The 54118-nt window shown below is 63.9% G+C and carries 64 protein-coding genes (1 of these 64 only partly in view); 31 read left to right on the top strand and 33 right to left on the bottom strand.

The window, feature by feature from the left end; genetic code table 11:
* Positions 1 to 672: 672 nt before the first annotated feature.
* Positions 673 to 963 carry a hypothetical protein gene (locus tag BM374_RS19155; RefSeq protein ID WP_092295062.1) on the bottom strand — a complete coding sequence of 97 codons (291 nt, stop codon included), beginning with the start codon at positions 961 to 963 and terminating at the stop codon, positions 673 to 675.
* A 242-nt stretch (positions 964 to 1205) separates the two neighbouring features.
* On the opposite strand from BM374_RS19155, the gene BM374_RS19150 reads away from it, so the two are divergent.
* The 3 genes from BM374_RS19150 to BM374_RS19140 all read left to right on the top strand — a co-directional run bounded on the left by BM374_RS19150 (position 1206) and on the right by BM374_RS19140 (position 3756).
* A complete protein-coding gene (locus BM374_RS19150) occupies positions 1206 to 1721 on the top strand; it encodes a ParB N-terminal domain-containing protein (protein ID WP_092294804.1) in 516 nt (171 codons plus the stop codon).
* A 167-nt stretch (positions 1722 to 1888) separates the two neighbouring features.
* On the top strand, positions 1889 to 2455 hold the full coding sequence (locus BM374_RS19145; protein WP_244552630.1) for a phasin family protein: 567 nt from the start codon (positions 1889 to 1891) through the stop codon (positions 2453 to 2455).
* 251 nt (positions 2456 to 2706) lie between these two features.
* Positions 2707 to 3756 (top strand): hypothetical protein, encoded by a 1050-nt coding sequence (locus tag BM374_RS19140; RefSeq protein ID WP_349509991.1) that lies wholly within the window; start codon positions 2707 to 2709, stop codon positions 3754 to 3756.
* A 90-nt stretch (positions 3757 to 3846) separates the two neighbouring features.
* Here the strand turns inward: BM374_RS19140 and BM374_RS19135 are convergent, their stop codons facing one another.
* The 4 genes from BM374_RS19135 to BM374_RS19115 all read right to left on the bottom strand — a co-directional run bounded on the left by BM374_RS19135 (position 3847) and on the right by BM374_RS19115 (position 6637).
* Positions 3847 to 4353, bottom strand: coding sequence for a hypothetical protein (locus BM374_RS19135; RefSeq protein ID WP_092295058.1), 507 nt, complete (start codon positions 4351 to 4353; stop codon positions 3847 to 3849).
* 448 nt (positions 4354 to 4801) lie between these two features.
* Positions 4802 to 5449 carry a cell envelope biogenesis protein TolA gene (locus BM374_RS19130; RefSeq protein WP_092294800.1) on the bottom strand — a complete coding sequence of 216 codons (648 nt, stop codon included), beginning with the start codon at positions 5447 to 5449 and terminating at the stop codon, positions 4802 to 4804.
* A 39-nt stretch (positions 5450 to 5488) separates the two neighbouring features.
* Positions 5489 to 6148, bottom strand: a complete 660-nt coding sequence (locus tag BM374_RS39435; protein WP_244552629.1) for a hypothetical protein — start codon at positions 6146 to 6148, stop codon at positions 5489 to 5491.
* A gap of 129 nt (positions 6149 to 6277) precedes the next feature.
* Complete coding sequence (locus BM374_RS19115; protein WP_092294798.1) at positions 6278 to 6637, bottom strand: c-type cytochrome; 360 nt, start codon at positions 6635 to 6637, stop codon at positions 6278 to 6280.
* Positions 6638 to 6770: 133 nt separating this feature from the next.
* Here BM374_RS19115 and BM374_RS38660 point away from each other — a divergent pair, with 133 nt between their 5' ends.
* The gene (locus BM374_RS38660; protein ID WP_018644642.1) at positions 6771 to 6944 is read left to right on the top strand and encodes a hypothetical protein; all 174 of its coding nucleotides are present in this window, start codon (positions 6771 to 6773) and stop codon (positions 6942 to 6944) included.
* A gap of 45 nt (positions 6945 to 6989) precedes the next feature.
* The gene (locus BM374_RS19110) at positions 6990 to 7340 is read left to right on the top strand and encodes a zinc ribbon domain-containing protein YjdM (protein ID WP_092294796.1); all 351 of its coding nucleotides are present in this window, start codon (positions 6990 to 6992) and stop codon (positions 7338 to 7340) included.
* 70 nt (positions 7341 to 7410) lie between these two features.
* Here the strand turns inward: BM374_RS19110 and BM374_RS38655 are convergent, their stop codons facing one another.
* The 4 genes from BM374_RS38655 to BM374_RS19095 form a co-directional block, all read right to left on the bottom strand.
* Positions 7411 to 7557, bottom strand: a complete 147-nt coding sequence (locus BM374_RS38655; RefSeq protein WP_177248398.1) for a hypothetical protein — start codon at positions 7555 to 7557, stop codon at positions 7411 to 7413.
* 272 nt (positions 7558 to 7829) lie between these two features.
* On the bottom strand, positions 7830 to 8084 hold the full coding sequence (locus BM374_RS19105) for a hypothetical protein (RefSeq protein WP_092294794.1): 255 nt from the start codon (positions 8082 to 8084) through the stop codon (positions 7830 to 7832).
* 144 nt (positions 8085 to 8228) lie between these two features.
* Positions 8229 to 8432, bottom strand: coding sequence for a hypothetical protein (locus tag BM374_RS19100; protein WP_092294792.1), 204 nt, complete (start codon positions 8430 to 8432; stop codon positions 8229 to 8231).
* Positions 8433 to 8519: 87 nt separating this feature from the next.
* Positions 8520 to 8690: a Flp family type IVb pilin gene (locus BM374_RS19095; protein WP_092295054.1), complete on the bottom strand. Its 171-nt coding sequence runs from the start codon at positions 8688 to 8690 to the stop codon at positions 8520 to 8522.
* 257 nt (positions 8691 to 8947) lie between these two features.
* Here BM374_RS19095 and BM374_RS19090 point away from each other — a divergent pair, with 257 nt between their 5' ends.
* A complete protein-coding gene (locus BM374_RS19090; RefSeq protein ID WP_092294790.1) occupies positions 8948 to 10270 on the top strand; it encodes a M15 family metallopeptidase domain-containing protein in 1323 nt (440 codons plus the stop codon).
* 7 nt (positions 10271 to 10277) lie between these two features.
* Here the strand turns inward: BM374_RS19090 and pdxY are convergent, their stop codons facing one another.
* From pdxY to BM374_RS19075, 3 genes are all read right to left on the bottom strand, one after another.
* On the bottom strand, positions 10278 to 11090 hold the full coding sequence (gene pdxY / locus BM374_RS19085; RefSeq protein ID WP_092294788.1) for a pyridoxal kinase: 813 nt from the start codon (positions 11088 to 11090) through the stop codon (positions 10278 to 10280).
* A gap of 48 nt (positions 11091 to 11138) precedes the next feature.
* Positions 11139 to 11780, bottom strand: coding sequence for an FMN-binding negative transcriptional regulator (locus tag BM374_RS19080; protein WP_092295052.1), 642 nt, complete (start codon positions 11778 to 11780; stop codon positions 11139 to 11141).
* An 88-nt stretch (positions 11781 to 11868) separates the two neighbouring features.
* On the bottom strand, positions 11869 to 12513 hold the full coding sequence (locus BM374_RS19075; protein ID WP_092294786.1) for a TetR/AcrR family transcriptional regulator: 645 nt from the start codon (positions 12511 to 12513) through the stop codon (positions 11869 to 11871).
* 93 nt (positions 12514 to 12606) lie between these two features.
* Here BM374_RS19075 and BM374_RS19070 point away from each other — a divergent pair, with 93 nt between their 5' ends.
* Positions 12607 to 13272, top strand: coding sequence for an O-methyltransferase (locus tag BM374_RS19070; RefSeq protein ID WP_092294784.1), 666 nt, complete (start codon positions 12607 to 12609; stop codon positions 13270 to 13272).
* 176 nt (positions 13273 to 13448) lie between these two features.
* Positions 13449 to 13793, top strand: coding sequence for a DMT family transporter (locus BM374_RS19065; protein WP_092294782.1), 345 nt, complete (start codon positions 13449 to 13451; stop codon positions 13791 to 13793).
* Between the two features lie 38 nt (positions 13794 to 13831).
* Here the strand turns inward: BM374_RS19065 and BM374_RS19060 are convergent, their stop codons facing one another.
* The 5 genes from BM374_RS19060 to BM374_RS19045 all read right to left on the bottom strand — a co-directional run bounded on the left by BM374_RS19060 (position 13832) and on the right by BM374_RS19045 (position 18104).
* Entirely contained in the window at positions 13832 to 14164 is a 333-nt protein-coding gene (locus tag BM374_RS19060; protein WP_092294780.1) for a hypothetical protein, read from the bottom strand.
* A gap of 70 nt (positions 14165 to 14234) precedes the next feature.
* Positions 14235 to 14414: a hypothetical protein gene (locus BM374_RS37955; protein WP_143270216.1), complete on the bottom strand. Its 180-nt coding sequence runs from the start codon at positions 14412 to 14414 to the stop codon at positions 14235 to 14237.
* 210 nt (positions 14415 to 14624) lie between these two features.
* Positions 14625 to 14903 (bottom strand): hypothetical protein, encoded by a 279-nt coding sequence (locus BM374_RS19055; RefSeq protein ID WP_177248397.1) that lies wholly within the window; start codon positions 14901 to 14903, stop codon positions 14625 to 14627.
* A 167-nt stretch (positions 14904 to 15070) separates the two neighbouring features.
* Positions 15071 to 16051 carry an SH3 domain-containing protein gene (locus BM374_RS19050; RefSeq protein WP_092295050.1) on the bottom strand — a complete coding sequence of 327 codons (981 nt, stop codon included), beginning with the start codon at positions 16049 to 16051 and terminating at the stop codon, positions 15071 to 15073.
* Positions 16052 to 16190: 139 nt separating this feature from the next.
* Positions 16191 to 18104, bottom strand: a complete 1914-nt coding sequence (locus tag BM374_RS19045) for an FAD-binding monooxygenase (protein WP_177248396.1) — start codon at positions 18102 to 18104, stop codon at positions 16191 to 16193.
* 104 nt (positions 18105 to 18208) lie between these two features.
* On the opposite strand from BM374_RS19045, the gene BM374_RS19040 reads away from it, so the two are divergent.
* Together BM374_RS19040 and BM374_RS19035 are read left to right on the top strand one after the other, a co-directional pair.
* Positions 18209 to 18673 (top strand): MarR family winged helix-turn-helix transcriptional regulator, encoded by a 465-nt coding sequence (locus BM374_RS19040; protein ID WP_092295047.1) that lies wholly within the window; start codon positions 18209 to 18211, stop codon positions 18671 to 18673.
* Positions 18674 to 18815: 142 nt separating this feature from the next.
* Positions 18816 to 19247, top strand: coding sequence for a COG4315 family predicted lipoprotein (locus BM374_RS19035; RefSeq protein WP_092294774.1), 432 nt, complete (start codon positions 18816 to 18818; stop codon positions 19245 to 19247).
* Positions 19248 to 19350: 103 nt separating this feature from the next.
* Here the strand turns inward: BM374_RS19035 and BM374_RS19030 are convergent, their stop codons facing one another.
* Positions 19351 to 20007: a L,D-transpeptidase gene (locus BM374_RS19030; protein ID WP_092295045.1), complete on the bottom strand. Its 657-nt coding sequence runs from the start codon at positions 20005 to 20007 to the stop codon at positions 19351 to 19353.
* 281 nt (positions 20008 to 20288) lie between these two features.
* Between BM374_RS19030 and BM374_RS19025 the strand changes: the two genes are divergently transcribed.
* Both BM374_RS19025 and BM374_RS19020 read left to right on the top strand, forming a co-directional pair.
* Positions 20289 to 21341 carry a hypothetical protein gene (locus BM374_RS19025; protein WP_092294772.1) on the top strand — a complete coding sequence of 351 codons (1053 nt, stop codon included), beginning with the start codon at positions 20289 to 20291 and terminating at the stop codon, positions 21339 to 21341.
* 367 nt (positions 21342 to 21708) lie between these two features.
* A complete protein-coding gene (locus BM374_RS19020) occupies positions 21709 to 21939 on the top strand; it encodes a DUF6894 family protein (protein WP_092294770.1) in 231 nt (76 codons plus the stop codon).
* Here the strand turns inward: BM374_RS19020 and BM374_RS19015 are convergent.
* Entirely contained in the window at positions 21936 to 22730 is a 795-nt protein-coding gene (locus BM374_RS19015; protein WP_092294768.1) for an SDR family NAD(P)-dependent oxidoreductase, read from the bottom strand. The genes BM374_RS19020 and BM374_RS19015 overlap by 4 nt on opposite strands.
* A 128-nt stretch (positions 22731 to 22858) precedes the next feature.
* Between BM374_RS19015 and BM374_RS19010 the strand changes: the two genes are divergently transcribed.
* A complete protein-coding gene (locus BM374_RS19010) occupies positions 22859 to 23251 on the top strand; it encodes a hypothetical protein (protein ID WP_092294766.1) in 393 nt (130 codons plus the stop codon).
* 100 nt (positions 23252 to 23351) lie between these two features.
* Entirely contained in the window at positions 23352 to 23603 is a 252-nt protein-coding gene (locus tag BM374_RS19005; protein WP_092294764.1) for a hypothetical protein, read from the top strand.
* 18 nt (positions 23604 to 23621) lie between these two features.
* Here BM374_RS19005 and BM374_RS19000 read toward each other — a convergent pair whose 3' ends face one another.
* The 5 genes from BM374_RS19000 to BM374_RS18980 all read right to left on the bottom strand — a co-directional run bounded on the left by BM374_RS19000 (position 23622) and on the right by BM374_RS18980 (position 27073).
* Positions 23622 to 23807, bottom strand: a complete 186-nt coding sequence (locus tag BM374_RS19000; RefSeq protein ID WP_092294762.1) for a hypothetical protein — start codon at positions 23805 to 23807, stop codon at positions 23622 to 23624.
* A 171-nt stretch (positions 23808 to 23978) separates the two neighbouring features.
* Positions 23979 to 24260 (bottom strand): cell division topological specificity factor MinE, encoded by a 282-nt coding sequence (gene minE, locus BM374_RS18995; protein ID WP_063683855.1) that lies wholly within the window; start codon positions 24258 to 24260, stop codon positions 23979 to 23981.
* On the bottom strand, positions 24257 to 25072 hold the full coding sequence (gene minD, locus BM374_RS18990; RefSeq protein ID WP_092294760.1) for a septum site-determining protein MinD: 816 nt from the start codon (positions 25070 to 25072) through the stop codon (positions 24257 to 24259). The genes minE and minD overlap by 4 nt, the downstream gene beginning before the upstream one ends.
* 20 nt (positions 25073 to 25092) lie before the next feature.
* Positions 25093 to 25791 carry a septum site-determining protein MinC gene (minC, locus tag BM374_RS18985; protein ID WP_092294758.1) on the bottom strand — a complete coding sequence of 233 codons (699 nt, stop codon included), beginning with the start codon at positions 25789 to 25791 and terminating at the stop codon, positions 25093 to 25095.
* A 277-nt stretch (positions 25792 to 26068) separates the two neighbouring features.
* The gene (locus BM374_RS18980) at positions 26069 to 27073 is read right to left on the bottom strand and encodes an ABC transporter substrate-binding protein (protein ID WP_177248395.1); all 1005 of its coding nucleotides are present in this window, start codon (positions 27071 to 27073) and stop codon (positions 26069 to 26071) included.
* A gap of 100 nt (positions 27074 to 27173) precedes the next feature.
* Between BM374_RS18980 and BM374_RS18975 the strand changes: the two genes are divergently transcribed.
* The 6 genes from BM374_RS18975 to BM374_RS18950 all read left to right on the top strand — a co-directional run bounded on the left by BM374_RS18975 (position 27174) and on the right by BM374_RS18950 (position 32365).
* On the top strand, positions 27174 to 27821 hold the full coding sequence (locus BM374_RS18975) for a TetR/AcrR family transcriptional regulator (RefSeq protein WP_092295043.1): 648 nt from the start codon (positions 27174 to 27176) through the stop codon (positions 27819 to 27821).
* Positions 27822 to 27902: 81 nt separating this feature from the next.
* Entirely contained in the window at positions 27903 to 28673 is a 771-nt protein-coding gene (locus BM374_RS18970) for an ABC transporter permease (RefSeq protein ID WP_092294754.1), read from the top strand.
* A 14-nt stretch (positions 28674 to 28687) separates the two neighbouring features.
* Complete coding sequence (locus BM374_RS18965; protein ID WP_092294751.1) at positions 28688 to 29725, top strand: NAD-dependent epimerase/dehydratase family protein; 1038 nt, start codon at positions 28688 to 28690, stop codon at positions 29723 to 29725.
* On the top strand, positions 29712 to 30533 hold the full coding sequence (locus BM374_RS18960; RefSeq protein ID WP_092294748.1) for a GNAT family N-acetyltransferase: 822 nt from the start codon (positions 29712 to 29714) through the stop codon (positions 30531 to 30533). Before BM374_RS18965 ends, BM374_RS18960 begins: the two co-directional genes overlap by 14 nt.
* Positions 30534 to 30539: 6 nt before the next feature.
* A complete protein-coding gene (locus tag BM374_RS18955) occupies positions 30540 to 31595 on the top strand; it encodes a dihydrodipicolinate synthase family protein (RefSeq protein ID WP_092294746.1) in 1056 nt (351 codons plus the stop codon).
* The gene (locus BM374_RS18950; protein WP_092294744.1) at positions 31583 to 32365 is read left to right on the top strand and encodes an ABC transporter ATP-binding protein; all 783 of its coding nucleotides are present in this window, start codon (positions 31583 to 31585) and stop codon (positions 32363 to 32365) included. The genes BM374_RS18955 and BM374_RS18950 overlap by 13 nt, the downstream gene beginning before the upstream one ends.
* A gap of 131 nt (positions 32366 to 32496) precedes the next feature.
* Here BM374_RS18950 and BM374_RS18945 read toward each other — a convergent pair whose 3' ends face one another.
* The 3 genes from BM374_RS18945 to BM374_RS18935 all read right to left on the bottom strand — a co-directional run bounded on the left by BM374_RS18945 (position 32497) and on the right by BM374_RS18935 (position 35104).
* On the bottom strand, positions 32497 to 33588 hold the full coding sequence (locus BM374_RS18945; protein WP_092294742.1) for a TRAP transporter substrate-binding protein: 1092 nt from the start codon (positions 33586 to 33588) through the stop codon (positions 32497 to 32499).
* Between the two features lie 215 nt (positions 33589 to 33803).
* On the bottom strand, positions 33804 to 34061 hold the full coding sequence (locus BM374_RS18940) for a hypothetical protein (protein WP_092294739.1): 258 nt from the start codon (positions 34059 to 34061) through the stop codon (positions 33804 to 33806).
* 80 nt (positions 34062 to 34141) lie between these two features.
* Positions 34142 to 35104, bottom strand: a complete 963-nt coding sequence (locus BM374_RS18935) for a DUF2778 domain-containing protein (RefSeq protein WP_244552636.1) — start codon at positions 35102 to 35104, stop codon at positions 34142 to 34144.
* Between the two features lie 189 nt (positions 35105 to 35293).
* On the opposite strand from BM374_RS18935, the gene BM374_RS18930 reads away from it, so the two are divergent.
* Complete coding sequence (locus BM374_RS18930) at positions 35294 to 35734, top strand: DUF1810 domain-containing protein (protein WP_092294735.1); 441 nt, start codon at positions 35294 to 35296, stop codon at positions 35732 to 35734.
* A gap of 96 nt (positions 35735 to 35830) precedes the next feature.
* Positions 35831 to 37912 carry a methyl-accepting chemotaxis protein gene (locus tag BM374_RS18925; protein WP_092294733.1) on the top strand — a complete coding sequence of 694 codons (2082 nt, stop codon included), beginning with the start codon at positions 35831 to 35833 and terminating at the stop codon, positions 37910 to 37912.
* Between the two features lie 7 nt (positions 37913 to 37919).
* Here the strand turns inward: BM374_RS18925 and BM374_RS18920 are convergent, their stop codons facing one another.
* From BM374_RS18920 to BM374_RS18910, 3 genes are all read right to left on the bottom strand, one after another.
* Positions 37920 to 38510, bottom strand: a complete 591-nt coding sequence (locus BM374_RS18920; protein ID WP_092294731.1) for an NADPH-dependent FMN reductase — start codon at positions 38508 to 38510, stop codon at positions 37920 to 37922.
* Positions 38511 to 38787: 277 nt separating this feature from the next.
* Positions 38788 to 38991, bottom strand: a complete 204-nt coding sequence (locus tag BM374_RS18915) for a hypothetical protein (RefSeq protein ID WP_092294729.1) — start codon at positions 38989 to 38991, stop codon at positions 38788 to 38790.
* A gap of 134 nt (positions 38992 to 39125) precedes the next feature.
* A complete protein-coding gene (locus BM374_RS18910) occupies positions 39126 to 39803 on the bottom strand; it encodes a nitroreductase (RefSeq protein WP_092295041.1) in 678 nt (225 codons plus the stop codon).
* A 124-nt stretch (positions 39804 to 39927) separates the two neighbouring features.
* Between BM374_RS18910 and BM374_RS18905 the strand changes: the two genes are divergently transcribed.
* Positions 39928 to 40890 (top strand): alpha/beta hydrolase, encoded by a 963-nt coding sequence (locus BM374_RS18905; RefSeq protein ID WP_092294727.1) that lies wholly within the window; start codon positions 39928 to 39930, stop codon positions 40888 to 40890.
* A gap of 30 nt (positions 40891 to 40920) precedes the next feature.
* Here the strand turns inward: BM374_RS18905 and BM374_RS18900 are convergent, their stop codons facing one another.
* Complete coding sequence (locus tag BM374_RS18900; protein ID WP_092294725.1) at positions 40921 to 41292, bottom strand: nuclear transport factor 2 family protein; 372 nt, start codon at positions 41290 to 41292, stop codon at positions 40921 to 40923.
* A gap of 93 nt (positions 41293 to 41385) precedes the next feature.
* Between BM374_RS18900 and BM374_RS18895 the strand changes: the two genes are divergently transcribed.
* From BM374_RS18895 to BM374_RS18885, 3 genes are all read left to right on the top strand, one after another.
* Positions 41386 to 41949, top strand: coding sequence for a TetR/AcrR family transcriptional regulator (locus BM374_RS18895; protein WP_092294723.1), 564 nt, complete (start codon positions 41386 to 41388; stop codon positions 41947 to 41949).
* A gap of 122 nt (positions 41950 to 42071) precedes the next feature.
* Positions 42072 to 42320 (top strand): hypothetical protein, encoded by a 249-nt coding sequence (locus tag BM374_RS18890; RefSeq protein ID WP_092294721.1) that lies wholly within the window; start codon positions 42072 to 42074, stop codon positions 42318 to 42320.
* A 277-nt stretch (positions 42321 to 42597) separates the two neighbouring features.
* Complete coding sequence (locus BM374_RS18885) at positions 42598 to 43650, top strand: type II asparaginase (RefSeq protein WP_092295039.1); 1053 nt, start codon at positions 42598 to 42600, stop codon at positions 43648 to 43650.
* 154 nt (positions 43651 to 43804) lie between these two features.
* Here BM374_RS18885 and BM374_RS18880 read toward each other — a convergent pair whose 3' ends face one another.
* On the bottom strand, positions 43805 to 44680 hold the full coding sequence (locus tag BM374_RS18880) for an MBL fold metallo-hydrolase (protein ID WP_092294719.1): 876 nt from the start codon (positions 44678 to 44680) through the stop codon (positions 43805 to 43807).
* A 595-nt stretch (positions 44681 to 45275) separates the two neighbouring features.
* On the opposite strand from BM374_RS18880, the gene BM374_RS18870 reads away from it, so the two are divergent.
* Genes BM374_RS18870 through BM374_RS18860 form a run of 3 tightly spaced genes read left to right on the top strand, consistent with a single transcriptional unit; the run spans position 45276 to position 49466 of the window.
* Entirely contained in the window at positions 45276 to 47135 is a 1860-nt protein-coding gene (locus BM374_RS18870; RefSeq protein ID WP_244552627.1) for an adenylate/guanylate cyclase domain-containing protein, read from the top strand.
* A 41-nt stretch (positions 47136 to 47176) separates the two neighbouring features.
* Positions 47177 to 48019 (top strand): phosphatase PAP2 family protein, encoded by an 843-nt coding sequence (locus BM374_RS18865; protein ID WP_092294715.1) that lies wholly within the window; start codon positions 47177 to 47179, stop codon positions 48017 to 48019.
* 37 nt (positions 48020 to 48056) lie between these two features.
* A complete protein-coding gene (locus BM374_RS18860) occupies positions 48057 to 49466 on the top strand; it encodes a S8 family serine peptidase (RefSeq protein WP_092294713.1) in 1410 nt (469 codons plus the stop codon).
* A 6-nt stretch (positions 49467 to 49472) separates the two neighbouring features.
* Here BM374_RS18860 and BM374_RS18855 read toward each other — a convergent pair whose 3' ends face one another.
* On the bottom strand, positions 49473 to 51095 hold the full coding sequence (locus BM374_RS18855) for an ABC-F family ATP-binding cassette domain-containing protein (protein WP_092294711.1): 1623 nt from the start codon (positions 51093 to 51095) through the stop codon (positions 49473 to 49475).
* 191 nt (positions 51096 to 51286) lie between these two features.
* On the opposite strand from BM374_RS18855, the gene BM374_RS18850 reads away from it, so the two are divergent.
* Positions 51287 to 52375, top strand: coding sequence for a hypothetical protein (locus tag BM374_RS18850; protein ID WP_092294709.1), 1089 nt, complete (start codon positions 51287 to 51289; stop codon positions 52373 to 52375).
* Between the two features lie 183 nt (positions 52376 to 52558).
* A protein-coding gene (locus BM374_RS18845; protein WP_092294707.1) for a xanthine dehydrogenase family protein molybdopterin-binding subunit crosses the window boundary here: on the top strand, positions 52559 to 54118 show its 5' portion. The gene runs 1212 nt beyond the window's last position; only the first 1560 of its 2772 coding nucleotides appear in the window; the start codon lies at positions 52559 to 52561; the stop codon falls past the right edge of the window.

Raw genomic sequence — 54118 nt, 5'->3', positions numbered from 1 at the left:
TCCGGGCCACCAGTTCCTCATCCCTCATCATTCGCCACCACCTTTCGACGCGCCTGCCGCGCTGCCCTCCGCGCAACCCAGCGCGCGCGCAACTGCTTTGCGGCACGAAAGGTCCGTGGCGCCACGAGCTGAACTGCCATCGACGCTATTCCGGCGACCACGCCCTTCATCAGGTCGAAAGCGAAATCGGGTCCAAAATACTCCCACACGACCCTGCCTCCCTTCTCGCGAAGGCTCCGCCGGGCGGCAGTGGGCAGATTGCAAACATGAAAAAGCCCCGTCCATCACCGGCGGGGCCTCGGGAAAACTCCTGTGCGCGCCTTTTTCAGCGCACACGAAATCTCTCGGTACACCCGCTCATGGTGGATTCAATGAACCAGCTGCAAAGCATGGCCGTGCGACGAAAAACGCCCATAACGATCACCCCAAAATTTCGAATTGCGACGGCGCCAATGCCAAGCGCGCATACGGGAGGCCTGTTGACGGCAGCTAAGCAGATCGGGCGGCCACCGTCTGTGGCGTAATTCACAGCTGCGGTATGACTTTTTTGGGGGCGCGTTGGAGCGAGGCGATACCCATCATCGGTCCTTCGACGAGTGATGGGTTTCGCCAGGCTCAACCCGCCCTACACGCTGCTGTATCCGTCAATACTTGAACACAAGTACCTGGACTTCAGTACCCTGACTTTGTGCTCGAGCCGGCGGCTGGCTTCGTGCTCATGCCGGTGGTTTGACCTGGAGCGTAGTTCGACGCGCCGTGGGTCTTCTTCGTGGCTTTCGTATGGTGCATCGCGTGATGCATCTTATGTCCGGGAGCGTAGCTGGAAGCGCCCGGCTCGCCCTTCTTGGAACCCGTTTGCTGCATCTCCTGACCTGGCGCCGTGCTCGATGCGCCCTGAGCAAGCACGGCAGGTGCCGTGGCCATGACAACGGCAGCAGAGAGCGCGATGATCGTTGCTTTCATGATGTCCTCCTCCCGACAGCCCCTCAATGCAACGAAATGAGCCAATGCCCGTTCCGCGACGATTGTTCATGAGTGCGAGATTCCCAACAGTGACCGCCGCACCCTGCGGCGCTGGTATGCGCCCCTGATCAAGTGCACACCCCATTCCTCCGAAATTGCCTTTGCGGTCGAGCCCTTCCCTCCTAAACTCCCAAACCCACCGGCATGGGTTCCGACGGACCCGGTAGAAGCGGAGTCAAGCTATGCCCAAACCGGAAAGCTTCCCGATCGAGAAGATCTTCGTTCCCACGAAGCAGAAGAAAGCGCTCAAGCCCGAGATCGTCGGGGAGATCGCGGAAAGTATTATGGAGATCGGACAACAGGAGCCCATTTCCATCAGGCTCGACGGAGACCGCCTGGTTCTGGTCGAGGGACTGCATCGGCTCGAGGCCTGCAAGGCGCTCGGCGAGACAACCGTTATCGGTGTCCTGGTCCCCGCCGAGCTTGCTCAACGCAAGCCGCTGCTAGCTGAACGACCCGAAGTCGAGGCAGAGCGCATCAAGATGGCGCGATTGAAACAGTTGCGCCTAGAGAAGGAAGCCGCAGAGGCTTCGATGGCTGCCTTGAAGGGCGTCACGCAGACGGAAGCGCCGCGCACCCGGCCAACGAAAGGCGTCCGCGACAATCCGAAGGCATCACCGGGCCGGGCTGAGAAATCGCCACCGAAAACATTGTCGGACTGGATCACGCAGCAAAAGAGCAGCGGAGGCCGCTATTGATTGCCGGGATGACTGTGGCAGTTCGCCGGATGGTTGACCGGCCGGCCCACCCGTATCAGGCAAAATGTCACCACATGGCAGCCACCCGAGCGACGTCTGATAATCGCGATTTCAGCGCAAACGCGACGGAGGCTTGCGGTTTCAGCGAAATTGAGGAGCCATTTGCAATGTTGAGTTCGATCGAAAATAAGCCAGCGGGAAAATCTGGCCGGCGCGGCGGGAAGAAGAAGGCCGCGCAACGCACCGGGGCGGACAAGCAACACGCAACTGCAGCCCATCAATCGGCGGATGCCGCAGCGGAGATCAGCCAAGGGAACAAGCAAGAGCAAGACAACAGGCAAGAGGTAGAGACGACCCCGCGGATCAGTGCGGCGGTCGCCTCGGCGGCAGCCTTGCCGCCCGGGACGGAGGTCGCTGCCAGCGCACCCGTCGCACCGGTGGAATCCCTCCAGGCCAGCCCGCAGGCGATTGCCGATGCCTACAGCCGCTACATCAGCAACTCCCTCGAGGACGCCTGGGCCTTCCTGGGAAAGCTCGCGACGGCGCGCTCGCCCATCGAGGCCTTCGAGCTTCAGATCGAGTACGCGAAACAGGCGTGTGAATCCTTCGTCGCCGAATCCCGGGAGATCGTCGGGTTGCATGAACAAATGACCAGACAAAGGTTCATGCACTTTGAGGGATTCGTGGCCAAGCTCACCCAGACTACGCTAGAAATCCGCGCGACACATCACTAGCGACTGGTGGCGTATTCAGACGGCGCGGGGCCGGATACGGGGGTACGTTGATCGGCTTCGCTCCGTTCGATCAATACTGCGATCTGCGCTTTGCGCAGGCGCGATACTATCCTCACACGCTCACTCCGCCCGGCTTCGAGCCCGCCATAATTTTTCCTTTGCACGCGCGTTGTGTCTGATAGCGGCGAGACCTATCCTTCCCACGATCGGACTGCCTCCCATTGACGCGCGACCGGATGGAGAGCGCATCGGTGCCTGACACGAACGACCCCAACCCTAATGTTGCCAAGCCTGACGCGGCCAAGCCTGATGCCGGGAAGCCTGATGCCGGCAATCCCGACACCGCCAATCCGGATGCTGCCAAGCCCGACGAGGCGCTCGCGGACGGCGGGCTGACGCGGGCCTACGACCGGATCAAGAGCGCTGAGCAAGACCTTGCGCGGCTGGACCGGCTGGTTTCCGGAATGGAACGCAACAGCGAAGGCCCGCGGGCTTCGCACGCCGGCGCCAGCGCGACTGCAGTCGCCACTCCCGGACACAAGGCGCCGACTCCGGATGCCGGGGTTCCGAATGCCAAGGTCTTGAATCGCAAGCCTCGCGATCAAGGATTGACGGGAGATCGAACCATGATGCGCGCCCTGGTCGGCCTTGTGCTGGCGATCGGCCTTCTCGGTGCCGCCTTCGCTTCGCAATATCGCGACGAGGCCAAATCGATCAGCAGGTCGATCATCGCACGATGGGCTCCGGCTGCGAGCCACCCCCCGCAAGCGTCAGCAGTGCAGACTCCGGCGCAGCCGCCGGCCGTGCTGCTGGCCGCTGCGGACGAGCCGAGCCAAGTGCCCGCGGCGCCGGTCGCGAAGGACACGGAAAGCGCCCCAAAGTCCGGCACTCCCGCGCCCGAGGCATCATCGGCCGATCTCGCGCAATCGCTCAAGTCCATCACGAGCGAGCTTGCGAGCATCAGCGGCAAGCTCGAGCAATTGAAAAGTAGCAACGAGCAGACCCTGCATGAGCAGGCCGACACCATTCGACAGCTCAAGGCCGCGCAGGAGAAGGATGCGGCGGAAAATGCGCGCCTCGCCGCGCAGGTCCAGGCGTTGCAGACGCAACTGAGCGCTTCATCAACGTCACCCGCGCCTGCAGCCGCAAAGCCCGTGGTGCGCAGTGTGACCAATGATGCGGCTGCGCGCGCGCGGCCGCATCTGCCAGAGCCCCCACCACCCCGGCGGCCCAGACCGTCGCGAGGACCCTGGATGCCGCCGCCCTATATGGGCGACCCCTACGGCGATCCGGATTGGTGAACCCGCAAGGCGCGCGGGCGTTGGACTCGTGCCGTAGCGCGGCAGGGTGGGCAAAGGCGCACGTGCCGCCGTGCCCACCCTATGCCCATCTCACCGTATTTCGCTCATCGTCACCTTGGCCGCGATCCCGCTCAACTCGGGCTCTTGCGGTGCAAGCTCCTCATCGGAAGACGGACCGACCGAGACTTCCGCCATTCTGCGCTTGACCTCTACGCATGTCTTGCGGACGTCCTCGGTGAACAGCGCGCATTCTTCGATGCGCTTGAAGATCTTCCGTCCCTCTTCACGATACCCCGCCGCTGTATCCCGCATGAAGGCGATGGCATCATGGACCTGAGCTGTCAGAGCCTCGCACTTTTGCGCGGCGTCGATCAACTCGGTGCCCATGGCCTCGATCTCCTTTGCAGCGGACTCGTAGTCGCGAATGACCGCCTCTGCACTGAGGGCGCCGACGCGCGTGACGCCTTCGGTGTGTTCGACATAATCAGGTAAAGCAATGGAGTTCAGAGAACTTCCCGAGCGTATCGACGTAATGTCCGCTTCGAGCTGGACGAGGTTTACGCCTTGCCGTCTGTGCAATTGTTCGACACTTGCCATGATGGTCCTCCCAATACGCACCCAGATCCCCAAAACAGTATTGGTTTATTACGGGGGTAAGTGGCATTCTAGCGCGATGTGCTCTTGACAGCCGTAGCTTTGCCATCTTTTCCCGACCGCTGACACCGCACGCAGCGATGAGGACTTCATCGTCGCGCAACCTGTTCTGGTCGTGGTTGGCGGGAAGGCTTCGCAGGACTTCGACCTGTCGAACGGGCACGCGCCACCATTTGGCGGGGACCACTGAGCGGCCGGGATCCTCCTGGGGCGTTCGCGGTACATTGGAGCCGCCACGGCGAGGCCTCGCATTCCTTGGAGTCAACTGGCCAGGAATTCTTCTGATGGCGGTCGGTACAACCCTGATGGCATCAGGCGCGAACTTCTAGCTCCGTTCTTTGCCAAATCAGATAGCTGCATGACCGTGCACTACCCGCTTCCGCTCACGCCCCTACTCCCGCGCCCGGCGCACCGCATCCTCCAGCTTGCTCCGCTGCTTGTCCCAACGCGCCTCCTCCGCCGCGGCACGTTCGTCCAGTGCCGCCTGCTCGGCTTCGATCTCGTCCACCCTTGCTTGGTGGTCCTGCCTCGCCCGGTCCAGCGTCGCCTCGGCGGCCGCGACCGCCTTGTCCCGGCGCGCGCGCGCCTTGGCGCGGGCGGCCTCCTCCTTGCGCCGCGCGCTTTCGCGGCGCTGCTCTTCCCTGGCGAAAGCGGCGGCGGCCGCATGCGCTTGGCGATCGTCGACCTCAGGCTTCGCCGAACGCTTGGTCGCAGTTTTGGCCGGACGCTTCTTCGGCTTCGACTTGGATCTGGATTTCGGCTTGCCCTCGTCATCAGCGAGGTCGGTCGGCAGTTCGGCGTGCTCGGTGAACGGGCCGTCCGATCCGACCGGGCGCCTCAGCACGACGCCCGGTGCGGCCATCGTCGCGGCGACGATGTCGGGGTCGTCGGTCTCCTTCGCGATGCCCTGATGAAAGAGGTTGGACTTCGCGCCCCAGGCGTCCAGCGCCGCCTTCATCGAGGGTGCGGCGACCGCCTGGTCGTAGAAGCCGAGCGAGGTCTGATAGGTCTTCAGCTTTCTTGATGGCTTTCTCGGCATGTCGCTTCAGGAGCCGCAGCGTCGCGTCCCTCGCTACTTTCACCACCAATATGGCCAGCGCCATCCCTCATAGCGAATATATGACGGCACCAGCGGCGGAGCATAGGGATCGACGCGGTCGTCCTCGGGGCGATAGCGATAGCGCGGAACGATGTTGTAGTCCCAGGGCGTCGGCCTAAGCACGGGCGCCGTGACGATGAGCCGCTCTTGTGGCGCGCGAACGACGACGGCCTTTCGCGTCCGAGCTTCGGCACCTGATGATCCCAGCAGCACAAGCGCCGTTCCGAGCGCGCAGGCGACAGTCATGATCTTCATGCGTTGGCCTCCTTCCCGCCAAGAGTGCGGGAGGACGCCGGCCAAGGCAAGGGATTTCGCCTTCAACTTCTCGAATGAGCAGGCGCGACGTTTACCTCCGCTTAGGCTGCGTGAGGCTGCCGGCCCGCGGCTTGCGGCGGGTTGATATCTTTCAGGCACGCATCGCTCTGGCGGATGGCCAGGATGTTGATGCCGAGCGCCGGACAGCAATTCGAGCGCGATCTTGACCTCGCCGGGGTCGAACGCGGCGGCCTCCAGGATCTGATAGCCGACGCCGTAGCCGCGGTCGGGAGCAACCATGCGATAGTCGAACCGGTTGACGATCATCGTGCCATGGCTGGACGAGGTCATGACAAAGGCCAGCTTCTGCCCCGCGATCGGCATTGCAGAATCTCCCCACACTTTGCGTTGGCTGCCGTTGTCGCAAGACGCGCTTATGCGAGGCTTGTCTCCGATCCCTAGCCCGGATGGAGCGAAGCGCAATCCGGGTTACCACCCGGCAATTCGACGCCCTCAATCGCTCCTCAGGCTCAGGATGTACTCCGACAGCGCGTCGGCCTGATCGGGCGCGATCACGAGGTTCGGCATGTCGTGGTGGCTGGTTCGCCAGAACACCTTGAGCGAGAGGGCCGTGGTGCCGTTGCGATCCGCGACGGCCTGGAAGCTCGGGGCCAGGTCGAAAAAGCCGGACATGCCCGGCTCGATGGCGTGGCACGGTTGACACCAGGCCTGCGCGAGGCGATGTCCTTCCGAGACCTTGCGCAGCGAAAGCCTGGTTGCGCCGGCGGCGGTGTGGACGACAGTGAAGAGAAACAGGATCGACAGCGCGATCAGGATGGCGAGGCCGACGTAAATTCGAATGCTGCGCGACATCGCTGTGGCCTCGCCTTCGCTTCGGTGGCTTGATAAGCGTAAGTCCGCGCCCGCGGCGGCCAGTTGATCTGCATCAAGTGGCCGGCGCGATGCGCGTAGGAAGAGATGCAGCGCAATCGTTCGGAAGGATCACATGAACGGCAATCGCTATTACGGCGTCCGCGTCGAGGGCGCGAAATACGGGGTGGGCTTCGGCTCAGCCCTCGCCATCGCGATCTCCTACACCAACAACCACTCGATCCTGTGGGCGATCATCCATGGGATCCTGGGCTGGCTCTACGTGATCTTCGTCGCGCTGTTTCGCTGACGCCCCGCCACTTTCCACTCCAAAGCTTCGAGATCGAGACCCATCATGACCGACGCCACCAAATGCCCGAACTGCCAATCGGAGCACGCCTACCAGGATCGCGATCTCTGGGTCTGCCCGGAATGCGCCCATGAATGGAGCGCGGCCGGAGATGCGGCCGCTCCGGTGTCACAAGAGGCCGGCGTGCGCGACGCCCATGGCAATCTGCTCAGCGATGGCGACAGCGTCATCGTCATGAAAGACCTCAAGGTCAAGGGCTCCTCATCGGTGGTCAAGGGCGGCACCAAGGTCCGCAACATCCGTCTCCAGGACGCAACCGACGGCCACAACATCGCCTGCAAGATCGACGGCATCGGCGCCATGAACCTGAAGTCGGAGTTCGTGAAGAAGGCGTGAGGCGCGTCCCGCTCGCCCTGCGGCGGCCGTTCCCCGTCAAGCCTGCGCAGTATGCGGAGCCTTCGACCGCTCAGAAAAACCCGGGACTGAGATCGAGCCCATAGGTCAGGCTCAGCACGAACACGAACAGCGCGGCGGCGGCAAACAATGCGAGATGCCGCAGGATGAATGCGCGAGGCGACGTGGCGACAGCGAGAGCTTTTTGCCCAACGGGCATGACAATCTCCATTATGAAAACGATTCTTGGCCGCCAATATGCGGCGCCCGCATCAAAGCACCTTGTTGCGCAAAACAACTGTTAAGGAGATCACACTCGTTTTGAACCGCGGTCCACAAGTCGCGCGTAACGAGAAACTTTTCTGCTTACGGATTCTCAGCCCGCGCATCAACTCGCGCCCGGTGCCGATCGGGTAAGAAAAAATGGCCGGGACACCCGGTCATGATGTCGTGAAGAGCTTGGCACCGAGCTCGGCCCGGCGCAGCGGCAGCTTAGCGGGCGGACCCCGCGGTCACAGTCGCGGTCTTCAGCTTGCGCGGCGTCAGGACACTGGCCTGAAGCGGCGTCAGGCTGGTGGCCGGCGCCGCCACCTGCTGCTCGACATGGGCGGCGCCGAGCACGCGGACCTGCACGGGAGAGGCCGGAATTCCGTTGGCCTCGTAGGCCGGCAGCTCGGCGGCGAAGGTGGCAGTCGAGCTCGCGATGGCGAGGACAGCGGCTGCGATCGATAAAGTCTTCTTGTTCATGGTGATGCTCCAAAGAGAAGTTCGGAGCCAATGTATGCCTGACTTGCTGCATTGCGACATGCATTGCTGCATCGCAATAGAGCACGCCGCGCATGGCAATATGTTTAACGCTTCCAAAGGTTTGGACGAATCTGACGCTGGGAGTCAGCCACCCATGACGTTGCCCCAGCCGTCAAAGACGTAGGCCCTCCAGGCCACGCTTCCATCTCCGCGTGACCGGCTGGCCCGGCGATAGTCGTCGGCCTGATCGGCGGTCCAGGTGATGATCGTGCCGGAGACGCGATCATGCAGGATGGCGGGCTCGGAGGGATCGAAGGCGTCCATCGGACGAAGCGAGGAATGCGTCATGGTCGACCAACGCACTGGCAGCGGCAAGGTTGCCGCAAGGCAGGGAGGCCCCCGTTCCCTTCGCTCCGACGATTTCGAGGCAACACCCTATTTCAACGCAGTCGCCAGCGATTGCAGCTTTGCGACGAGATTGGTGCCAAGCGCGTAGATCACCTCGATGATCGCGAGCGCGATGCCCGCGGCGATCAGGCCATACTCGATCGCGGTAGCGCCGGATTCGTCGGCGCAAAATTCAATCAACAGGCATTTCAATTTCACAAGCATGTCCTTCCCAAATCGACCGGACGTTGCCGGCACCGAGCAATGCACCGTCACAATCCAAGATTGAGTAAATTCGGATCGTGCAATTTGACACTCATCTGGGGAACCGGCGTTGTATTGCGGCAACACTGGCTCGAAAAGCCCATTTTGGGGAATTTGCGCCATTGCACCGCCACACCATCCTCCGAACAATTGACGCGCCGCGTGCTTGGTTGTGCAATCTGGTTCGCTGGCGAACCTTGGAGGCAGGGATCATGAATGATCGGCGGTCTCTTCTTGTGGCGGTCTCGTGCCCCTCGGCCGTAATGGTCGGCTGGCTGGCGCTCTCCCTCTCTGCTTACGCCCCGGCCTTGATCGAGAACAGCGGCGCCAATGCAGCCGCCGTTGCCCGCGCGAAAGATCTCACGCGTCTCGACCTTGCCGACATCCCGCGCGCGGCGACGATAGACGATGGCATCGCGCTGACCGCCGACATCGCTGCGGCTGCGACGCCGAGCGTGGCGATGGTCGAAGCGCCACCGCCCGAAATAGAAGCCCCCGCCATCAAGCTCGCCTCGGCCGATCCAGCCGACATGCTGCTGGCGCCCGCACCGGCCCCTCCAACCGCGCCTGAATCCGCGCCTGCGGCCAGCGAAGCCGCTGAACCTGCTCCCGTCGCCAGCGAGGCCCAGATCGCTCCGGAGCCCACCATCAAACTTGCCTCCGCCGATCCCGGCGACGTGGTGCCGTCGCAAACGCTGTCTCCTGCCGCGATCGCGAGCGGGCCCGCGGCCGAGAGCAAGGCGTCCCCGCCCGCCGACACCGTGGCCGTGCTCGACGAATGTTACGCCATGGATGCCTGCATCGACCGCTACCTCTGGACGCTCTATCAGCGCACGCCGAAGGAAGACTCGATCAAGGTCGAAGACCGCCGCGCCGTCACGATCAAGCGCAAGGGCAAGATGGTCACGGTAATGCGCAGCTTCACAAAGCTCGTCGACGAGGATTTTGCCTGGAAGGACCCGAAGGCGGCTGACCACGCCAACATGCCGCTGATGGACTACGTCATCGGCGGCATGGACAAGAGCTTCAAGCAGAAGCTGTTTCGCATGCTGCTCGCCGCGGAAGCCGCCGGCCTGTCGCCGGGCATCACCAGTGCGTTCAGAGACGACTATCGCCAGGAGATTGCGAGCGGACTGAAGGCCGCGTCCAACCGTTCCTATCACGGCGGCAGTCTTCGCGGTGGCTACGGTCACGGCATGGCGGCCGACATCGTCAGCACTCAGGGCAATAACCGCGCCCAGCGCTGGGCCTCGACGGAAGTGCTGTGGAAATGGGTCGACGCCAACGGCAAGGCTCTCGGCATCGGCCGGCCCTATCTCGACCGGGATCCGCCGCATGTCGGTCCGATCGATGGCCAGGAATACATTTCGAAGCGCGGCGTCGCGACCGACCGCAAGGAAGCAGCCAACGGCAAACCCAAGAAGGCGCGCGCAGTCGCCAGCGCCAAGCCCTCGAAGGCGCAGGCCGCGCGGCTGCAGAAGAGCTCGGCAAAGCCGCAGAAGTCGGCGCAGTCGAGCGCGAAGCGGACGACCTGATTGAGGCTTACCTGCCCGATGCCGGCAACGGCACGAGGCGCATCTCGGTCGATCCTGCCTGCTGCGTGCGAACAAGCACCGCAAAGATCGTCTCGACCGCAATCCGCACCGCCGCCTCGACCGCCGCACCCTTGGCAAGATGCGCCGCGATCAGAGCGGTGAGCAGATCACCGGTGCCGTAGGGGCGGATCGGCAGCCGTGGCGTCGCAAAGCGCGACAACTGCCCGTCCGCACACAGGATCGTCTCCACCTGCCCTGCCGGCGTATCTGCCAGCGCACAGCCGGTGGCGACGACATCGATCCGGCGTTGTCCCGCAAGCGCGGCCGCCGCGGCGCGCAAGCTGTCCGTGTCCGCGATCTTGACGCCGGAGAGCATCTCGAGCTCGAACTGGTTCGGCGTGATCAGGTGTGCCGCCGGCAACAGCCGCTGCCGAACCACATCGAGAATGCCATCGGCGACATAGATGCGGCCGTCATCTCCGATGACGGGATCGCAGAGATAGATGAGTTTCGAATTGCGCGACAGCGCGCACTCGACGAAATCAGCGATGACGACCGCGTTGTCGGGCGAGCCGAGATAGCCCGTGACGAGCACGGCGGCTTCATCGACCACGCCCCGTTCCTCCACGCCGGCAAGCAGATCGCCGACGAGCTCGGCGTCGAGCACCCGCCCGCGCAGGGTCGGATAGCGCGGATGGTTCGACAGCAGTGTGGTGGGCACGGCGGCGACGTTCACGCCCTCCGCCTGAATGGCGTGGACCGCCGCGCTGTTGCCGACGTGACCGTGGACCACCTGGCTTTGAATGGAGATGACGAGCATGCAGAGGTCCGTAAAAGCAATCGTGGCGCAGCGCAAGCGCAGCCTGGATCACGAGACGTCGTAGCCAAGCCCTGGCCGCAGCGCCTGCATCTTCCGCGCCAACCGCCGGTGCCCCGTCTCCTCGGATCGTGCAAGCTGGTTTGCTATCGCAACATGGTCGGCATCGCTCTTGTGCTGATTGAGCTTGGCCTGCCCCTCCACCTGATCGACCACGAGATCGACGACACGGATCGCGGCCAGCATGCTCTCACGCTTGCCCGGCTCCATCTGCGCAAGAACCCACGGCTCTTTCGGCAGCCGCGACTCGGCGACAGCAAGCAGCGCATCGCCATGGCCGCGATTCTCCTCGTGACCGCGCAGATGCGCCACACCCGACAGGTGCACGGCCTCGTAAAGCCAGGTCGAGACGTTGTCTGGCGAGGCGTACCAGTCGTTGGAGATGTAGGCATCGTCGCCGGCCACGATCAGCAGGAAGCGCCTGATGCCATCGGCAAGCTCGACGAGCGGATTTCTTGCCGTGAAATGGATCTGCACGATCGCATGCGCGTCGCACTCGGACAGCACGAACGGCACGTGCGAGGCGTGGGGACCGTTCGCGTCCGCCGCGACGATCACGCCGAAGCCGCGCCGGCGCGCAAATTCCAGCGCGCGCTGCTCCTCGATGCGAAACTGGGGTCGAAGGATATGCATGGTGCCGTGCTCGATCCGGACGAAGGGCGACGCGATGCTACCCCATGACGCCAAGGAATCCGAATGTATTCGGCCGCAAATGCAGATGTCAGCAACGACGTCCGCGGCGAGCCAGCTCATCGAGATAGGCACAGAACATGTCGGCCAGTCCGTCGGCCTGACGCATGATCTCCGCCTCGGTGCGCGGCGTCTCGGAGAACCGTTTTGCCACCGCGGCCAACGTCGTCTTGATCAGCTCGCCGGCAAGCTCGCGTGTCGCTTTCGGGGCCTCCGGCAGTGCCTCGCCCATGAAAACCGCGATGACGCCCTCGCCGGCGGCCCGCGCCGCCTGCGCCTCGGGCGCGTCGCGATAGAGCGGCGCGGCGTCGTTGAGCGCGCCACGGATCGCAGCTTCCTCACATTCGGAGCGAACGAAAGCGTGGACCAGCGCGCGCAGCCGCGCCCGTGGTGGCTTCGTGCGATCCGCGAGAATGCCACGCAGAAGCTCGCTCGTGCTGCGCCACTCGTCGCTCTGCAGGCGGAACAGGATCGCCGCCTTGTTCGGAAAATATTGGTAGAGCGACCCGACGCTCACCCCGGCTCGCTCCGCCACGCGCCCGGTGGTGAAGCGCTGCGCGCCCTCCTTCGCCAGGACCTGAACAGCAGCATCCAGAATGGCGGCCACCAGCTCGTTGGAGCGGGCCTGCTGTGGCTGTTTTCGTGAGGAAACCGAACGACTTCGACGATCGGCCATGCAGCGCCCGCGGGAATGCGAATAGGAAATGCGACGAATTAGTCGTATTTCAGCTCGCGCGCAAGCACGCGCCCTGAACTCTGGAGACGCCCTATGACCACCCCAACAATCACAACGCTTGCGCCGCTGCTGGATCGCCTGTTCGACCAGGCCGAAGCAGCAGATGGCGCGATGCAGGCTGCCGTCGTCGATTTGAGCGAGACTGACCGCACGCGGATGATGCGAAGCAAAACCGATTACCGAGAACTTTACGCACGCCTGAAGGACGTGCCGCTCGCGGTCTCGCGCGAGACCGGTCAGTTGCTTTACATGCTGACGCGCTGCTCGCGCGCGAAGGCGATCGTAGAGTTCGGCACCTCGTTCGGCATATCGACGCTGCACCTGGCCGCAGGCCTGCGCGACAATGGCGGCGGTCGCCTGATCACCAGCGAGTTCGAGCCGGCCAAGGCGGCGCGAGCGCGCGCAAACCTCTCGACTGGCGGGCTGATCGATCTCGTCGAGATCCGCGAAGGCGATGCGCTGAGGACGCTGAGCACCGATCTGCCCGATCAGATTGACCTCGTGCTGCTCGACGGCGCCAAGGCGCTCTACCCTGATATCCTAGATCTGGTCGAGGACCGCTTGAGGCCCGGCGCGATCATCGTCGCCGACAATGCGGATTTCAGCCCCGATTACCTCGCGCGCGTCCGCAATCCCGGCAGCGGCTACATGTCTACGCCCTTCGCCGAGGACATCGAGCTTTCCGTCCGGATCAATTAGGGCCGCAACGAACGGCTCGCGACCCTTCGCAGCCGCCGCGCGATTTCTCGCGTGGCGGCTTCATCGTTCTCCCCTGTCGCAGCGTCGTCACTCGGACGTGATAGCCGGCAAGGCCATGTCGCGTGCTGAGTCCACGAACCGCGCGGATTCTTTCGCGCGCCACGCTCGAGAGCTCCATGCAGTCTGCTTTCACCTCCTATGCCGCGCTTGCCCTTGCCATCGTGTTCGAGGTGACGGCGTCCGCCTTCCTGCAGCAATCCGCGCAGTTCACCCGGCCATGGCCGACGCTGATGATGGTGCTGCTCTACGGCGCCTCGTTCTATGCGCTGTCGGTCGCGATCCGGGTCATCCCGCTGAGCGTCGCCTATGCGATCTGGGGCGGGGTGGGCATCATCCTGACCGCCACCGTCTCCTTCGTGCTGTTCCGCCAGATGCTGGACGCCGCCGCCTTCGTCGGCATCGCCCTGATCGTGTCAGGCGTCGTGATCATCAACCTGTTCTCGCAGACGACGGCGCATTGATATCGGCGAGCATCGGATCGCAACGCCGGCGCGGCCGGCTACTGACCTTGCACTGGCTTCGGCGGATGCGGCTTCGATCTGGATGATTTTGCGCCAGACTTCGCCGGAGCACTTGGCGGCGGCGTATCGACCGACACCAGATAGTCGGCGAGCGCCTTGGCCGTGTCCGGGCCGGCCGAATAATGGTCCTGGAGAAACCAGGACAGCGTCAGGCTGTAGCGCCCCTTCGCCAGTCCTCGCGGGCTGCGATGGCAGGTGGCGCAGCCATCCGCGAAGAGCCTTTCGGGCGACTTGCCGGCGTCAAGATTTTGCGCGAACGCGAGCGGCGATGTCAGCACGACGTCCGCTGCGGCAATGGTCCCAAGAATCATGAGAGGCGCGACAACTTCGCGCCCCCGTCGAATTAACGATCTCACTATTGTCCCCAAGCCCGTCTTGCGATCACGCCGCCAACAACTGATCGAACTCCGGCGGCGCATAGGCCTTGCCGTCGTGATCGGTGATGACGACCCGCCAGCCTTCGCTGGCCCAAACCCTTGCCTTCGCCACGATGAGCAACCGGCTCTCGCGGGCAAAACTGTACTTCTCATTGTCGCGTTCTGCGACCATTTTATAGGCCAATTCGCATCCCCGGCGTTGCCCCGCCCCCCTCTCCTCGTGGCAGCGGGCTTTGGCGGCAATTCGCCGGGAGCGTGGCAATTTGGTGCAGACCGCGGCAGCATTGTGCTGCGGACCAATTCCAGCCTTGCCAATGCGTTTACAGTCCCTGTGCAACGGCCGGGCTCCGGCCCATCGCCGCCGCGACGGAACCGATAGCGCTTGGGGATCTGCTCAGTGGACGCGGATCACATGTGGCCGGCCGAGATCGATCAGACCCTGCACGGCCGACAGGCGGTCGTCGAGAGCGGCAATGGTGAGCAACAAATTGTTGCGACGCTCATCGAGCATACCCATCTCGGCGCCGGAGAGTTTTTTGCTCGTCCGCTCCTTGTGGATGCCCTCGAGAGACTTGCGCAATCCAGCAATCAGGCTGGACAGCTGCTTGGCCTCTTTGGTCATCGACCGCTTCGCAACATTTTGGCGGCGCGTCTCCGCCTGGCTCTGTCTCATCTTCATCCTCCCGTGCCCCGCTGCCCCGAGTGGATACTTACATCTTTGGGTAGACATCTTACGATGGATGAAATCTGCCAGCGAAGAACCTTCTTAAATTGTACGCGCACGGAACCCGGGCGACGCCAAAAAGAAAGCCCGGCACGAAGGCCGGGCTTTCCAGATGGCTAGTGCTTCTCGTGACCGCCGCCGGGCGCCCCGCCACCATGCGGGCCGGCGTTGATGTGCGGAGCGCCGCCACCGCCGCCAGCCGGATGCGGCATCGCAGGTGCAGCCGCGCGCGGTGCGGGCATCTGCGCATGCGCATTCATCGGCGCACCATGGCTGACGTTCGGCTGAGCCATATGCGGCATCGCGGGCCGGGCCGCCGGCGCGGCGGACATGCGTGGCGCTTCATGCGCCCGTGCCATCGGCTGCGCGTGTACCGCGGCCCGGGCCGCGGTCGGCTCGTGCATCATGCGCGCCTGTGCGTCACGGGGATTGCGCCCCTGCACAGTGGCGCGCTCATGCGCGATGCGCTCACCTGGCCGGGCTCCCGCCCGGTCGGTTGTCACTGCGGCGTCACGCTTTGTGATGGCCGCGTCGCGCCGCGAAGTCGCAGCATCTCGCCCGGAGATCGCGGCGGCACCGGTGACATTGGCCTTGCCATGGATGCCTTCGCGGTCGAGCGCAAGCGCAGCGTCACGCGTGGCCGCACGACCGATCCGGGCGGCGCGCGGATCGATCGTCAACCGCGTTGCGAAGCGTTCGTGGGACGTCCAGTAGCTATTCCAGTAAGCATGGCGACGATACCAGGGACGTCCCTCATAATAGCTCGACCAGTACGAGCTCAGTACGAAGGGAACGACCGGCACGTCGATCTCATCGACATAGTCGGGCAGATAGACGTAGTGGTTGCGATAGAGATATTCGAGATATTGCGACGACACCCAGCCGCGATCATCGGAGAAGCTCACATCGCACCAGGCATCGCCGCGAAGGCAGCCATGGATGTTGACGCGAGCGCCTTCGGGGATTCGATCGACCAGCGGGAAGCCCGGCCCCGGCCCGGCGCGCAGACCGGTCGAGACGGTGACGATACCCGGTGCGGCCAATGCGGCCGTCGGGGTGAGCAGCAACGCTGCAACTAAAGCGGTTTTCAGTCTCATGGCGAAGTCCTCCTTTGGGAGGCGGAACGCGCGAGCGGAATAAAGCGTTCCGCTCACGATCACTGCTTCAGCCTAAAGATTGAAAAGGACGCCGCGCGCGGTTCAATATTCATCCGCCATTCATCGGCGGAGCAAAGTCTCACTTCATCCGTAACATGAAGCCGTCGAAATAGGCTGCCAGCGCCGCAAAATCCTTGAGCGGCAGCACCTGCGCGACATATTGATCCGGCCGCACCACGACCATGCAGCCGACCTTCCGATCGATGCCGCGCATCGTGAAAACGTCTTGGCCGCTCCTCGGGTCCGGGCAGAACATCTTTTCGTAATCGAGCAGGCCGTAGCGGCCTTTGCTGGGGAGCAGCATACGCGGCATCTCCTCGATCGCGAGCTCACGATGATCCTGCTGAAACACCGCCCGAAGATCGATGACACTATCGATGTCGGAGCTTCGAGGCGTGTATCGCAGGATCGGCGATTCCCTGGCTTCGCCGAGGAAATTGCACAAGGCACGAATGGCGGAGCTCGATGCCGCGGGATTCTCGGCAGGCGAAAACGCGTAGATGCGGAAACGGCCATCGGCGGTCCCCGCATGGCCAAGATGCACCGGCTTGGCATCTCCAAACCGGATCACCGGCGCGGAGTGAAAGCGCTTGCCGATGACGAATCCTGGCGCGAGATGCTGATGCGCGGTCAGGACCGACGGTGCGTAATGCGTCGCGGTGCCCGCGGTGTAGCGGCCGTGCCTGACGAAATAATCCTGCGTCTTCGCCGCGTCGGCGCCGCCGGCCTTGGCCGCGGAGGCCAGGATGCCGGCCCATTCGCGGTCGAAGTCGATCAGCTCCTTTGCCACAGCCTGCCGCTCCGCCGAATAGGAATGCAGCAGGCTCGGCGCACATTGCTTCCGCAGCACGGCAGCGAGCTTCCAGCCGAGATTGAACGCGTCCTGCATCGAGACGTTCATTCCCTGCCCGGCCTTCGGGCTGTGCGTATGGCAGGCATCGCCTGCGATGAAGATGCGCGGCTGCCGCGTTGCGATCTCGGCTTCCGGCACGTCGTCGAACTTGTCGGTCAGGCGCTGGCCGATCTCGTAGACGGACCACCAGGCGATCTCCTTCACCTCGAGCGTATGCGGCTTCAGGATCCGCTGCGCTTTCGCAATCACGTCGTCGGCCGTGATGTTGCGGTTGGCGACGCGCTCGCCGACGTCGAGCTTGGCCAGCTCGACATAGATGCGGACCATGTAGCCGCCTTCGCGCGGAATGATGAGAAGGCTGCCGTCCTTCGCCGACTGGATCAGCGTCTTGAAGCGGATATCGGGAAAGTCGGTCACCGCCAGCACATCCATCACGCCCCAGGCGTGGTTGGCGGAATCGCCCTGCAACTCGCGGCCGATCGACTTGCGCACCGTGCTGCGCGCGCCGTCGCAACCGACGACGTAGCGCGCCTTGATGGTCTCGACCTTGCCCTCATCGGCGCCATCGACGCGTTCGAGGCGCGCGGTCACGGCGTGATCGGCGGGACTTGCGGCCGTATCGATCTGGAGGTCGAGCAGGCGCCTTCCATAATAGGGCTCGAGCTTGGCAGGTGATTTACGCATGAGGTCGAGAAAGCTGTCATGAACGCGCGCCTGGTTGAGAATGACGTGCGGAAATTCCGATAGGCCATCCTCGACGTCCTGCACCCGGCCGCTGCGGACGATTTTCTCGGGCGTCCGCTCGTCCGGCTTCCAGAACGTCGTCTCGTTGACCCAGTAGGCTTCCTTCAACACGCGCTCGCTGAAGCCAAAGGCGTGGAACATCTCCATCGTACGACAGGCGATGCCGTCGGCCTGGCCGACCAGGAGCCGGCCCGGCTTCTGGTCGACGATGCAGGTCTTGATGTCGCCGAATTGCGCGAGCTGGGCGGCCAGTGTCAAACCGGCGGGGCCGCAGCCGACGATGAGGACATCGACCTCCTCGTCCATTGCGCCCAAAGCACCGGGGGCCGGAATGCGCTCGGCGGGATCGGCAATTTCAGGGTCGCCCGGCTGGAATCCATTGAGATGGAATTGCATGAGCACCTCTCCCGTTGACGCCTTGTCTGATATTGCTCAGTATGCTGACTATCAGCATACTTGTCAATAATCAGGCCACCGTCCCCATCGCCAAGGAGAATTCGGTGAAAGACAACAACGACATGCCCGGCCATCTGGCGCGGCGCTTCCAGCAGATCGCAGTCGCCGTGTTTCTGGCCGAGGTCGGCGAAGCCGGCTTTGATCTCACCCCGGTGCAATACGCAGCGCTTGCGACCATCAAGGCCAATCCGGGGCTCGACCAGGTGACGCTTGCAGGCCTGATCGCCTATGACCGCACCACCATCACCGGCGTGATCGATCGTCTGGTGCAGAAGGGTCTCATCGAGCGCCGTGCCAGTCCGCGCGACCGGCGCGCCCGAGAGCTCGAGATCACCGACGAGGGCCGCCGCACGCTGCGCAAGATCACGCCGGCGGTCGAGTCCGCCCAGCGCATCATGCTGCGAGGCCTCAATGCCAGGGAGGGCGAGGAATTGATGCGGCTGCTCCGCAAAGCCATCGCGGCCGGCAATGAGCTCAGCCGCGCCCCGCTGCGCCAGACGGAGGCTTAGAGCGCCCCCTCAACAAGCCAGACTCCATATTTCTACGGTGTTTTGTCGTAGACCTGCGAAACCTGGAACTAACTTTCGACTGGTACGGTCGGCAACATTCTGCGCTTAACGCGCCGTTAACATTGCCGGTCGGGAGTTTCGAATGTTCAGGTTCACCATCGCGGTCGCGGCCATCGCGCTCTCGACCGTTCCTGTCCTCGCCAACGGCCACGGCGGCGACGCCCCTCCTCCACCCAAGCCCGAGGCGACGACCGCACCGGCGAAGGTGGTCCTGACCAAGCAAGGTCCCAAGCTGGTCGATCTCAAGGGCATGACGCTCTACACTTACGAGCGCGACACCAACGGCAAGAGCTCGAATTGCAACGGCAAATGCACCGAAAGCTGGGTCCCGCTGGCCGCGACCGCCGATGCCAAGGCCGTTGGCGACTTCACCGTGATCAGCCGCAACGACGGCAGCAAGATGTGGGCGTACCGCTATCGGCCGCTCTACACCTCACCGGCCGACAAGGCGCCGGGCGATGCCAACGGCAACGCCACGACCCTGCAATGGCGCGTCGCGCGGCCTGAAAACTAAGGCGAGAACGGCGCGCGTCTGTCAGCACCCGATGGACCCGTGAGCTTGGCTTGGGCTGCGGGTTGGCCGAGGCAAACACGAGCTTCAGCGCCCGCCGAGGGCTTCACCCGCGCCAGCTCGGTCCCGCCTCGACTTGCGCGCTCTGCCCAGGCGGCAGGACCACGACGGTGGCGTTGAGCTTCACCCGGTCGAACAGATCGATGACGTCCTCATTGCGCATCCTGATGCAACCCGACGAGATCGCCTGGCCGATATATTCCGGCTGGTTGGTGCCGTGGATGCGGTAGAGCGTGTCCTTGTCACCGACATAGAGATAGATGCCGCGTGCCCCCAGCGGATTGGCGGGTCCACCGGGCACGCGCGCCGGATAGGGCCCGAGCCGCGCCTGGATTTCGGCGGTCGGCACCCAATCCGGCCATTCCGCCATGCGGCCGACGCGCGCGACGCCCGAAAAGGCCATCGCCTCCTCGCCGACCGCAACGCCGTAGCGGATCGCCTTGCCCTCGGGCAGCACGTAATAGAGATAGCGCGCGTCAGTATCGACCAGAATCGTGCCCGGCAGCTCCTTGCGCGGATAGTCCACGATATGACGGAGGTATTGCTCAGGCACATTCGCCTGGGCGTAAGGCACATGCGCGAGCAACTGGCGATCGCGCGGCGTCATGCTCGCGTCGGTCGACGGCGACAATGTCGCCTGCATGCAACCGCCGAGCGTCAGCGAGGCGGCAACAACAAAAAGTGCGAATGAAACTCTTGGCACCACCGGCCCCCCGATAGCGGATAGCAGCGCTCCCAGCACCGCGAGATGCTGCCCAAATCGTGCTGAAAACAAGGCAGCGCGGAACACGTGCCCGTGTTCGGCCGATCCGGTTCCATCACCACATCTGGCCAAGACGGTCGCAGTCTCTCCATCGCCTCGCCTTGCTTTGGTCAAACCCGGCTGGACTCGTGCGCCATCGGCCAACCGCACCAGACTTGGATGGGCCATTCAATCGATCGACTCGCGCCAATGCGAACGACCAACGCTTCAGGGGAGCTGCGATGCTCGCGACGTTGAACAGCCGGCAAATCGTCGATGAGATCGTGAAGGACACGGTCAAGGACAACGACCCGCACGACGCTATCCAGATTTCGCCCGAGGTGATCAGGGCTTCGCGCGCAAGCAGCGAGGCGCCAACGCTTGCCCCGGAGTTCACGGCGCGGCCGGAGCCGAAATTCGCACCGGAGCCCAAATTTGCACCGGAGCCGAGAACTCATTCCGAGCCGAAGTTAAGTCCGGTCGCAGAGCCGCAATCAGCCGCGCCCTCGGTCGACACCGCAGTGCGCGTGACCGCGAGCGATAACCGCAGCCGACCCAAGCGATCGGCCGCCGGCAAGTGGCTGCGTGGCGCTTTCGTCACCTTCCTGTTTGCGGGCGGCAGCGCCGCCGCCACGATTGCGTGGGAGAAGCACGGCGACACGGCGAAGCAGATGTTCGCCGAATGGACACCGGTCCTGGCCTCGCTGCTGCCTTCCACGTCACAGAGAGCGCCGGTCGCAGCCGCGCAGGTCACGCCGCCTGCAGCGGAGGATCAGACCGCCGATCAAACTGCAACGCCTCAAACCACAACGCCGCCCGCAGCGCCGGTTGCCGCAGCGCCGGTTGCCGCAGCGCCTGCCGCACCGACAGCAACACAAACCGACGCCGCGCCTGCGGTGGAATCGATGACGCGCGACATCGCCGCCATGGCGCAGCAGATCGAGCAGCTCAAGACGAACATTGCCGAGTTGAAGGCCGGTCAGGAGCAGATGATCCGCGAGATGGCAAAGCAGCCGGCGCCAAGGCCGGTCGCTGAGGCGCGACCACCGGTCAATCCGCCTGCGCGCGCGTCTGCGCTGTCGCCGCGCGCTCCGGCGCCGATGCCGCCGGTTCGCAAACCGAAGCCGGTCGCGTCGCACACCTACATGCCGGCCTATTCGCCGCCGCCGCTCGCACCTCCGCCGCCACCTTCGCAAGCCACTGCGGTCCCGCCGCCAGCGCCACCGGTTGCGACGACGCAAACTGTTGCCGACGATGATGGACCTGTCGTGCGTCCGCCGATGCCTGTGCACTAGAGGTGCATCAAGCGAGAACGCAGGCTGTCCGACTCGATGTGTTCCGTTGAGTCCGTGCAACTACGGTGATGCGCAATCAGCGCAAAGAGAAAAGGCCGTCGGGATCTATGCCGCCGGCCTTCTCTTGCAGCTGCCGGTTCCCGGAGCCCGGTTCTGCTGCAATTCCATGCCTTATCATCAGGCCGATATGTTTAATTAAATCTTAAAGCATATTTCGGCTGCACATCATTTCTGCGCCATAAGCACAGAGATTGCGCGGTCCGTTCATCGGATAGAGATCGACTCAGTGGTACGATGCATCATGTCTTGAAGGCTTCCATTGAAGGCTTCGTTCGAGACTTTGGGTCGTCACACCGGGGGAAATCGGATGCCTTATTACTCCTTCGATCTCGTGGTTGGTGAAGAGTTCAAGAACCAGGGCGGAATCATCCTCGAGGATATCGAGGTGGCCTCCGATCGCGCCGTCCAATTGGCCAGCGAGCTGTCGCAGGTGAAACCTGAGTTGCAGCGGAAAGGTTGCGCCGTGCGCGTCACCGATCGCGACTGCAACGAGGTCTATCGGACGCCGCTCGATCCCGTGCCGGCCTGGCAGCGCTAGTCCAGCGATTCTTCAAGCGCCGGGGCTTCGAACCAGTTCGTCAGCGACAATCCGCCGTCGACGACGAAGGCCGCGCCCGTGACGTAACCTGAGAGCTTGTTCGACAGCACGGTCAGCGCGACAGGCACGAGGTCGTTTGCCTCGCCGAGACGTCCGAGCGGAATGTGTCTCGCCAGCGAAGCATCCGCTATGAAACCGCCGGCCGCAATTGCACCCGGCACCAGCGCATTGACGCGGATGCCGTGACGACCGAAGGTCTTGGCGAGCTCCTTCACCAGCATCGCCATCCCGGCCTTGGCCGTCGAATAATGCGGCAGATTGCGCGGCGTGCCCGCATGCAGCGAGGTGAGAAACAGGAACGAGCCTGATCGCTTCGCCGCGATCAGGCGCTTTGCGATCTCGCGCGCCAGATGAAAGCCGGCATCGAGATTGACGGCATGCATCTCCTGCCAAGTCTTGCGATCGACCGCGAGCGCGTGATCGGCCTCGCGCCGCGGTGGAGAGGCGCTGTGCACGAAATGCGTGACCTCGCCCAGCTCGGCATTGGCGGCCGCAAGCAATTCGTCGCAGCCATCGAGCCCGGCGAGATCGCCGACCCAGGGCAGCGCCAAGTCAGGCGTCTTGCTCGCCGCGACGGCCGCCCCGACCCGCTCGGCACTCACATCGGCAAACAGGGTCCGAACGCCCTCCCCGACCAGGCCCAGCGCGATGGCGCGGCCGATGCCATTGCCGGCACCGGTGACGAGCGCCCTGTCGCGCGCGGGATCGAATGGCATGCTGAACAGGCTCATGTCGCCCTCCCGACCAGTCGCGGCTCAACTTGGCGCGCCCTAAGAACGGGCGACAATCCGCGCCCGGCAACCATTGCAGAGCGGCCTGCCGGACGCTAGCCTTCCAAAAAATCGAGGAGGACCCAAGGATGCGCTACCCCTTTCTGATGGCAGGCCTGTTGCTGATCGCAGCTCCCGCCCAAGCGGCTGACGACCACACACGCTCGACCTATGTGACGATCGTCTTGCAAGCCTTTGCCGCCAAGGTCCAATGCCCGAACACGGACGTCGCCTATCAGGATCTGGTCCAGAGGGCGCAGCAGATGCAGCTTCCCGACGGCACGACCGAGCAGGTGCGCAAGGCGATTGCCTGGATGCACACCGGCGGCAAGATGGGCGAGAAGCAGGCCGACGACGTCATGGCTGAGGTCGCGGTCGCGACCCAGATGACCGATCTCGACCAGCGCCGACTCGGCATGAGCAATTGGTGCGAAAAGCAGAAGACCAGTCTCGCTGGCCTCATCCGCAGCAAGGGCGGCTAACCGGTTTTCCGGACATTAAGGCTGCCGCGTCGGGACCCTCGCCGTGACCAATATTCGTCACAATCCTCGCCAGCATGCGGCCTCTTTGAAGGAGAACCCCATGCGGAATGCCCATCTTGTTTTCGCCGGTGCTCTCGCGCTCAGCGCCGTGCTGACCGCCCCGGCCATGGCGAGGAATAATAACGCCCAGAAGGCCGAGGATAAATCCCCCTCGTCGTCATCCTGCAGTGCCTATCAGCAGGGCCCGGACGGCTCGTGGGAGCAACTCCCCTGCAAGGAGACCGGGGAACGCACGCAGCCGCAGACGCAGCACCGGGCTCCGGTTCAGGGAACCGATCATGAGGAGCGCTAGCGCGTCCGCCGGCGCGCCTTAGCTATGGGCTGGCCCGCGCATGATCTTCATGGCGTCAGCGATGTGGCGCCACTCCTTGGCCTCATCCGCCTCGCCGCGGCCCTCGCAGAGTTGAGCCTGCTCGGCGGCCTTCGCAATTGCAGCGAAACCATGCTGTTCCAGCATCTGCCGGGCGACAGTGTGAACCTGGACCTCGGACATCATGGGCGCTCTCCGGTTTGACGATCCCGCGGCGCATCGCCCGCGCGGGGGTGTCTCACAACGACTGAACCCCAGGCCTCGTTCCGTTGCATTCATGTCAACGCGCAAAGGCGGCCCGCTATGCCCAGCGAACCGCCTTTCACCCACCCCAAACCAAATTCGTCGGCCGCGTCCCTACGCGACCGCCGCCTTCTTGCGCTCGAAGTCGTTGGGGACCTCGATATCGACCTCCAGGGTCGAGACTTCGTCGCCGCGTTCGAGCCGGACGATGACCTTGGTCGGATCCAGCGTGACGTGCTTGGAGACGACCGCGAGAATTTCCTCACGCAGCACCCCGAGCAGATCGGGCTGGCCGCGCATCCCACGTTCATGGGCCAGCAGGATCTGCAGCCGTTCGCGCGCGACCGGTGCAGTGGCTTTGTTGCCGCGGAGAAGCCGAAGCAGACCCATGCTCATGCAGCCCTCCGTCGCAGCAGACGATCCATGAAGCCCTTGCGTTCGGTCGGCACCTGCATCGGCACGGTGTCGCCGCACAGCCGCCGCGCCGCGTCGATATAGGCCCGGGCGGGTGCGCCTTCGGCGTTCGACAGCGTCACCGGCGTGCCGACGTTGGAAGCCTTCAGCACGTCCTGGCTCTCGGGAATGATTCCGAGCAAAGGCGTTGCGAGGATTTCGAGGATGTCGTCGATGGTCAGCATCTCGCCGCGCGCGGCGCGCGAGGGATCGTAGCGGGTGATGAGAATGTGCTTCTCGACGCGCTCGCCCTTCTCGGCCCGCACGGTCTTGGAATCCAGCATACCGATGATTCGGTCGGAATCGCGTACCGAGGAGACTTCCGGGTTGGTGACGATCACGGCTTCATCCGCGAAGCGCATCGCCATCGAGGCGCCGCGCTCGATACCGGCCGGGCTGTCGCAGATCACCCAGTCGAACCGGCTGCGCAGGTCGGCGATGACCTTGCCCACGCCCTCTTCCGTCAGAGCGTCCTTGTCGCGGGTTTGCGAGGCCGGCAACAGCCAGAGGTTCTCCAGGCGCTTGTCCTTGATCAGCGCCTGCGGGAGTTTCGCGACGCCCTGCACCACGTTGATGAGGTCGAAAACCACGCGGCGTTCGGCACCCATCACGAGGTCGAGGTTGCGCAGGCCGACGTCGAAATCGACGACGACGACCTTCTCGCCGCGTTGCGCCAGCGCGGCTCCCAGTGCGGCGGTTGTCGTGGTCTTGCCGACCCCGCCCTTGCCTGATGTCACGACCAGTACCTTGGCCATCTCAAATATCTCCCTTCTGGTCAGTTCAGCGCTGTAATTCGCATGGTGTTGCCCTGCAGCCAGGCCTGGGCCGGCCGGCCGCGAAGAGCGGCGTCGATGTCGTCGGCAGTCTGATAAAACCCATCGATTGCAAGCAGTTCGGCCTCGATCTTCTGACAATAGATGCGCGCGCTCGTGTGACCGTTCACGCCCGCCATGGCGCGGCCGCGGAGTGCGCCGTAGATGTGAATGGAGCCGCCGGCCACGACCTCGGCACCGGAGCCGACCGAGCCCAAAATGGTGACGTCGCCGTCAGGGAAGATCACGGTCTGACCGGAGCGCACAGGACTCTCGAGCAGCAGCGAGGTTGGCTTGGCTTCGGCCTTCGCCTCGGATTTCTTGGGAGCACTCTGCTCGACCACGCAGCTCCGCCCGCCCGAGAGCAGCGGCGGCATCGACGGCGTCAGCCGCGCCTCCTCCACTCCCTCGATCCCGAGCACGCGAATGTTTCGATCCTGCAAGCTGGTGAGCAGATGGCCGATGCCGGCCTGGCTGAGATCGACCGAGGACAGGTCGATCACCACGGGCCGACCGGCAAAGAAGCCAGGCGACCGCGCAATGGTGGCGTCGATTTCCAGGAGCCAGTCCTGGATCGGAACCGTCGGCACGAACACGAAGGCCACATAGGAGCGTCCGCGCAGTCGCACCATCTGGCGTTGAGGTTTGGCTAGGGCCTCCATGGCGGCCGACTCGTTCCCGTTATTGAATGGTTAACGATGCCGCCGATATGGTTAACGGCCGGTTAATTCTCCGTGGGGTTACGTGGGTGGGGTGGCGGGCAGCGCTCGCGTGTCCCGGACGCGCTGCAACGCGCAAGCATTGCTGCGCGGTGCAGGGACCCAGAAGGCAACACGATACAGTACCGCAACATGGGCCCCCGGCCCTGCAGCGCACCGTCGAAGGGACGCTACGCTGCGTCCGGGACACAAGTGGAGCATAAGGCGAGGAACGAGCCCCCTACTTCTTCACCTTGCTCGCATCCATCTTGATGGAGGGATCCAGCATCTTCGTCGTGAACGCCGTCGTCACGTCGAACGGCTTCTCCATGCCGAGGTAGGTCTGGACGAGCTCATAGTCCTTCATCATCCGCTCGCCGTCGATCCAGCCGAGCGCCTTCGTCGTCGTGAACTCGTCCGTCATCAAAACCTTGATGCGCTCCCACTGGCGCTGCTGGTTCTCCTTGTCGAGGCCGGAGACCTGGTCGAGCAGCGCCTTCAGGCAGGGCGTGACGTCGGCGACGCAGGCCGCAAAGGCCTTCTGCGTCACGCGCACGAATTCCTCGACCAGCTTCGGGTTCTTCCGCAAATAGGCGCCGTTGACGATCAACGAATTGCCGTAAGGGTTGAGGCCGATGTCCTTCCAGTTGACGTAACCGAGATCGGAGCCGAACTCGATCACCTTGAGATCGTGCTCGTTGTAGAAGTCGCTGATGATGTCGACGGTGTGGCTCTTCAGTGCGGCGATCTTCGCGGTCGGCCCGACATTGACGAAGCCGACGGAGTCGGGCGCGAGACCCGCCGCTTTCGCAAATGCCGGCCACATTACGCGCGAGGCGTCGCCCGGCGGGTTGCCGATCTTGTGGCCGGCAAAATCCTTCACGCCGTTCAGGCCGTAGCTCTTCAGCCAGTAGAACGTTTGCCCGGTGTTGGCGTAGACGCTCATCACAGCCACCGCGTCGGCGCCCTTGCCCTTCGCCACCAGCATGGTGGCGAGATCGGCGACGCCGAACGGCGAGCCGCCGGAGCCCACCTTGGCCGCGGAGACGCCTGAGCCTTTGCCGGTCTCGATCGTGAGGTCGATGCCGGCCTTATCGTACCAGCCCTGCGCCTTGGCATAATAATAGGGCGAGTGGTCGGCCGTCGGCGTCCAGTTCAAGATCAGGTTGACCGCCTCGCCCGCACTCGCCGGGGCCGCCGATACACCGAGCATCAGGGCTACAAAAGCCGCCTGCAAATGCTTCATCGCATCTCTCCTCGATCCCGCGCCCCGGCTTGTCGCTCTTCTCATGTGAGGCTACCAATGCAACAAGCCCGCCCTCAACTTGTCAACTGTTTGGTTGGAAATGCCGGCAAAACGATCAGGCGACACCGCGCCGCAGCGGCGTGACCCCGTCGCCACCCGCAAGAAGCTGCTCACCGCGGCGCGCCTCGAGTTTGCCCGGCACGGTTTTGCGGGCGCCCGCGTCGACGAGATCGCCGAGCGCGCCGGCGTCAACAAGCAGCTGGTCTATCACTATTTCGGCGACAAGGACGCGCTCTACCTCGCCGTGCTCGAATGGGTCTACGAAGACATCCGCGAGCAGGAGCGCAGGCTCAATCTCGAGGGCCTGGCGCCGGAAAAGGCGATCCGCCGGCTGATCGAAGCCTCGTTCGATCATTTGGCGACGAACCCCGATTTTATCGTGCTTTTGAACGACGAGAACCGCGGCGGTGCCCGCCACGTCCGCGGCTCGACGCGGCTGGAGGCCATGCATTCGCCGCTGGTCAAGAGCGTCTCCCACATCCTTCACGAAGGCGTGCGCTCGGGCCTGTTCCGCAAGGGGATCGACCCCGTCCAGCTCTACATCTCCATCGCGGGCCTCAGCTATTTCTTTTTCTCCAACACGCCGACGCTGTCGGCAATCTTCGGCAAAGACCTGTCGAGCCGCACCGCGCGTCGCGCCCGCCGCCGGCATGTCGTCGATCTGGTGCTGCAGTCGCTCCGGCCGTAATCAACCGATTGGTTGAAACTTGGCGGAAGGCCGGTTAGGCTTGCCGCCGAGGCAGGGGAGCCGCGGCAACGAGGAGCACCGGTGGCAGTTCGCGGAGCAAATCCGGCGCGCAGCTTTGCGATCGTCCTGATCGTGCACCTCGCCGTGCTCATGCTCTGGCAGGTCCTGGTCGATGCCTTCCACGTGCCGAAATTCATCCTGCCCTCGCCGCTCGCGACGGTGCAGACGCTGGGAACCGCAAGCTACGCCTGGGGCGCCAACACGCTGGTGACGGGAATCGAGATCCTCGGTGGCTTCGCGCTCGGCGCGGTCGTCGGCATCGCCCTCGCCGTGGTCTTCAGCTGGGCGCCGCTCATCAGCCTCGTGCTGCTGCCGCTGTTCGTGACGCTGAACATGATCCCGAAAGTCGCGCTCGGACCGCTGTTCATCGTCTGGTTCTCCTACGGCATCGTGCCGAACATCCTGATCGCCTTCAGCATCTGCTTCTTCCCGATCCTGCTCACCACCGCACGAGGCCTGCGCGAGGTCGAGCCCGATCTGCTCGATCTCGTCAAATCGTTGCGCGGCTCGCGCTGGACGCTGTTCCGAAAGATCCAGCTGCCGGGGTCGCTGCCCTACATCTTCTCCGGCATGAAGGTCGGCGCCATTCTCGCGGTGGCCGGCGCCATCGTCGGCGAGTTCATCGCCTCCGAACGCGGGCTCGGTTACCTCATGATCCAGGTGCAATCCTCGCTCGACACGCCCGCGATGGTGATGGCCGTCGTGCTGCTGACCCTGCTCGGCGTCGCTCTCTACGGCCTGGTGCTCGCCCTCGAACACATGTTCGTCGTGGGCGATGCCAGGCAAACCTGACCAAGGACCAATCGATGCTCCTCACCCGCCACACGCTGCCGAAAACGATCCCCGACATCGCTGCCCTCGACGATCTCCTCTGCCGGCCGACGCAAGCGTTGATCGACGATCTCGACAAGGTCGAGGGCGACATCATGATCCTCGGCGTCGCCGGCAAGATGGGCCCGACGCTGGCAGGCCTTGCGAAAGCGGCCGCCCCAGAACGACGCGTCATTGGGGTCGCCCGCTTCACTGATGCAAGCGTCAAGCACTGGCTGCAAGCGCGTGGCATCGAGACCATCAATTGCGACCTGCTGGATGAAGCCGCGATCGATGCGCTGCCGAAAGCGCCGAACATCGTCTTCATGGCCGGCCGCAAGTTCGGCGCCGAAGGCGATCTGTCGCTGACCTGGGCGATGAACGCGCATGTGCCGGCGCTGGTCGCGCAGGCCTTCGCATCGTCGCGGATCGTGGCGTTCTCGACCGGCTGCGTCTACCCGTTCGTCGCGGTCGAGGGCGCAGGTTCGACCGAGGAGATGGCGCCGAACCCGCCCGGCGAATATGCTCAGTCCTGCGTGGGGCGCGAGCGCATGTTCGAGTATTTCTCGCGCAAGTTCGGAACGCCGGGCCGGCTGTTCCGGCTCAACTACGCCATCGACATGCGTTACGGCGTGCTTCACGACATCGCGACAAAGGTGCTCGCGGGTGCGCCGATCGACGTCAGCCTCGGCCATGTCAATTTCATCTGGCAAGGTGATGCCTCCGCCCAGGCACTGCGCTGCCTGGCGCATTGCACCGCGCCGACTTCGCCGATCAATGTCAGCGGCCACGAGATTTTGGCCGTTCGCGATCTCGCACAAGAGTTCGGCGCCCGCTTCGGCCGCGCGCCAGTACTGACAGGCAAGGAAGAGCCGACGGCGTGGCTGACGGATACCTCGCAAGCCGTGAAGCTATTCGGCATGCCCGTGGTGGACACCGAACAGCTGATCGCCTGGACCGCCGACTGGGTCTCCCGCGCGATGCCGAGCCTCGGCAAGCCGACCAAATACGAGGTGCGCGATGGCCGCTACTGACGGGCTTGCCGTGATCAAGCTCGGCCCCGAAGATGCGATGGCGGGGCTCGTGCTGTCGACGGAAGCACGCTGGAACCAGACCGAAGAGGATTGGCGCATCTTCCTGCGCGACGGCGTCGTCTTCGGCATCCGCACCGGCGTGCTGCTGGTCGCAACCGCCGCCCTGCTGCCCTACTCCGGCAACAACGCCTGGATCAGCATGGTGCTGGTGACATCAAGCCACCGCCGGCGCGGCCTCGCGACCCGCCTCGTCGATGCCTGCCTGGAGACGGCACGCAAGAACGGCCTGACCTGCTGGCTCGACGCGACGCCCGCCGGCGTCGCCGTCTATGGCCCGCTCGGATTCACGCCGACGCTGCAATTGCGTCGGCTGAAGCTGGCGAAGTCCGCGCGGGCCGAAGCGCCACCACCTTTCTCCGCGAGCATCGATGCGCTTCGCGCGCGCGACCGGCGGGCCACCGGGTTCGATCGCACCGCCCTGCTCTCAGCTTTCGCTCAGCGCTCCGGCTCGCGCATCGTCTCCGCGAACGGGGCCATTGCGCTGGTTCGCGATGGCCGGACCGCCCGTCACGTCGGCCCGTTATTCGCCGACAATGCCTCGGCAGCGCTGGCCCTGGTCGATGCGATCGTACGCTCCGAGACCGGTCCTCTTCTGCTCGACGCGGTCGCGCCGCAGGAAGCCTTCCTCGAAGGATTGACCACATCTGGCTGGACCATCGAGCGCCCGTTCCAGCGGATGCGGTTCGGCCCCGCCACGGCAGCGAGCGAGGAATTGCCATTCGCCGTCGCCGGCCCTGAATTCGGATAGGACACCATGCACCACAGCCAGATCGACAGCGACATCCGCAAGCTGATTGCCGAGGGCACCGTGCTGCCGGCGCATCCGCTCGCGCTCACCGCCGAGCGGCAGCTCGACAAGACCCATCAGCGCGCACTAACGCGCTATTACATCGACGCCGGCTCCGGCGGCCTTGCCATCGGGGTCCACACAACGCAGTTCGCGATCCGCGACATCGGTCTCTATCGTCCCGTGCTGGAGCTTGCAGCCGAGACGGCGTCAAGCTGGACCCGGCGCCCGCTCGCGATGGTCGCGGGCCTCGCCGGCCCGACCCGGCAGGCAACCGCCGAAGCCCGCACCGCGCGCGATATCGGCTATCACGCCGGCCTGCTCAGCCTCGCCGGGATGAAGAGCGCCACCGAAGACGAGATCATCGCGCATTGCATGGCTGTCGCCGCCGAGATCCCACTTGTCGGCTTCTACCTGCAGCCTGCCGTCGGCGGCGTCATCCTGTCGAGCGGCTTCTGGCAGCGCTTTGCCGCGATCGACAATGTGATCGCAATCAAGATCGCGCCGTTCAACCGCTATCGCACGCTCGACGTGCTGCGCGGCGTCGCGGCGGCGGGCGCGCTCGACCGGGTCGCGCTCTACACCGGCAATGACGATCACATCCTGCTCGACCTGATGCTGCCGTTTGACCTTCGCGACAAGGGCGTCACCACGCGCACCTATTTCAAAGGCGGCCTGCTCGGCCACTGGTCGGTCTGGACGGCGAGCGCCGTCAAGCAGTTCGAGCGCTGCAAGGCGGCGCGGCACAAGGACAGCGTGCCGGCCGATCTGCTCGCGCTCGATGCCCGCGTCACCGATTGCAACAGCGCCTTCTTCGACGTCACCAACAATTTCCATGGCTGCATCGCCGGCTGCCACGAAATCCTGCGGCGCCAGGGCTTGATGCAGGGCCTGTGGTGCCTCGATCCGAACGAAGGCCTCAGCCCCGGTCAGAAAGAGGAGATCGACCGCGTCACGCGCGAGCACGCCGACCTCAGCGACGATGCCTTCGTCGCCGCCAATTTGGAAAAATGGCTTTCATGAGCTCGAAGCCCTTCATCAGCCTGCAAGGCGTCCGAAAGGTTTATCGCAGTGGCGGCGCCGAGTTTCTGGCGGTGTCCGACGTCACGATGGACGTCCAGGAAGGTGAGCTGGTCTCGCTGGTCGGCCCGTCCGGCTGCGGCAAGACCACGGTGATGAAGATCCTGGCCGGCCTGCACGGCGCCGACGGCGGCACGGTGACAATCGGCAATGACATAAGTCCGTTCGATCCGAGCCGCGACATCGGCATGGTGTTCCAGCAGGCGCTGCTCTTGAAATGGCGCACCATCCTGGACAACGTGCTGCTGCCCGCCGAGATCGTCGGTCTGCCGATGAAGGCCGCGCGCGAGCGGGCGCGCGATCTGCTCAAACTGGTCGGACTTGCCGGCTATGAGCAGAAATATCCGCGAGAGCTCTCCGGCGGTATGCAGCAGCGCACCGCCATCGCGCGCGCCTTCATCCACGATCCAAAACTGATCCTGATGGATGAGCCGTTCGGCGCGCTGGATGCGCTGACGCGCGAGCAGATGAATCTTGAGATGCTGCGGATCTGGCGCGAGAGCGGCAAGACCATCGTCTTCGTCACGCATTCGATCCAGGAGGCGGTGTTCCTGTCGTCGCACTGCGCGGTGCTGACCGCGGGACCCGCGAAGATGGCCGATTACTTCCCCATCGACCTGCCCTTCCCGCGCGACCTGCCGTTGAAGACGACGGACGCGTTCGGCATCTATGCAAGGCGTATCTATGCGAAGCTGGGGTTAGGGGCGACGTAGGCTGCTCCCTTCGCGTGTCATTCCGGGGCGCGACAAAGTCGCGCGCCCGGAATCCATCAGGCTACAATACGCGCGGTGAAATGGATATCCGAGTTCGCGCCAAGAGACGCGCCCCGGAATGACGACCTCGCTCAGCTCTTGTTGCGCATCTTGCTGAGCAGATAGTTGTCGTAAAAATTCTCCGCGATCTGCGTATAGAACAGCAGCTCCTTCATATACGCATCGTGGCTTTCCTTGGTGCGCTTGAACAGGTCGCTCTTGGCGGCGAGTTCGTTCAGGTGCTCCTGGGTCGCATTGTAGCAGGCCTCGAGGACCGGCTGCGGGAAGGCTTTCAGCTCCGCGCCGCCTGCGATCAGTCGCTTCAGCGCCGCCGGATTCACGCTGTCATATTTCTCGAGCATCCAGGCGCCGGCCGCCGAGGCCGCCTGGTTGACGATCGCCTGGTAGTGCTTCGGCAAGCTCGCCCACTTCTCGTCATTGACGATCATGTGCAGCATGGCGCCGCCCTCCCACCAGCCGGGGAAATAGTAATATTTGGCGACTTTCTGGAAGCCGAGCTTCTCGTCGTCATAGGGGCCGACGAACTCGACTGCGTCGATCGTGCCCTTCTCCAGCGCCGGATAGATGTCGCCACCCGCGATCTGCTGCGGGACGACGCCGAGCCGCGCCAGCACATGGCCGCCCATGCCGGCTATACGGAATTTGAGGCCCTTGAGATCGTCGACCGTCTTGATCTCCTTGCGGAACCAGCCACCCATCTGGGTACCGGAATTACCGCAGAGAATGGCGTGCGCCTTGAACGGCTTCAGCGCCTCGTTGGCGAGGTCGGCGCCGCCACCAAAGTACCACCAGGATTCCTGGTGCCGATGATTCATTCCGAACGGAGCACCGGTTGCGTAGGCCAGTGCCGGCTCCTTGCCGATGTAGAAATAGAGGGGCGTCTGCGCCATCTCGACGGTGGCGACGCTGACGGCATCGAGTGCCTGGAGACCGGGAACGATCTCGCCCGCCGCAAAGGTCTGGATCTGGAATTTGTTGTCGGTGGCTTCGGCAACATATTTCGCAAAGGTCTGCGCCGTGCCGTAGATGGTGTCGAGCGACTTCGGGAAGCTCGAGGTCAGGCGCCATTTGATCTCGGGCGCGCTCTGCGCGATCGCAGGGGCAGCAACCAGCGTCGTCGCGCCGGCAACCGCGCCGCCCCTGAGGAATGTACGGCGTTTCATGATGGGCTCTCTTTCTTGGTGTCGGGCTTGAAACGAGTGGCGCTAGCCACGGTCCTCGCGGACCGTTTGCCCGTTCCCGCCATGCAGTTCAAGCCATGACAAAGGAGGGCCGGGGCTGCCAAACCAGTCAGCCGCGGGGTTGCGGTGACGGAGTGTGGGCTCAGCCCGAAACGCGCCACGACGTCGGTTCGAGCGGTAGCAGGAGAACGCCTGCTTCAGAGCAGCTTCGCACTCACGAACAGCGCCCGCACGGCATTCGTCGCCTGCACCACGAGCATGGCATTGCCGGCAGCGCCCTCCAGCGCGTGCACGGCGTCCTCATGCAGCGAGCGGAATTCCATCCACTCGACCGATTTGAAGTTGGTGAGGAATTGATAGGCCTGGCCGACGGTTGCGATCGCCAGCGTGTCACCGTTCAGCTTGATCTTGAACGTCGTGCGCAGCGGGGTCTCGGAGCTTGCTGGATCACTCATGGGCTGCTTCTGAACGACAACGGCTTAACGAAGGGAAAACGGCAGCCCTGCCGCAGCAGGCAAACGTCAGACATCGAAGATCAGGAATTGGTGCTGTTACTGACGCGCTGCGAGGCAGTCGCCGCTTCGCCCAGGCTTCGCACCACGACCAGGCGGTTGAACTCGCCATTGTCGTAAGCCTTGAGGAAGCGATCATAGTCCTTGATCGAGACACAGCCGTTGGAATCGCCGCGCGGTCCGAGCATATAGGTGTGCGTGAGCAGGCCGACGCGGCCGAGCGCGCTGGTGCCGTCAGTCGGCGTCATGCGCAACGCGCGAACACCGTGGAACAGCTTTTCGCGCGGCTTGAGGTCGTAGGTCGCAGGCGGAGTCGCGCCGACCATACGCTGGTCGACATGATCGGGATCGTCCATCAGCGCGCCCATACCCGAATGGGCCTCGATCGCGACGCCGCTCGGCAAATAGAGCGCCTTGGCCTTGATGTCATAAACCGCCGTCTTCGAATCGTAACCGAGCGCGGCGAGATCCGGGGCCCTGCCGAGCAGACCGTCGCCGGGCGTCAACGAGGCCAACCTGATCTTGTCGGTGAACTTTTCGAAGAAGTTGCGATTGTCGACCTTGGGATTGGTGTCAGCATAGGCCTGGCTGGAAGCGATCTGCGCGGAGAAATCCGCTTGGACCGGTCGCGAGCGCGGCATCGGGACGGCATCGGCGCGCTGCGTGGGCTTGGCCTCTTCGGCCGCGGGCTTGTTGTTGTCGTCTTCGGTCAGGATCGAGCGCCAGTCGTCGCCCTGGAGTTTTTGGGCGAGCATCGCCTTGGCATCGCGAAGCTTGAGCTGCACCGCATTCAAAGCGGAGCGCTCCATCGTCCGCAAGCCAAGGTCGCGGGCGGGCGGGTTGCCCGACAGCGAGGCGAAACGGTCTTCGAACGAGGGAGCATTGGCCGGCGGCAGTGCGGCCGACACCAGCGGGGTCGAGTCGCCGATGTCCACGACCCATGCGGCGGCGCCCAGCGCCAGCGCGATGGCGGCCATAGACAGCAGTATTGTCTCGGCTCGCCCAACACGGCGGCGCGACAATAGCCTCTCGGCGCTTGCGCGGTCGGAAACCATCAGATCCCCAAATCGACCCCCGGGGGACCCAACCCCCACCCGGAGACTCTATACCAGCTACCACATTGGGAGCCAAAAGTTAGGCATAATCGCGGCCGGAAAGCCCGCCTGAGGTATCCCATGACCGATCCTTTCGATCTAAAGCGCTTCGTCAGGGCCCAGGAGCCGGTTTTTCGCGCCGTTTTGGGGGAGCTCGCCGGAGGGCGGAAGCAGACTCACTGGATGTGGTTCGTCTTCCCGCAGGTCGCCGGCCTCGGCTTCAGCGCCATGTCCCAGCGCTACGCCATCGGCTCGCGGGCAGAGGCCAAAGCCTATCTCGCCCACCCGATTCTCGGCCCGCGCCTGATCGAATGCACCGGCCTCGTGCTTGCCGCCGAGGATCGCATTTATGGTTCGTCCCTGGACGCGCCCGACGACGCCAAATTCCGCTCGTCGATGACGCTGTTCGACACGGTGTCCGACGAGCCAATTTTCGGCGAGGCGCTCGCCCGGTATTTCGCTGGCGAGCCCGACGGCGCGACGCTGGAGATTCTCGCTTCTCTCGATCAAGAGGCAAGGTGACCGCGACACCGGCGGCCGCGAGCGTAAACCCGGGATTAATACGCCATCTCTATTTTTGGAGAATATCTTTCTCCCCGCGCCAATGCCGGACAAATCATGAAAATCGGTACGCTCCTGACCACCGCCATTGTCTCGCTCTCGACCGTCGGCGGCGGCCTCGCGGTCTACGTCGCCGTGACGAAATACCAGACGATCGAGCGTGTCACCGAGGCACAGGGGCGGCTCGCGATCGTTCGCGCCGTCAGCGACATTCCGCGCTATCTCAACCCCGAGCGCGGCTTCTCCACCAACATCCTTTACGGACCGGCGACGATCGATCCGGCTCAGCTCGCCGAGCAAGGCAAACTGCGCCAGCAGACCGACGGCGCCCGCGAGAAGATGAATGCGCTGCGCAAGGAGCTGCCCGGCTCGTTCGACGACGGCGTGAACATCGGCAGCAACATCGATGGCATCAATTCGAAATTCACGGCGCTGCGCGAGGCCATCGACAAGGCGATGGCCGGGCCGGCAGAGGCGCGCAAGGACGCGGCCAAGAAGATCGTCGCCGACAACGCCGTGCTCAACGCCGGCGTGACCGCGCTGCTCAACGAGCAGGTTCGTCGCATGGCGATTCTCAATGGCGATGCCTATCGCCAAGCGAGTTATGCCAACATCGCGATGACACTGCGCGACGTCGGCGGCTTCAACTCCAGCCTGCACAAGAATCTCGTCGGGGGCAAAAAGCCGGCAACCGACGCGGAGAAGGCGGACATCAGCCGCTCCCAGGGCCGCAATGACCAGCTCGTCATGTCGCTGCAGGAACTACGCGGCAATCCGACAACGCCCGCGAACGTCGCCGCTGCGCTGGAGAAATTCAACGCAATTTATGTCGAGGAGTTCGGCCGCGAGCTCAAGATGGTCAAGGACGGTGCCGTCAGCGGCAAGTACGAACACGACGTGGAGACCTATTATGCCGCCACGCAGCGCGGCCTCGGTACCATCATCGACGTCCGCGACGCCTTCTACGACAATGCCGAGCAGATCCTCGCCGGCGCCTCTGGCGCCGCGCGCACCAGCTTCACGATCGCACTGGTCGGCCTCCTCGCCGTGCTGGTCGCTAGCGTCGGCCTCATCGTGATGGTCCGCCGTCGCGTCTGCGCCCCGATCGTCAACCTCACGACCCGGATGTCGCGGCTCGCCGAGGGCGACGTTGCCGAGGACATTCCCGGCGCCGAACGCTCCGACGAGATCGGCGCGATGGCCGCAGCCGTTCAGGTCTTCAAGGACAACATGATCCGGGCCGACCGGCTCGCGGCCGAGAAGCAGGCCGAGAACGACGGCAAGATGCGACGTGCCCAGGCACTCGACGAGCTGACTCGTTCATTCGAAGCCAAGATCACCGAGCTTGTCGGCGGGCTGTCACAGGCGTCCGCCACCATGGAGAGCACGGCGCAGTCGATGACCTCGACGGCGGCGCAGACCAACAGCCAGGCCGCAGTCGTCGCGGCCGCCTCCGAGCAGACCTCGACCAACGTTCAGACCGTGGCCAGCGCCACGGAAGAGCTGACCTCCTCGATCGCCGAGATTGGCCGCCAGGTCGCGCAATCGACCGAGATCGCGGCGCGTGCCGTCGACAACGCTCGCCGCACCGGCGACACCGCGCGTACGCTGGCCGAGGGCGCCCAGAAGATCGGCGACGTCGTCACGCTGATCCAGAGCATTGCCGAGCAGACCAATCTCCTCGCACTCAACGCGACGATCGAGGCCGCCCGTGCCGGCGATGCCGGCCGCGGCTTTGCCGTGGTTGCTGCCGAAGTGAAATCGCTGGCCGGCCAGACCGCCAAGGCCACGACGGAAATCTCCGAGCAGATCACCGCAATCCAGACCGCGAGCGACGAGACCGTGGCCGCGATCCGCAACGTCGCCGACGTCATCGGCGAGATCGACCAGATCGGCACCGCGATTGCGGCCGCGATCGAAGAGCAGGGCGCGGCGACCAAGGAGATCGCCCGCAACGTCCAGGAAGCCGCGCGCGGCACCCAGGAGGTCAACACCAACATATCGGGCGTGCAGCGCGCCGCCGACGACACCGGTGCAGCTGCGAGGGAGGTGCTCGGCGCCGCCGAGCAGCTCTCGACCCAGTCGCGCGACCTCGCCGGCCAGTTCGACCGCTTCCTCGGCGAAGTCAGGGCGGCTTAGGCCGCTATCAGTAAGGCGGCGCCTTGCGCGCCCGCTGCGCTTTCGCGGCCTCGATCCACCACGTCAGATCGTCGGCAAAGCGCGGAAACGAACGTTCCAGCGCTTTGCCGCCCTCGCCGATCGGCTCGGCTTCGGCCGACAGCGTCTGCGCGATCGGCCCGACGCCGATGGTGCTCGAGATCACGACCATGCCCATTTCCGACAGCGTGCCGTGCCAGGCGGTCGAGGCGCGCGCGCCGGACAGCCGGCCGGCGGAATAGCTCACGATCGCGGCCGGCCGCCAGAACCACTCCTCCAGGAAGTGGTCGGTAAGGTTCTTCAGGCCGGGCTGAATGCCCCAATTATATTCGCCGGTGACGAAGACAAAGCCGTCGGCACCGCGGATCTGGCCGGCCAGCTTCTCCAGCGCCGGCGGAGCGGTCCCGCTGGGATATTCCTTGTACATGCGATCGAGCATCGGCAGGCCGATCGCCTTGGCATCGATGAAGTCGACCTCCTCGCCGCGACTGCGCAGGCGATCGATGACGAAATTCGCAAGGCGGATGCCCATGCGGTCGGAGCGGTAGGAACCGTAGAGAACGAGGATGCGATTGCTCATGGCCGGCACACTAGCACGAAACCGAAGCCCGGCCCCAACCGCTTTGTCGCGCTATCGCCGGCGACCGCGCTCCAGGGGCGAAGCTTCATTCGTCCTCGCATGGTGCCGGTGCATGGGAGTCCAATGCGCATGGCCGCGCCTATTCCAGAAGTGAAAAGCGCTGGTCCGCGTCACTCATTTCAATAATGAATCTGGGACGAGGTGAGCGGCTCGCGTCACGACGGATGATCGCCTTCGTCCAACTCGCTCCAATCGCGCGATGGCTGAGTGCTCGCGCCTAGTGCGTCGCCCGGTATTTGATGCGATGCGGTATCGAGCGACAAGTCAGACCGTCGGCGAGCAGCTTCATGTCCTCGCGCTTACCGCTGCGGATCAGTCTGCCGAACTCTTCGGAGGTAAAAGGAAGGGTGGGATCATCATCGAGCGGGCGCCGCATCCGCGGGCCGAAGAACCATCGAACCAGGCTAGCCAGCCGCCGCATGTCAATTCCCTCGCGCCAGCAACAAACCTTTTAGTCAGCATATTGTTCCTCCTGCATGATGAAGATTGCAAGAGGCCCTAACGAGTCCGCACGAAAAATTTCGCGAGGGAATACCCTCCTCCGGTCCTTCCAATTCACTCGGCGAATCCGAGATAGCGCACGAACTCATCGTTACCTTCGCGATCCGAACGAACGGCGTTCGCGGCAAAGTTGTCATCGGGATAGCCCATCGCGACGCAAGTCATGATGACCTCGTCCTCGGGAATCGCCGCGACCTCGCGCACGATGTCGCTGCGCATGATCCCCTGGCCGTTGATGACAGAGCCGAGCCCGCGGTCCCAGGCCGCGAGCACGAGACCGTAGCAGAGTGCGCCGAGGTCGAAATGGCAGACCGCACCGGGATCGAGCACGCGATCGTAGGTCAGCACCAGCGAGACCGGCGCGTCGAATTGGCGAAAGCCGCGCAGCACCCAGTCCTGCCGCATCGGCTTGTCGTCGCGCGCGATCCCCATCGCGCCGAACAGCTTCTTGGCGATGTCGACCTGACGGGCGCGATGCACGCCCTGGTACTCGCCATGGCTGACGATGTCGCGCTTGACCTTGGCGCCGGCCGCCATCTCCTCCATGTTGCGGCGGCGCACCTCTTCAAGCGGCGCGCCGGTCAGCACGTGTACATGCCAGGGCTGTGTGTTCATCGACGACGGCGCACGCTTGGCGCTCTCGATGATCGCCTCGATCACCGCGCGCGGCACCTTCTCGTTCCTGAAACCGCGCACGCTGCGGCGCGACTGGACCAGCGTTTCGAATTCCACCTCGAGGCCTCCCTGCCCGTTCATTCGCCGGCATGGCAATTGTAGTGCGTGGCCGGTTGCCGATGCGGCGCGCCAAATCTATGCTAACGGCCAACCAAGACCAAGAACCCCTGAGGACCCGCCGATGCCCGCGCCGCTCGATCCCGTCGTTGCCCAGATCATTCCGCTGCTGCCGCTGCGCGATCCCGCGACGATGACGCCACAGAGCGCCCGCGATTCCTTGCGCGCATTGGCTGCCGCGCGCGCCGCCGTGCCGCCACCGCCGGTCGATGCCGTGCTTGACATCAAGGTGAAGGGCGGCGCCGGCCCGCTCGATGCCCGCGTCTATCGCGTCGGCAGCGATCCCGCACCGACCGTGGTGTTCTTCCATGGCGGCGGCTGGGTTGCAGGCGATCTCGAGACCCACGACAGGCAGGCGCGCAATCTCGCGATTGAGACCGGCGCCGTCGTCGTATCCGTCGACTACCGCCGGCCGCCGGAGACACGCTTTCCCGGCGCCTTCGAGGACGCGTTTGCCGCCGCAAGTGACATCTTCAACCGCGTCGCGGAATTTGGCGGCGATCCCAGACGCCTCGGCGTTGCCGGCGACAGCGCCGGCGGCAATCTTGCGGCCACGACCGCGATCGCATCTCGCGATGCCGGCATCAAGCTCGCCGCGCAATTGCTGGTCTATCCCGTCACCGACGCCGTCGGCCTCTATGCCGACACGCGCGAGAACGCCCGCTTTCCCTCCCGCGCGGAAAATGCCGACGGCTATTTCCTCACGCGCGCCACCATGGAGTGGTTTTGCGGACACTATTTCGCCGATCCCGCAGATGCCTCAGACTGGCGGGTGTCGCCGCTGCGGGCCGCATCGCTCAAAGGCCTCGCGCCCGCGATCGTGACCACCGCCTGGTTCGATCCGCTGCGCGACGAAGGCGCGGCCTATGCGAAAGCGCTGGAGGCCGCCGGCGTGCGCGTCAAGCATCATGAGGGCGCCGGCCTGATTCACGGCTATTTCGGCATGGGCGAGGCCTCCGAGGTCGCCCGCGCCGAGGCGCAACGTGCGCGCGCCGATTTCAAGGTGTTGCTGGCGCGCGGGGTCTGAGACCGCCGCCCTCGCGCAATCGGCGCGCTATCAGGAAGCCGCCGCGGGGACTTCGAAGAAGCCGGTCGCCTGAACCAGGCGGCCATCTTCGCCAAAGCGGCCAAAACTCTCGCCCTTGACGAAGACGCGGCCGGCGCCGTCATACATGGTCCAGCGGAAAAGCCCCTGTTCATGGTGTTCGACGAAGCTGTCGTTCCTGAAATGGGCTCCCGGAAACTTCAGCTGCGTTTGCCCGATGCGGGCCATCAAGGCCTTCCGTCCAGCCACCTGCGAGCCCGGATCGGTGTACACGCAATCCGCAGCCACGCTCTGCTCCAGCAACCGGCGCCGCTCGTCCTCGTCGATGGGTCCCCATGCCGCCTGGTAGGTGGTCCAGGTCTTCAATCGCGCGTCGTTGTTCATCTCGCAAACCTTTCACGGCTTCGTTTCGTGCTATGACAAATTGACAATTATCGACTTTTTGTCAATACGTGGTGCGCATTGAGGGTGAGGATCATGGCTCAAGCTCCTGTGTCCAAAGAGCAGATCGCGATCGCAGCCGCGACGCAGGTCTTCTGCCGCTACGGCTTTGCCCGCACGACGATGGGCGATATCGCCGCCGAGGCCGGGATATCGCGGCCGGCGCTTTATCTGCTCTTCCCCGACAAGGATGCCGTGTTCGCTGCGGTGATCCGGGCCATGGACGAACAGAAGCACCGCGAGATTCTCGCATCGATCGCGCGGCTCGATGGACTCCACGCCAAGCTGCTCCATGCCTGCAAATCCTGGGGATCTCACGGCTTCGACCTGTCGGAGGCGCATCCCGATGCAGCGGATCTGTTCGATCTGCGATTTCCAGCCGTCAGGACCGTTTACGAGAATTTCCAGTCGCTGGTCGCCGATCTCATCCGCGATCAGGTACGGTCCTCGGGCACGGCGGACGGAGCGGACGTGCTGGCACGGTGCCTCGTCTTCGGCATGCGCGGATTGCGCGAAACGGCCAGGAACGGCAAGGACATGAAGCGCCTGATCGCCGTCCAGGTCGCGATGCTGGTCAGGAGCATCGGCGGAAAAGCCTGAGACGCGGAGACCTCTCGCGAGAAATTGGCAGGCGGACCGGGCGACGACCGTTCATCCTGCTTGATTGCGCCACGATTCCGGGCTCCAATCCGGAACGCCATTTTGGTTTAGGGAGAGACCCAATGATGAAACGGATTTTCCTGGCTGCGATCGTTGCCACCTTCGCAGCCGGCTCGGCCTTTGCGGACGATACCTGCGAGAGCAAGGCGGTCGGCAAGGACGGCAAAGCCCTCGCCGGTGCGGCCAAGACCTCGTTCATGAAGAAGTGCAAGCAAGAGGCCTGCGCGCCGAAGGCCGTCGGCTCCGACGGCAAGCCGCTCGCCGGTGCCGCAAAGAACAGCTTCATGAAGAAGTGCGAGATGGGCGCGTAAGTCGCTGTGCCTTCGCTGCCTCTTTAACGAGCAACCTTCGTCATGCCCGGGCTTGTCCCGGGCATTGACGTTTGTTGTTTGAGCACGAGAGGGGCGACTATCGCCACCTGCCTGCACGCGCCGCGCGCGCAAACAACAGACATCGCCACCCTAGACAGAACGCCGCTCCTGACGGATCATACGGCGCTGAGCGAAATCGGGGCGCATCGACGAGGCTTCTAGAAAAAGGGTGGTCGAGATGTGGCAGTTCCGAGTGCGTGATTACATGATGGCGACAATGAGCGTGCTCTTTGCGCTGCTCATCAGTCTTGACGTCGCAAGTGCGAGGGGCCCCGGCCTGCCCAACGTCGTGGTTCTGGCCACCGGCGGCACGATCGCCGGCAGCGGGGCGAGCAGCACCACCGTGGTCGGCTACACCGCAGCCACGGTCGGCATCGAGACCCTCCTGAACGCCGTCCCCGAGCTGAAGACGGTGGCCAACGTCAAGGGCGAGCAGGTTTTCCAGATCGCCAGCGAGAACATGAACAATGACTACTGGCTGAAGCTCGCCAAGCGCGTCAACACGCTCCTTGCGCAGGACGACGTGGACGGGATCGTGATCACGCACGGGACCGATACGATCGAGGAGACCAGCTATTTCCTGGACCTCGTGGTCAAGAGCAGGAAACCTGTCGTCGTCGTCGGTGCCATGCGGCCGTCGACGGCGATCAGCGCGGATGGTCCGATCAATCTCTTCAATGCTGTGATCCTCGCAGGCAGCGAGGAGGCCGTCGGCAAGGGCGTGCTCGTCGCTCTCAACGATCAGATCAACGCGGCGCGCGAGGTCACCAAGACCAACACCTCGACGGCCGACACCTTCCGCACGCCGGAGCTCGGCTTTCTCGGCTACATGCAGGGCAACAAGCCGTATTTCTATCGTCAATCGACCCGCCGACACACGGCGGACTCCGAGTTTGACGTGTCCAACCTCGATACCCTGCCGCAAGTCGACATCGTCTACGGCTACGCCAACATGAACCGGGTTGCGATCGACGCGTTCGTCGCCGCCGGTGCCAAGGGGATCGTGCACGCCGGCGTGGGTGACGGCAGCCTGGCCCGGCCGGCGGTCGAGCCGGCGCTCGACGAGGCCCACAAGAAGGGGGTCGTAATCGTTCGCAGCAGCCGTGTCGGCAATGGCATCGTCGCGCGCAATGGCGAAGCCAAGGACGACGAACACGACTTCATCGTCTCGGATACGCTCAATCCGCAGAAGGCGCGCATCCTCTTGATGCTGGCGCTGACCAAGACGAGCGACAGCAAGGAAATCCAGCGGATGTTCTATACGTATTAGAGCATCCGGGGCGCTGCCGCCGCAGCTGCAACATCGCAAACGTCCTGCGATTTCGACATGGCCGGGCTTGTCCCGGCCATCCACGCTCTTTGTCGTCAGTGAAACAAGAACGTGGATGCCCGAGACAAGCCCTGGCATGACGGGAAGAAGCAGCCTATTCCCGCTTGAAGCGGTAATCGAACGCGGCGCCGAACGGCTTGATCAGTCCGACCGTCGGCGCCGGAAAATGGATCGGCAAGATCAGCGTGTCGGTGTCGGCAACGGAAGCGAAGAACTTTCGCCGCGACACCGCCGACTGTTTTGCATCCCAGTCGGGCCTGGCCGACCAGTCCGGCTCGCGGCACTGGATCTGGTGATGCATGAGGTCGCCGGCGACCACCGCGCGCCGGCCCTTCGAGAAGATATTGACGCAGCAATGACAGGGCGAATGCCCCGGCGTCGGCGTCAGCGTGACGGTATCGTCCAGCGCATAGCCGTCATCGACCAGCAGCGCCTGTCCCGCCTCGACGATCGGCAGGCAATTGTCGCGAAACACAGTGCCGGGTGGATTGTTGCCTTTGGCGTTCTCGGCCTCCCAGGCGGCGTACTCGCCCTTGTGAAAGACGTATTTCGCGTTCGGGAACGTCGGCACCCAGCGGCCGTCGCGCAACGTCGTGTTCCAGCCGGTGTGGTCGATATGCAAATGCGTGCAGAAGACGTAGTCGACCTGCTCGAAGCCGATGCCGAGCGCGAACAATTCGTTGCGCCAGCGCTCCTTGCCGGGAAAGTCGAATGGCGGCGGATGGCCCTTGTCCTCGCCGGTGCAGGTGTCGACAAGAATGGTGTAGCACGGCGTGCGCACCACGAACGTCTGGTAGGTGATGACCATCATGCCGCGAGCGACGTCGAACACCTCCGGCTCCATGGTCGGCAGATGCTGCTTGAACACACCCTCATCATATCCCGGGAAAAAATCTTGCGGCCGCCGCCACGGCCCCTCCCGCTCGATCACCGCATCGATGGTGGTGTCGCCGATCCTCAGCTGCTTCACGCGTATCTCCCGGTTTTCCTCGAGCGTAACGAGCGACCTTGCGGCGTTCAAGGCCGGTCGGCGCAGGCCTGCCGCCCGAGGCGACGAGCCATTCACTGCGACCACCGCGCTGGCGACGCGTGATTTCTACGGCGCGCGCGGCCGCGATTCCAAGCTCCGGCTCGCCACCTCATTTCCAGTGGAACGCGCGGCCTCAACATCCTCGGCCGACGCGAGCAAATCGGCAAAGTGCAACCGCCGGGCTCGTGACACGAATTTGCGCGTCTGTATGATCTAACTCACAGCGCCTTTCCAGTTCGTCTGTAAAATGCAGCCGCGCGACGCGGTGGCTCTCGGGCCTTCAGTCTCGCAGTCAAATTGCTGAAAATCGATTGTAGCTCTTTGCAGGTTGAGCCGAAAAAGGCCGCAACGATAAGTCCGACCATCCGCTTCAGGGGGCGAGTTTCCCAGGTTCGCGGAAGGGATAGTTGTGCCTCGTCCGACACGGCCGCTCACCTGGAGAGAGGTTGCTGCATATGATTTGGGAGCCGCTTCGTTCGGCAAAATGTCGGCGCGCGTAAGCGGGGTTGAGTTTGTTCAGAGTCGGAGGTGCGCGGTGGGCGCTATCAATGACCTCGCGTTATGCTATCCTGCCCCTGTTCTGCAAAGCAGCGGGGCGGCCAAGGTGAATCATCCGGGGATCGATGTTGCAGAGGCCCTGCCCTCGCGTCGCGTACTTGCAATCCTGGCCGCAGACGTCGTGGGCTATGCTCGTCTGACAGAGGTGGCGGAGGAAGCAACGCACGTGCGACTGCGAGCGCTTCGTTTCGGCGTGATCAATCCGTGCATCGTCTCCTTCCGCGGCAGGATCGTGAAGAATACGGGGGACGGCTTTCTCGCCTCTTTCGATTCCTCGCTCGATGCGGCGCGCTGTGCGGTCGCCTTGCAGCACGAAGTCTCCGCTGCACAGACCCGGGAAGGATACGATCGGAAGATACAATTCCGAATGGGTCTGAACGTTGCGCAGACCATCGTCGAATCGGAGGACATCTTCGGAAAGGGAGTCAACATAGCCGCGAGACTCGAGCAGTCCGCGCCGGCAGGCGGCGTGGTGCTTTCAGACGAGATGTTCCAGCAGATCAAGGATCGGCTCGATGTCCCTGTCCAAGACCTGGGCGTCCTTCGGCTCAAGCATCTTGCGCGCCCCGTTCACGCTTATTCTCTTCTGCTGCCAGAGGCCGAACGGTTGCCGTCGAACGGTGGCCGCAGGGCAAGCCGCCAGGCCAAGGTGCCTTATATCGCGGTATTGCCATTTCGTACCCAGGGCGCGAACGCGGAAGACGATTACTTCGGCGATGGCACGGCCGACGAGATCGTCGTTGCGCTCCAGAACCTCCGTGGGCTGTTCGTCATTTCAAGCATGTCGACGTCTCCCTATCGTAGCGGCCCGGTCGACAGCCAGAGGATCGGCCAAGAACTCGGCGTCCGATACGTCTTGAGCGGCAGCATCCGGCGAGCCGACAAGCGGCTACGAATTGGAGTCGAATTGCAGGACGTCGAAGCGGGGGTCGTGCTCTGGGCAGATCACTACGATGGCGATGTCTCGGAACTGTTTGATTTTCAGAGCCGCATTGCGACGCGCATCGTATGGAGCATCGCCCCCCAGGTCCGCGAGGCAGAGTTGAGACGTGCGCTTCAAAAACGCTCGGACAACCTCAATGCTTACGAGCTGCTCATGAAGGCGATCGACTTCATGTATCGCATGAACTTCTTCGACTTCGGCCGAGCGGGGGAGCTGCTGCAGGCCGCAATCGCTTCGGACCCGAGCTACGCGACTCCTTATGCCTATGCGGCGCTGTGGCACATTCACAATGTCGCGCAAGGTTGGGGCGCCGAGGGCGGCCCCGATGCGGCGGAAGCCGCGCGCCTTGCCACTGCGGCGGTCGACCGGGCGCCGGCAGACGGGTTCGCGCTGGCCGTTCTCGGACACGCCAAGGCGCTCTTGTTCAAGGACTATAACGCGGCGCTCGATTTGTTTGACAGGGCCTTGAGCGCATCGCCCGGCAATGCGATGGCTTGGACCCTTAGCAGTGGCGTGTACGGCTACCTTGAGGATGGCCAATCCGCGATTACGCGCGCCGAACAGGGATTGCGTCTGTCACCGGCCGACACGCAGGCCTATTTTTACCTGATGTTCCTCGGCCAAGCCCATTACATCAACGGCAACTACGATGAGGCGGTCGTGTGGGCCCGCAAGACCGCAGCTTTGAACGGCCGGCTCTCCGCCAACCTGCGGGTTCTGGCGGCCGCCTATATTGCAAAGGGCCAGGGTGAGGAGGCCCGGGGCGTCATCAGGATGCTTTCGGACATACAGCCTCGATTCAAGCTTTCGGCCTATCGCGAGCGGTGCCCCTTCAAGCCGGGTTTGCGGGACCGCTTCATCGATCATTTGCGAGAGGCTGGCTTGCCGGATTGAAACCATGCTGCATTTGCAGCGAACCACGGGAGGATGCTGCCATGGGGGGAAATTGGTTCGGAGGCAATTGGTTTGGTGGCAATTGGTTCGGAGGAAATTGGACAGGCGGCCCGGGTGGCAGCGGCGCACCCGTGTTCGCGATGCGGGCCGATCGGCCGCTCGCCGAGATCGCAATCACGCGGTCCTATGACGCCAAGTTCCGAGACGCCGAGTGGGACCCAGATCTGCGCGCCGTCACGATCCTCCCGGAGTTTCTGGCACAGACCATCAAGGGCAAGCAATGGCAGGCGGCCGTTGCGCTGCCACCGCCCACGTACCCCGTCACTGCAAAGATGGTCGACGAGGTCCTGGTGCTTGCAGTTGCGGAGCGGCCGGAAGCGCTCGGCGAAATCGTCGAGGAGGATCAGAATTTTCAGCTGCGCTGGCTGCAGCTTCTCAACATGAGCGCCACGGCCTACCCGCATACGTTCCTGCTGATGAAGATCATGGCCCGCGTCGGCGAATTCGCGATGGTCACGCTCAAGCTCCAGTATTCGAATATGAGCGGCGCCGCGCCTCCGCCCTATTGGTACCAGCCGCGACCAAGCCAGGTTTGCCCGACGCTGTATCCACCGGTCCAGGTTCCGGGCCACCCGTCCTATCCGGCCGGACATGCGCTCATTGGCACGCTCACCTCCGAGTGCCTGGCCGACCTGCTGCCCCAATACAAGGAGCCGTTGCGGGCATTGGCCGCGCGAGTCGCGATGAATCGGGTCATCGCAGGATTGCATTATCGCGAGGACATCGACGCGGGCGCCAAGGCCGCGATCGCCCTGAAACCGTTTCTGACGGCTTGCCCGTTCTACGCGGCGACATTCAAGCTCGCGCAGGCCGAATGGAAATGAGCTCGCGCACGACCTGACCACGGCAGCGGAGGCAATCATGACGCCTTGGGAACTGCGCACCGACTATGTGCGGGTGCTGGTGCAACGCAATCAAAATGAGGTGCTCGTGAAGGCGGCGAACGACCTGCTCAAGGGCGACAGTCCGGTGGGCACGATGCGCGATTACGTCCGCGAGAACGTGGCGACGGACTTTTTGATCGACGGTGAGTTCGGCGCCTTGCCGATTTGGGATGGCGCCGATCAGCGACCTGCGGTCTCGCCAGAGGACAGAGGCGAAAAAGCGTTCTCCCTTCTCGCGTTCGAGAAATCGAAGAAATTTCTCGTCCGCGCGTACGTTTCTCCAGCGACTCTGTCCAAGCCGGATTTCAATGACGGGGAGCCGGTCTGGTTGGATTCCGATGTGCATAGCCTACTTGCCCCGCCGCCAGCCAACCAAGCCACGGGCGATACCGACACTGTGCGGCAGGACCTCAATACCTCGGTGCTGCAGGACAACGGCCTCTATGGAACGGATGTTGCCGTCGCTCTCGTCGATACCGGCATCTGCAGGTCACATCTGGCGAGGCGGCTCGGCTTCAATCCGGCCCTGGATGTGGGCAATTCGTGGACGCCACCGAGAGTGGCGACGATGCCGGGCCTTCATCGCATCGGTCACGGGACGATGTGCGCCTATGGCGTGCTCTCGGTGGCCCCGAACGTGACGCTGCTCGACTATCCCTTGCTGCTTGGACGTCCGGCCGGGGAGCACACCGTCAGTGCCACGATCGGAGAAATGATGCGCGGTTACCTGGTGTTGATCTGGCGCTGGGCGCTTACTGCAGTCATTCCGCAGAGCGCGCTCGTGGTCAACAACAGCTGGGGCATCTTTCATCCGAGCCTCGACGACTTCGCCCCTGGTGATCCCCGGCGCTACATCGACAATCCCGGCCATCCCTTCAGACTCTACATCGCCCTGCTCACGGCATTCGGCGCCGACGTGCTTTTCGCCGCAGGTAATTGCGGCGATGGCTGCCCCAATGCCGTGTGTTTGCAGCGGACGGCGGGAATGATCATGGGCGCCAACGCGTACGACGAGGTGCTGACGCTCGCCGGCTGCGACATCCACGATTTGCGCGTCTGTTATTCCTCGCAAGGACCGTCGATCGCGGGAATGCCTCAGCAGAAGCCGGACATCACCGCCTATACGCAGTTTCTCGGCTCGAAGGTCCTGCGCGGCCCGCGCGGCTTTGAGCCCGACACGGGAACGTCGGCCGCATGTGCCGTCGCATCCGGATGCGTCGCCGCGCTGCGAACCGCGCAGCCGCCCACGGCGACGGATCCTGCAGCCATGATTGCGGTGTTGGAGGCGACAGCGCACCCGATGGGCGGCGCGGTGCCCAACTACGATTACGGCTACGGCATCATCAGGCCGGTGGCCGCCGGCCAAAGCCTGGGCATCATTCCGTGAGCGCGTTCAGTTGCGCAGCCCCGGAGCCTCCTGCCCGGTGCGCGCGACGTATTCCGTGTAGCCGCCGCCATATTGGTGGATGCCATCAGGTGTCAGCTCGAGCACGCGGTTCGAGAGTGTCGCCAGAAAATGCCGGTCGTGCGAGACGAACAGCATGGTGCCTTCGAAATCCGAGAGCGCATTGATCAGCATTTCCTTGGTGGCGAGGTCGAGATGGTTGGTCGGCTCGTCCAGCACCAGGAAGTTCGGCGGGTCGAACAGCATCTTGGCCATCACCAGGCGCGCCTTCTCGCCGCCTGAGAGCACGCGGCAGCGCTTCTCGACGTCGTCGCCGGAGAAGCCGAAGCAGCCGGCGAGCGCACGCAAACTGCCCTGCCCCGCGGTCGGAAACTGGTCTTCGAGCGACTGGAACACGGTGCGCTCGCCGTCGAGCAGGTCCATCGCGTGCTGGGCGAAATAGCCCATCTTGACGCTGCCGCCGAGTGCCACCGTGCCCTCGTCCGGCTCGCTCGCGCCCGCGACCAGCTTGAGCAGCGTTGACTTGCCCGCGCCGTTGACGCCCATCACGCACCAGCGCTCCCTGCGGCGGATCATGAAATCGAGCCCGTCATAGATGCGCTTGTTGCCGTAGCCCTTGAACACGTTCTTGAGCGCGACGACATCTTCGCCCGAGCGCGGCGCGGGCGGAAAGTCGAAGGCGATGCTCTGGCGGCGGCGCGGCGGCTCGACCCGCTCGATCTTGTCGAGCTTCTTCACCCGGCTCTGCACCTGGGCGGCGTGCGAGGCGCGCGCCTTGAAGCGCTCGATGAACTTGATCTCCTTGGCAAGCATCGCCTGCTGGCGCTCGAACTGCGCCTGCTGCTGCTTCTCGGCCATCGCGCGCTGCTGCTCGTAGAACTCGTAATCACCGGTATAGGTGGTGAGCGAGCCGGAATCGATTTCGATCACCTTGGAGATCACGCGGTTGATGAACTCGCGGTCGTGCGAGGTCATCAGCAGCGTGCCCTCGTAATCGTGCAGAAACTTCTCCAGCCAGATCAGGCTTTCGAGATCGAGATGGTTGCTCGGCTCGTCAAGCAGCATGACATCGGGACGCATCAACAGAATGCGGGCGAGCGCCACGCGCATCTTCCAGCCGCCCGAGAGCTTGCCGACGTCACCGTCCATCATCTCCTGGCTGAAGCCGAGGCCGGACAGGGCCTCGCGCGCACGGCCGTCGAGCGCATAGCCGTCGAGCTCCTCGAAGGCATGCTGCACCTCGCCATAGCGGGCAATGATCTCGTCCATCTGGTCGGCCTTGTCAGGATCAGCCATGTCGGCTTCGAGTTGACGCAGCTCGGCCGCGACCTCGCTGACGGGGCCCGCGCCGTTCATCACCTCGGCTACGGCGCTGCGGCCAGACATCTCGCCGACATCCTGGTTGAAATAGCCGATGGTGATGCCGCGATCGGTGGACACCTGCCCTTCGTCGGGCAGTTCCTCGCCGGCAATCATCCGGAACAAAGTGGTTTTTCCGGCGCCGTTCGGGCCGACGAGACCGATCTTCTCGCCCTTGTTGAGAGCGGCGGAGGCTTCGATGAAGAGGATCTGGTGGCCGGCTTGCTTGCTGACGTTGTCGAGGCGGATCATAGGGGTCTTTTGGAGGATTTTTGCGTTGCAGCGTAATAGGCCATGCCGGCTCCCAGGGGAAGCCCGGCGGGGTACGGGTTTTCCCTCGCTCCTGACAATTCCTTAGCGATTTTCAGTCACAACCAGTGATAGTGCCGTCCAGCGAATCCGACGGACGACCTGACGTTTGGAATGCTCCTGGGGAAATACCGATGAAAACTCGCTTTGGCCTGGCCTTGGCCACCGCACTGATGCTCGGCGGCAGCGCCGCAATGGCTCAGACCCTGCCCGATTACATGGCACCGATATCCGGCAAAACCAACGCCGCGCCGGGCGACGTCGCCACCAAGGATGTGCTCGCGCTGAACACGGCGATGTTCGATCTCTATGGCGACGCGGCAAAAGTGTTCCAGAAGAACATCCTGGATAAGCACCCCGTGATCCTCGGCCTGTTCTCCGGCGCCGGCGGACGCCTGATCCTCTATCGACCCGGCCAGCCGCCACTGGACGCGCCGCAGGTGCCGGTCGTCTACCAGCTGCTGAAATCGGTCGGCCACAGCACCATGGCGCTGGCCGAGGTGGTCGGACCCTATGTCGACAATCCCGACAACAAATCCTGGCGCGCTTCGATGCTGGCCTTTCGCAGCCGGATGCAGTCGGCGTTGGACAGCCTCGATGCCACGCCAATGCAGGCCGACTGGCGCGACAACAACCGCACCATCCTGAAGAACAACATCGCTTTCATGGACGAATGCCTCGCCGGCGGCGCCATTCCGTTCGCCAAGCTGGAGGCCTTTGGCAAGCAGCAGGCCCCGTTCCTTGCCAAGAACGTCGCGTGGGCAGCCCAGACCCAGGTCGCGCACTGGATGGGCGTGCTGGCCGACTGGAAGGCACAGCTCGGTCCCGATTGGGAGAAAACCTATGCCGCCAGCAACACCATCTACGTCGCGCGGCAGAACAACGTGATCTTCAGCGTGCTCGCGCAGTTCTTCGGCCCCGACGCCATCAACACGCGCCTGCTGCTGATCGAGACGGTCTCGTTCACCACGACGCCGGCAGACATGCTGGAATCGCTGACGCGGATCATCGCGGACCGCTCGGTCGGCGCGCTGTTCTTCGGCAATTATCACCTCATGGACTACGAGCTGATGGGAGGCGACGCGCGCGCCGCAATCATTGCAGAGACGGCAAAGCGCGGCATGACGCCGTTCCTGCCGCCGTTGGTCCCGTTCGGCTCCAAGCAATGGCCGACCCTGGTCACGCCGGGCCCCGGTCCCGCGACCATCGCCGACATCAAGTGAAGGACATAAAGCATGCGCCAAATGAGAAGCGGCTGCGTTCACGGCGGCCACCTTTCACCTCTCGTAAACGGCCGCACTGTTCTATTCGCGCATAACGAATCATGACAGCTTCAGGCCAGCATTGGTGCGTATCCGTGGCGCCAGCATCGTGGGCCCTTAAGACCTTGTACAAAGGATGAAATCATGCGGCCTTCGCGACGCGAGTTCGTGAAGTTGATATCGGCGGGCGGCATTTCGGTCAGCCTGTCGCATCTCGCGGCAGCGGCGAATGCGCCCTTTGCAGCGCACGAGACGCTGCCCGGACGCGGCCATTTCAATCCCGCGGCCAAGGGCGCCGGGCGCGTCGATGGCGTTGCCAAAGTCACCGGCGCAAAGCTCTACGCCTCCGACTTCCGCGCTGGCGACATGCCGGGCTGGCCGCAGACCACCTCGCACGCGATCCTGGTGCGCGCCAACGACGCAACGCATGTTTATACCGGTCTCGACCTCGCCCGCCTCGACGGCGCGCTGAAGCCGTCCGTCGTCGTGACGGCGGCGGATCTCGACCGCATCGGCACACAGGTGCCGGAATTCTATGCCGGCGATCTGTTCTGCCCGCCCGGCAAGACGCCGCTTTATCTGGGCCAGCCGGTCGCGCTGCTGATCTTCGAAAAGTTCGACTCCTTCGACCAGGCGCGGCTCGCGCTTCGCGACGGCACCTTCGTCAAGTTCGGTGAGGAGACGGGGCCGGTGATCGCAGCCGATTACGGCGCCTACCGCTTCACCCGTGTCGCAGGCTCCTCGCCCGACAAGCCGGACGTCTACTCGCCGATCCAGGCCGGCTGGGTCTCGCCCAAGAAAGTTCAGAACGCCGCGCTGCCGGTGTGGTCGCCGCTCGCCAAGGAGATGCCGGCTGACTACGTCAAGGCGGCCAAGCTTGGCGATCAGATCCGCGCAGAGCTTGCCACCGACGATGCCTCGCTGCTGGTGCTCGACCGCGAGTTCGAGACGCAGTCGGTCGATCCGATGTTCCTGGAGCCGGAATGCGGCCTCGCCTGGTACAGCGGCAAGGGCGGCAATCTGGAGCTGGTGCTCGGCGTGCAGTCGCCTTACGAGGCCGCGGAGTCGCTGGCGCATCTGCTCGCCAAGGCGCATGCGCCCTACAAGCCCTCGCACATCAACGCGCAGTTCGCCCATCTCGGCGGCGGCTTTGGCGGCCGCGACCACACGCCGTTCATCCTCTATGTCGCGCTCGCCGCGATCTGCTTTCCCGGCAAGCCGGTGCGGCTCGCGCATGACCGCTACCAGCAATTCCAGGGCGGCATCAAGCGCCACCCGATCAAGATGCGCTCGCGCATCGGCATCGACCGCAAGACCGGCCTGATCAAGGCCTTTGCCGCCGATCACGTCCTCGACGGCGGCGGGCTCGCCAACTTCTCAGCCAACGTCGCCGTCGTCGCCGCAACAGGCGCGATCGGCATCTACGACATCCCAAAGGTCGACGTCACCACGGTCGCGATGCATTCGCGCGGCGTCACCGCAGGCTCGATGCGCGGCTATGGCACGCTGCAAACCATGACCGCGCTCGAAGCGCTGATCGATGAAGCGGCCTCCGAGCTCCAGCTCGACCCGATCGAATTCCGCCGCCGCAATGCGCTGAAGCAGAACGGCCGGACCATGACCGGCAATCCCTATATCGTCTCGGTCCGCACGCCCGAGATCCTCGATCATCTCGAAAAGCACCCGATCTGGCAGCAGCGTGCG

Origin of the sequence: Bradyrhizobium sp. Ghvi (genome assembly GCF_900115265.1) — a bacterium.
GTDB lineage: Bacteria > Pseudomonadota > Alphaproteobacteria > Rhizobiales > Xanthobacteraceae > Bradyrhizobium.
The sequence above is the reverse complement of the archived record's forward strand: the minus strand, read 5'-3'. Positions and strand labels throughout refer to the sequence as shown.

Coding starts and splice junctions, on each gene's coding strand:
- BM374_RS19100 (WP_092294792.1), bottom strand. CDS start 8,432: ATGACGCATTCCTCGCTTCGTCCGATGGACGCCTTCGATCCCTCCGAG.
- BM374_RS19115 (WP_092294798.1), bottom strand. CDS start 6,637: ATGTCGCGCAGCATTCGAATTTACGTCGGCCTCGCCATCCTGATCGCG.
- BM374_RS18950 (WP_092294744.1), top strand. CDS start 31,583: ATGGCTTTCATGAGCTCGAAGCCCTTCATCAGCCTGCAAGGCGTCCGA.
- BM374_RS18925 (WP_092294733.1), top strand. CDS start 35,831: ATGAAAATCGGTACGCTCCTGACCACCGCCATTGTCTCGCTCTCGACC.
- BM374_RS19075 (WP_092294786.1), bottom strand. CDS start 12,513: ATGGCCGATCGTCGAAGTCGTTCGGTTTCCTCACGAAAACAGCCACAG.
- BM374_RS18955 (WP_092294746.1), top strand. CDS start 30,540: ATGCACCACAGCCAGATCGACAGCGACATCCGCAAGCTGATTGCCGAG.
- BM374_RS19110 (WP_092294796.1), top strand. CDS start 6,990: ATGACCGACGCCACCAAATGCCCGAACTGCCAATCGGAGCACGCCTAC.
- BM374_RS18965 (WP_092294751.1), top strand. CDS start 28,688: ATGCTCCTCACCCGCCACACGCTGCCGAAAACGATCCCCGACATCGCT.
- BM374_RS19015 (WP_092294768.1), bottom strand. CDS start 22,730: ATGAGCCTGTTCAGCATGCCATTCGATCCCGCGCGCGACAGGGCGCTC.
- BM374_RS19070 (WP_092294784.1), top strand. CDS start 12,607: ATGACCACCCCAACAATCACAACGCTTGCGCCGCTGCTGGATCGCCTG.
- BM374_RS18930 (WP_092294735.1), top strand. CDS start 35,294: ATGACCGATCCTTTCGATCTAAAGCGCTTCGTCAGGGCCCAGGAGCCG.
- BM374_RS18885 (WP_092295039.1), top strand. CDS start 42,598: ATGAGCGTGCTCTTTGCGCTGCTCATCAGTCTTGACGTCGCAAGTGCG.
- BM374_RS18980 (WP_177248395.1), bottom strand. CDS start 27,073: ATGAAGCATTTGCAGGCGGCTTTTGTAGCCCTGATGCTCGGTGTATCG.
- BM374_RS19060 (WP_092294780.1), bottom strand. CDS start 14,164: ATGATTCTTGGGACCATTGCCGCAGCGGACGTCGTGCTGACATCGCCG.
- BM374_RS19135 (WP_092295058.1), bottom strand. CDS start 4,353: ATGGCAAGTGTCGAACAATTGCACAGACGGCAAGGCGTAAACCTCGTC.
- BM374_RS19090 (WP_092294790.1), top strand. CDS start 8,948: ATGAATGATCGGCGGTCTCTTCTTGTGGCGGTCTCGTGCCCCTCGGCC.
- BM374_RS18975 (WP_092295043.1), top strand. CDS start 27,174: ATGCCGGCAAAACGATCAGGCGACACCGCGCCGCAGCGGCGTGACCCC.
- BM374_RS19020 (WP_092294770.1), top strand. CDS start 21,709: ATGCCTTATTACTCCTTCGATCTCGTGGTTGGTGAAGAGTTCAAGAAC.
- minC (WP_092294758.1), bottom strand. CDS start 25,791: ATGGAGGCCCTAGCCAAACCTCAACGCCAGATGGTGCGACTGCGCGGA.
- BM374_RS18890 (WP_092294721.1), top strand. CDS start 42,072: ATGATGAAACGGATTTTCCTGGCTGCGATCGTTGCCACCTTCGCAGCC.
- BM374_RS18900 (WP_092294725.1), bottom strand. CDS start 41,292: ATGAACAACGACGCGCGATTGAAGACCTGGACCACCTACCAGGCGGCA.
- BM374_RS19035 (WP_092294774.1), top strand. CDS start 18,816: ATGTTCAGGTTCACCATCGCGGTCGCGGCCATCGCGCTCTCGACCGTT.
- BM374_RS18850 (WP_092294709.1), top strand. CDS start 51,287: ATGAAAACTCGCTTTGGCCTGGCCTTGGCCACCGCACTGATGCTCGGC.
- BM374_RS18920 (WP_092294731.1), bottom strand. CDS start 38,510: ATGAGCAATCGCATCCTCGTTCTCTACGGTTCCTACCGCTCCGACCGC.
- BM374_RS19130 (WP_092294800.1), bottom strand. CDS start 5,449: ATGCCGAGAAAGCCATCAAGAAAGCTGAAGACCTATCAGACCTCGCTC.
- BM374_RS19065 (WP_092294782.1), top strand. CDS start 13,449: ATGCAGTCTGCTTTCACCTCCTATGCCGCGCTTGCCCTTGCCATCGTG.
- BM374_RS19025 (WP_092294772.1), top strand. CDS start 20,289: ATGCTCGCGACGTTGAACAGCCGGCAAATCGTCGATGAGATCGTGAAG.
- BM374_RS18855 (WP_092294711.1), bottom strand. CDS start 51,095: ATGATCCGCCTCGACAACGTCAGCAAGCAAGCCGGCCACCAGATCCTC.
- BM374_RS39435 (WP_244552629.1), bottom strand. CDS start 6,148: ATGCCGATCGCGGGGCAGAAGCTGGCCTTTGTCATGACCTCGTCCAGC.
- BM374_RS18895 (WP_092294723.1), top strand. CDS start 41,386: ATGGCTCAAGCTCCTGTGTCCAAAGAGCAGATCGCGATCGCAGCCGCG.
- BM374_RS18960 (WP_092294748.1), top strand. CDS start 29,712: ATGGCCGCTACTGACGGGCTTGCCGTGATCAAGCTCGGCCCCGAAGAT.
- pdxY (WP_092294788.1), bottom strand. CDS start 11,090: ATGCTCGTCATCTCCATTCAAAGCCAGGTGGTCCACGGTCACGTCGGC.
- BM374_RS18945 (WP_092294742.1), bottom strand. CDS start 33,588: ATGAAACGCCGTACATTCCTCAGGGGCGGCGCGGTTGCCGGCGCGACG.
- BM374_RS19055 (WP_177248397.1), bottom strand. CDS start 14,903: ATGAGACAGAGCCAGGCGGAGACGCGCCGCCAAAATGTTGCGAAGCGG.
- BM374_RS18905 (WP_092294727.1), top strand. CDS start 39,928: ATGCCCGCGCCGCTCGATCCCGTCGTTGCCCAGATCATTCCGCTGCTG.
- BM374_RS19000 (WP_092294762.1), bottom strand. CDS start 23,807: ATGATGTCCGAGGTCCAGGTTCACACTGTCGCCCGGCAGATGCTGGAA.
- BM374_RS38660 (WP_018644642.1), top strand. CDS start 6,771: ATGAACGGCAATCGCTATTACGGCGTCCGCGTCGAGGGCGCGAAATAC.
- BM374_RS18865 (WP_092294715.1), top strand. CDS start 47,177: ATGGGGGGAAATTGGTTCGGAGGCAATTGGTTTGGTGGCAATTGGTTC.
- minD (WP_092294760.1), bottom strand. CDS start 25,072: ATGGCCAAGGTACTGGTCGTGACATCAGGCAAGGGCGGGGTCGGCAAG.
- BM374_RS19150 (WP_092294804.1), top strand. CDS start 1,206: ATGCCCAAACCGGAAAGCTTCCCGATCGAGAAGATCTTCGTTCCCACG.
- BM374_RS18860 (WP_092294713.1), top strand. CDS start 48,057: ATGACGCCTTGGGAACTGCGCACCGACTATGTGCGGGTGCTGGTGCAA.
- BM374_RS19155 (WP_092295062.1), bottom strand. CDS start 963: ATGAAAGCAACGATCATCGCGCTCTCTGCTGCCGTTGTCATGGCCACG.
- BM374_RS19045 (WP_177248396.1), bottom strand. CDS start 18,104: ATGCAATTCCATCTCAATGGATTCCAGCCGGGCGACCCTGAAATTGCC.
- BM374_RS19010 (WP_092294766.1), top strand. CDS start 22,859: ATGCGCTACCCCTTTCTGATGGCAGGCCTGTTGCTGATCGCAGCTCCC.
- minE (WP_063683855.1), bottom strand. CDS start 24,260: ATGAGCATGGGTCTGCTTCGGCTTCTCCGCGGCAACAAAGCCACTGCA.
- BM374_RS19145 (WP_244552630.1), top strand. CDS start 1,889: ATGTTGAGTTCGATCGAAAATAAGCCAGCGGGAAAATCTGGCCGGCGC.
- BM374_RS19105 (WP_092294794.1), bottom strand. CDS start 8,084: ATGAACAAGAAGACTTTATCGATCGCAGCCGCTGTCCTCGCCATCGCG.
- BM374_RS18915 (WP_092294729.1), bottom strand. CDS start 38,991: ATGCGGCGGCTGGCTAGCCTGGTTCGATGGTTCTTCGGCCCGCGGATG.
- BM374_RS18940 (WP_092294739.1), bottom strand. CDS start 34,061: ATGAGTGATCCAGCAAGCTCCGAGACCCCGCTGCGCACGACGTTCAAG.
- BM374_RS19005 (WP_092294764.1), top strand. CDS start 23,352: ATGCGGAATGCCCATCTTGTTTTCGCCGGTGCTCTCGCGCTCAGCGCC.
- BM374_RS19080 (WP_092295052.1), bottom strand. CDS start 11,780: ATGCATATCCTTCGACCCCAGTTTCGCATCGAGGAGCAGCGCGCGCTG.
- BM374_RS38655 (WP_177248398.1), bottom strand. CDS start 7,557: ATGCCCGTTGGGCAAAAAGCTCTCGCTGTCGCCACGTCGCCTCGCGCA.
- BM374_RS19050 (WP_092295050.1), bottom strand. CDS start 16,051: ATGAGACTGAAAACCGCTTTAGTTGCAGCGTTGCTGCTCACCCCGACG.